The organism is Agrobacterium sp. rho-8.1 (assembly GCF_033957725.1).
Classification (GTDB): domain Bacteria; phylum Pseudomonadota; class Alphaproteobacteria; order Rhizobiales; family Rhizobiaceae; genus Agrobacterium.
The window spans coordinates 170,524-227,474 of the sequence record NZ_CP192790.1; the positions used below are offsets into that span (position 1 = coordinate 170,524).

A 56,951-nucleotide genomic window follows, 5' to 3' on the forward strand; every position below is an offset into this window, starting at 1 on the left:
CATCATGGCCTATGAAGGCAATTGGCTCGGCGGCGAAACCTTCGTCTCGTTCGATAAACAGGCGGTCGAATTGGTGATGCAGCAAGGGCAGGCCGCACAACTGGTTTCCTGATTTGCATCGGTGAATTCGATCTTTTTCCGCGTTGGCTTTTTCGCAGCTTCGTGCTGATGAGGCCAACTTGTGGAAACGCAGATCCTAAGGCCATTGCAAGCCAGCTTAACGATGACAACCTCTCAGAACTATGAGAGGAATTTTCGAGTTTAACGAGGGAATTGAACAGTGACCACAACAAACGAAATTGCAGACAAGATCGCCGCCGATCACAGTCTCACCAAAGCGCAGGCCAAAACGATCGTTGAGGCCGTGATATCCTCGATTAGCGAAGCAGCCGTTGCCGGAAACGAAACAAGCTTGCCCGGCTTCGGCAAGTTTAAAGTTAAAGCAACGCCGGAGCGCGAGGCTCGAAATCCTGCGACTGGCGCGACGATTAAGGTCGCTTCCGCCAGGAAACTGGCCTTCACGCCAGCCAAGGCGTTGAAGGATGCAATGAACAAGTAAGTCCGGGCAAACGTTGTCCATGAAGGTAGCCCGATCTCCTGTGAGGTCGGGCTTTTGCTTTAAGGCTGCACGGCCAACTCTTCGGAGACCCCTCACCCAAGGCTTGGTCCTTCTAGGCAACCAAAGGTCGTCTCAATTCAGGTTTTACGGGTTCTTGAACCGTACGCCGACACCACCACCGTTGATCGGTATGAACTCAATTTCGGCGTCCTCAAAGGCTTTACGAATCTTGTCACGGGTGCCCTCTCTGAGTTCGTCACCCCTCTCCAGTCGCACAATTGTTTGCGTGGAGACCTCCGCCGCCTTTGCGAGATCAATCACGCCCCAACCTAGCGCTGTGCGGGCCATTTTGCACTGAATTGCGTTCATATCACCATACGATGGTGATTTCGGTTGATTGTCATGGCTTGGTCCTGTACACCTGATTTGTCACTTAGCGGTCAAGTAAGGTGTTAGAGCACCCTACTTGACCTGACCAAACCCTAGCTGTCTGGAGCTCGGATCATGGCTGATTCTGAGAATAGCAGAACTTTGCCCGCAATCACGTGTAGAAACCCTCTACAGACCGCGGAATGGTTCCTGTCCAACAATTTTTCTGACCAAGAGCGCTGGGCGCCGACCATACGCGATGATGTCCTGACGAAATGGCATGCCTGGAAACGTGCTTTTCACGAACTTGCCGATCTTGGACGCGTTCATCAGAAGGTCGAAAGCCAATTGATGGCGCTGGCACGAGCGCCGCAGGTGGAAGTTGTCTTGCCGGATAGCGCCGAGCCTTTCATAGCTTACTCAATCAACGAAATTCAGGACCGGTTAAAAGGAGATGCGTTTGCCGCAGCCCGAGCAAAGGCTGAAGAAGATTTGCTCACCAGACGCCGGCATTGGGAGGCAGCAAAGCAATCTGTCGGCTACAGTCGGGCAAAGCGGGCCGAGGACGAAGCTTCGCTCGTTGAGGAGCGTTTGGCGGAAGAACTCCTGCAAACACCTGCCATGACCACAGTTGCAGCGGCTGCAAAACTTCACTGTATTTTGGAGCGTGGTTCCCCTCGCCCGGACAGTGACGAGTTTCCTTGGCATCAGATGAGGTCAGTACTGATCGACGTTCTCGCAATGCATGGCGTGTTCTCAATGGAGTGCCATGCCTAATAAGTCTCAACGCTGAACCACTTTTCTTTGCGGTTGAACCTATAACCCGCCATCTTGGTGCTACCGCACACTTCCATCCATCGCTGATTTTCGAACATTCGTGAAAATTTTTCAGATTTTCCACTTTTCATGATCAACGCGGTGTGCAATGTAGAGTATACAACGACAGAGCATACAATTCAATTACAGCGATATCTGACCTGAGGCGTATGACATGTGCCGCGGGAAGGATGACGTGCGCAGTAAAAACTCACTGCCAAGAATGAAGTTGAAGAAATCAAAAGAAGGGAACGACCTAATGCAATTTATGGAAGGATTCCGCCCGCCTCTCTTGGCTTTGGCAATCGCGACGGTTACCTCCGCCGCACTTGTCGGGACGACCGCCGCTTTGGCGGAGGAACTACGGGTCGGCACGCAGCTTAAACTGATGACTCTCGATCCCCACTATGCGGATCTCAATGAAAACAACGCGTTGCTGGCTCATATGTACGAGCGCCTGGTTCGGCAGGATGAGCACCTCAATCCCCAGCCGGCCCTCGCTGTATCATGGAAGCGCCTGTCCCCAACCCAGTGGGAGTTCAAACTGCGCGACGGCGTTCGTTTCCATGATGGCTTGGCCTTTACCGCTCAGGACGTCATTTATTCGATCGAGCGCGTACGTGATTTCCTGAAGCCTCCAAGTGGTGGGTTCCAAGGCTACACCAAGCCGATCAAGTCCGTAACCGCACCGGATCCAATGACCGTCGTCATTGAAACGAATGGAGAGGCACCCACCCTTCCCTTGCAGATGACCACGTTGTTCGTCCTCCCGCATAAGGCGAACGGTTTTGCCACCACCGAGGAACTGAATGCAGGTGCGCAGCCCAATGGAACAGGCCCCTATAAATTCAGGGGTTGGCAGTCCGGCGAACGTCTGACGCTGTCGAGCAATCCCGATTACTGGGGCGGTGCTCCTGCATGGTCCGATGTCACATTCCGCGTTATCGAGAGCCCCGCTGCGCGCGTGGCTGCGCTCACGACCGGTGATGTTGATCTTGCAGACTTTATTCCGGCACGAGATGTCGAGGGTCTCAAGGCACGCAAGATCGAAATCGACAGTGCAGCCGCGTCCCGGTCGAATTTCCTGCAGTTCGATATCGGAAGCGATCAGCCTCGGGGTGTAACGAGCAAGGACGGAAAGCCTATCGGTAATCCCTTCCGCGACAAGCACGTTCGTCAGGCGCTGACAATGGCGACGGATCGGTCATTTATCACCGATCGGATCCTGTCCGGCTACGGCACTGCCGCTGCACAGCTTTTCCCACCCGGCCTGGCGGGAACGTCGGAAAGGCTCAAAGTCGTGCCGCCTGACTATGTCGGGGCCAAGGCTCTCTTGACAGAGGCCGGATATCCGGACGGCTTCAATGTCGTGCTGGCAGGTCCCGGTGGCCGTTATCCCGGCGATGCGGAGTCGCTCCAGTCGATTGTCCAGAACTGGGCTCGTGTCGGTGTAACGGTCCAGCCTGTCGTCTCACCCTTCTCCGTTTTCATGACGAAGCGGTCTAACGGCGAGTACCCGGTCTGGTATGGCGGTTGCTCCGGTGAGGCGGTCACACTTTGCCTCGACGGCGTTCTTGCATCGTCAGATGCAGCACGCGGCACAGGATCTCTCAATTACGGCCACTATGAAAACAAGGCCTTCGACGAGATGTTGGCCAAAGCAAAGGCGATGGAAGAAGGGCCGGGTCGTCACGAGGCTCTGGCACGCGCGACGGAATTCGTGATGAGCGACTATCCGATCATTCCGCTTTACCACTACCACCTGATCGTCGGGCATGGGCCGAAAGTCGGTGCCTACACCGTGCATCCGCGTGGCTGGACGACGGCCATGCAAGCCGCCTCACGGACAGAGTGAGGGCAGCGCACATGGTATCGACAATCATTGGAAGGCTGTCACAAGCCTTTCTTCTCCTCCTCGTCATGTCGCTCATTGGCTTCATCGGCATCCATAGTGTCGGCAATCCGGTCTTCAATCTCGTCAACATCGAGACTGCGACTCCCGAGGACATCAGAAATGCGACCATCGCGCTGGGACTGGATCGGCCTGTCTGGCATCAGTATCTCCTGTTTATCGGAAACGTTTTGAGCGGCAATTTCGGGACATCCTATATCTATCACCTCCCGGCGTTCGAACTGGTGATGAGCAAGTTGCCCGCAACCCTTGAGCTGGCAATCGTCGCGATGTCGATTGCAGCGCCCGGCGGAGTGCTTCTGGGATTGCTTGCAGGCCGGCGCAAAGGAAAGCCAATCGACCGTGCGATCCTCCACGGAAGCGTCGTTGCTCTGAGCGTTCCATCCTTCTGGCTGAGCATGATGCTCATTCTGGTTGGTGCCATTCTGACGGGCTGGTTCCCGTCCGGTGGCCGCGGCTCCACAGCCGCTTTGTTCGGCGCGGAGTGGAGTTTCTTGACGTTCGATGGTCTTTGGAAGCTGACATTACCAGCACTTGCGCTCGCGCTCCCCAACATCGCTTTGATCGCAAGGCTAACGCGGTCCGGAACGATCGAAGTCGAGACACAGGATTTCACGCGGTTTTGCCAAGCGAAGGGCCTGTCGTCCCGACGGATCATGTTCAGACACACCCTACCAAATATCAGCGTTCCGATCGTGACGATCATTGGCATGCAGTTTGGCGGGATGCTGGCCTTTGCCGTCGTGGTCGAGTCCATATTCAACTGGCCGGGTGTTGGAAAACTATTGATCGACTCGATCCAGCTTCTCGACCGGCCAGTCGTCATGGCCACCCTCACTTTCATCTCGATCGCTTTCGTCGGGCTCAACGCGCTCGTTGACCTCTTTTACGTCGTGCTCGATCCGCGCACACGCCGCAGCGCATGAAAGGGAACCCCATGAAAACTGACACGTTGCGCGCTTTGTGGAAGCGTCCCGTTCTATCCCGTATCAGCTTCCCGCTGGCGTTCCTCGCCGCTTATATTCTACTGGCGCTTGCGGCATCGCTTATCGCACCTCAAAACCCCTATGACCCTTTGCAGATTTTCGCATGGGAGTCGTCTTCACCTCCAGGAACCGCCAGCAGTGTTGGTTACACCTATCTTCTGGGGACAGACGGGCTCGGCCGCGACATTTTCAGCACCGTGCTTTACGGATTGCAGATCAGCCTGTTCGTCGCCGTTGCCAGCACGGCTCTTGCGGCCTTAATTGGAGTAACCGCGGGCGTCACCGCGGCATATTCCAACCGGTGGATCGATGCGCTCATCATGCGGGTTGTCGATCTGCAACTCAGTCTTCCAACAATCCTTGTCGCGCTGATCGCCATCGTGACCCTCGGGCCCGGCATCGATCGCATCATTCTTGCGTTGGTCATCGTTCAATGGGCGACCTATGCACGCGTCACACGCGCTGTGGCGATGACCGAAGCGAGCAAATCTTATCTGGATGCTGCGCGCCTTTTACGCCTGTCTCCGCCCCGGATCGTGCTGCGTCATCTTCTCCCGAACAGCATTGCGCCGGCAATTACACTGATCCCGATCGAGCTCGGCCATGCGGTCGCCCTTGAAGCCACACTGTCATTCCTGGGCCTTGGTGTTCCCATCGACAAACCCTCCCTGGGCTTGGCCGTTGCGAATGGATTTCAATATCTCCTCACCGGCCAATACTGGATCAGCCTTTTCCCGGGGCTGGCGCTGTTCGGTCTTATCGCAAGCATCAATTTCGTCGGCGAAGACATGCGCCGGCGGCTCGATCCAAGGAGCCGATGAATGGAACAGCACCAGAAACAATCTCCCCTGCTCGTGGTCGGCAATCTTACCTTGAAGCATCAACGGGCCGACACCTCGACGACAATCCTGCGGGACGTCTCTTTCGAGCTTCGTGCAGGCGAAATACTCGGGCTCATAGGTGAATCCGGCGCAGGCAAATCGACGCTCGGCAATGCCGTGCTTGGTTTGCTCGCGCCTGGTTTCAGCCAGACCGGAGGTCGAATTCTTTTTCGGGGACGAGCCTTCGATGAAATGAGTGACAAGGACAGAATGATGGTCAGAGGACGCCGGATTTCGGCGATATTTCAGGATCACACGGCCTCACTCGACCCTTTGATGTGCGTCGGTTCGCAGATTGTCGAAACGATCCAGGCTCTGGATCGTGGCCTCACCGCTCGACAGGCCAAAGCCCACGCGCTTGACCTCATGAAGCGTGTGGGGATCCAGGATCCGGCGGGCCGATACAGTCAGTATCCGCACCAGTTCTCTGGCGGACAGCGCCAAAGAATCGTCATCGCGATCGCATTGGCTGGCAAGCCGGACATTATCGTTGCGGACGAACCAACCTCTGCTCTCGATGCGACCGTCCAGAAACAGATCCTCGCCCTGTTGCGAAAACTGACGGATGAGACAAAGGTCTCTATCATTCTTGTCACGCATGACATGGGCGTGATCTCGGAGATCGCAGACAGGGTCGTCGTCATGCGCCACGGCAAGGTTGTTGAACAGGGCATGACATCTTCGATTCTCGACGCGCCAGTCGAACCTTACACCCGCGATCTCCTCGCCGCTGTTCCGCGCTTGCGCCTTTCGGGCGTCCACCAGTCGCATGGCGCGGAGTCCGCTGGAGACGGCCCAACCGGACTGGTTGGTCCTCGCTCCGTCCTGTCAGTCAAAGGCGTGACCAAGTCATTCGCTCGCCGCAGCCTACCATGGCCCCGAAGCGGTCAGCAATCATTTGCGCTCCAGGACGTGACCATCGAGATCAAGCGCGGTGCCATTACCGGGATCGTCGGAGAAAGCGGCAGTGGCAAGAGCACGATCGGACGTATTGTCGCGGGTCTTGAGACAGCCAATCAGGGAACACTCGAAATCGATGGTGCAGGTTTCGATATTTCCCGATCAGGTCGCAAAAGTGGTCTGTTGGGGCAGGTTCAGATGATATTCCAGGACCCCGCAATGTCACTCAATCCTCGCATCTCGATCGGCTCCGCGCTTGAGGAAAGCGTTCGATCCGGCGACCGCGGATCCACCTCACATGCTCACGAAGTCGGCGAGCTCATGGATCGGCTGGGCTTGCCGAGAATCCTATTGAAGAGTTTTCCGCATCAATTGTCCGGTGGCCAGAAGCAGCGGGTCTGCATCGCACGCGCCCTTCTCGCAAGACCCAGCATTATCGTTGCTGACGAGCCGACCTCGGCGCTCGACGTCTCGGTTCAAGCCGAGATCGTCACCCTTCTCAAGGAAACCGTTCGCGAGCGCGGGTTGTCGATGCTGTTCATCTCTCACGACCTGGCCCTCGTTCAGGACCTCTGCCATGCGATCTATATTTTCAAGGATGGCATCGTGGAAGATTCCGGCCTCACGGATTTCATATTCTCCCAGTCGGACAATCCCTACACGCGGCGGCTCATTGACGCCCGCCCCTTGCGGTTCACGCACTGACCCCAGACCGGCCGGACCTCGAATTCGAGTTCTGTGCCAACCAAAACTTCACTCCTTTCCATCATGCAGGAACACATGACATGACGAACGCCTTCACGGTTGCAGTAACCGGCCAGTCGCTGATCAAACACGACATTCGCACCTTCGACACGCCTGGCTTCGAGGCCGTGCGCAAGACACTCAACACATCGGACTTTGCATTCACAAATTTCGAGAGCACGATCTTCGGCAGCCATGGCGGATGGCCGATGAAGGGCTCGTTTTTTGGCAGCAGCCAACCCGTCGTCCTCGATACTCTCCAGTCGCTCGGGTTCCATGGACTATCCCTGTCGAACAACCATGCGTACGATCTCGGCTCGCCCGGCATCCTTTCGACGCTCGAGGAGGTCGAAAGGCGCGGCTTTCTCCATGCCGGTATCGGTCGCAACCGCACGGCTGCGGCACGATCCGGGCTTGGGTCCGTCGCTGGTCGAAAGATCGCGTTGGTCGCCATGGATGGTGGGCCGGGGCCTGATTTTATGTACGCAGCAGATGCAGCTCCGGGCCGACCCGAGCGACCCGGCATCAACCGACTCAAACTGACGCAGATCATCGACGTGGACACGCAGGCATTCGAACAACTCGCGGCGATCAGGGACAAAGTCGGCTACACCAGTATGGATCTCGGCAATGACAGTCAGCCAGACGACAAGCCAATGGTCGACGACCTCTCGGAGATCGCACTTGCTCGTGGGCTTTTCAGACGCTCGGAGACGTTCGGCCGGAATGTGAAAATCGATCCGGACGACCTGGCCAGAAATCTTGCCGCGATCACCGCTGCTGCCACCGGCGATTGCCTTGTCGTGGCTTATCTCCACCATCATCATTGGGCGTCCGACTGGTATCAGGTTCCGGGATGGGTCGGTTCTGTAGCCAGACAGTGCATAGATGCGGGTGCCAACATGTTCGTCAGCCACGGCGCTCCCGTTCTGCAGCCGCTGGAGATTTACCAGGGGAAACCGATCTTCTACAGTCTTGGAAATTTCGTCTTTCACATTCGTCCGGGCAAATCCAAATGGACAGCCCGTGAGGTTTGGGAAAGCGTGATTGGCTTATGCACATTCAACGACACCGGCTCATTGAATGGAATTGCCTTTCATCCGGTAATTATAGGCGGCCCCGAAGGATTAAAGAACGAAGCGCTCGACCAGCGCCTCGCGCCTGAGGTTGCAACTGGCGAGGACGGGCAGCGGATCCTGCAGAGGTTTCAGCAACAGTGCGCGCAATTCGGCACGGCTATCAGGATTTCGGAAGATGTCGGCTATTACGACACCAACTGATGGCGAAGGGTTTACCGAGCGCCCTCGATTCACACCGGACGTAAGAGCGGCTTTCGTCGCTAGATGGCCGATCTCGCTTTCAGCAAATCGGCGGGCTCGACATCGAGGATCCGCGCGAGCGTTTCGACCATATCGATTGTCGCAGAATACTGGCATCTTTCCAGTGAACTGACATAGGTGCGGTGAATGTCCGCGCGGTGCGCGAGTTCTTCCTGCGAAAGACCTCGTCGCAAGCGAATTTCCCGGAGATTGGACGCGAAAGTTTCTCTGATACCCATGAACGGATTCATGCGTTTTGCAGCGCATTCATCTACAGAGTATACTCTTCATTTGTGGCTACGAGGTGTCTCGTACCGAGGAATGGCGTCTTCTGCTTCGCGCCAATAGGAGACATGGCTCCACATATCGGTCATGGTCATGTTTCGGCCCCATCGCGGTAACGATAGGACCGATGCTTGTCTTCGTGAGGCGTCAGTGTCCCCCCACCTTTGCGTTGGAGGTACGTGCCCCTGGTGTAAATCCGCGCACCCGCCCGGACCAAGTGATCAGAAGGGCGATGACGAGCAGAACGGTCAGTGCCCAGGGAAACGCCGTGGGTCCATACGCATCCAAAAGAACACCGCCCATGATACCGCCACCTGCGATGGCACCATTCCAGGCGACGACGTTCATCGACAGTGCAACGTCCGCACCATCACCCGCGGTGTCTGCCAAGGCGGTTTGCAAGAGCGTTGCGGCCCCGCCGAATGTCAGGCCCCAAATGGCAACGCCACCATATATGACCCAAGGTGACATCGAAACGATCCCGAAAAGCAGAGATACCAAGCCGAAGGCGGCTAGACTGGTCAGCACGGTTGCTCGCAGAAGACGGTCGACCAGCTTTCCCGCCATCCAGATGCCGACGAGCGCAGCCAAGCCAAATACCAGGAGAACAAGGTCGACCCGATCCTGCATCCCGGCCGACTGAACGAAGGGTGCGATGTAGGTGTAGAGAATGTTGTGAGCGAGCATCCATGCAACGACAACGGAAAGGACCGGTCGAACGCCGGGGGTTGAAAATACCCGAAGCAGGGGCAATCGATCGCCCTTCTTCTGGCCTGGATAGTCCGGCACTTTCATTACGACCCAGCCGATCAGGATCAACGTCAATATCGACATAATCCAAAAGGCGGTTCGCCAGCCGACCTGCGCACCAAGCCATGTCCCCATCGGCACGCCGAGCGACAGCGCGATCGGCGTTCCAACCATAGCGATCGCCATCGCCTTCCCTTGTTGGTGTGAAGGGACCATGCGTCGTGCATAGCCTGCCAAAAGGCTCCAGGCCAAACCAGCGGCAACGCCAGCAAAAAAACGTGCGACCAAGGTGAGCGTGTAGTTGGACGAAATCGCTGTAACAGAGTTGAAGATCAGAAACCCAATGATGGTGGACAGTAGGACTGTCCTGCGCCGCCAACTGGTTGTGGCAATCGTCAAAGGAATCGCCGCTAGCAGCGAACCGAGGGCGTAGACAGTCACCATCTGGCCAGCGAGGGATGGAGAAACGCCCAAACCCTCAGTGATCTGAGGCAGCAGCCCCGCGGGAAGCGTCTCTGTGAGAATGCAGATAAAGCCAGTCATCGCTAGTGCGAGTAAGCCAGCAACGGGCAATCGTTCGGTATCGTTTACAGGTTCGCAAGTTTTCATTGAGTTCGTGCACCTTGATATATGGATCGAACGATCCACATATCTGCACTAAATACGCTTGGCAAGCTGTTCTGGATCGAATAGTACAGATTTAGTTTAAGGAGGCACGATATGGCTCGAACGGGACGTCCGAGGGCGTTTGACAGGGAGAAGGCACTGAATGCCGCGATGATCCTGTTCTGGGAGCAGGGCTACGAGCCAACCTCTCTCAATCAACTGAAAGCCGCGATGGGAGACATTTCTCCGGCAAGTTTTTATGCGGCCTTCGGGTCTAAGGAAGCCCTCTTCGAAGAGGTCGTCCTGCGCTATCAGTCCTCCTACGGGCGCGTAACCGCAAGCCTGAAGGATGAGGCTCTGCCACCGCGCGAAGCTATCGAGACGGCTCTTAGGCTTTCAGCAAAGATGCAAACCGACAAAACGCACCCGCCAGGATGCTTGATGATCCTCGGGGCCAGCAACTGCGCGCCTGACAATCGTCACGTAGATAATGTGCTCGGAGCGGATCGGATGCGAAATCGTGGGGGCATCGAAACCTGCATCAGGCGTGCGGTCGATTCGGGAGAGCTTGTCAGCACTACGAATGTTCGAGGGCTATCGAACCTGTTTCATACTTTCCTGATGGGAATTGCATATGAAGCGCGGGACGGTGCTGATGGAGGCGATCTTAACGAAGCCGTCACGGCACTGATGCAGATATGGGATTTACACATAGCGGCGTGACGGCTGGCCCTAAGGTTGGCCAAAGTGGCGGTGCTGAATGACCGCGTTGGGCCAATTGCTGACTTGGCAGCTTTGTACCGATACTGTTGAAAACTTCCCTGAGCATCGGTAAGGGCGCGCCTTGCCCGGATAGTGGAGTTTTTCAACAGTGTCCGCCAATTGCGGTCAAGCTGTACCGGACTAGCGATCGCGTCGCGGAGAACCGTCGCAAGAAGGCGCACTTCTTTGGGCAGGCAGCTCTACGCAAGGAAGTTGACCTTTGCGGCCGCCTGCGCACGGATCTCTCTGCAGCCCATTCTATCTTCGATGACTTGAGCCGCGCGATAGATGCTGAGCTCGTCGAAATTCCGCCCGACGATCTGGACCGAAAGGGGCAGGCCGTTAGCACCGAAACCCGCGGGCACACTCATGGCTGGAGACCCCGTCAGGTTGAAAGCGGCATTGACGGACGGAGTCCCATTCACAAGGGAATTTCTTGTCACGTCATGGATGAGAGGTGCGACGCCAAGCGCACCGATTACCAAAAGAAGATCGACTGATGAAAAGGCCTCGGCGAGCTCTGTGGTCAGTTCCCCACGCCGGCGGCATGCCTGGAGATAATCGGGCGCAGTGAGCAAGAAGCCTGGTAAAAAGCGCTCGACCGAATACGGACCATAAAGATGGAGATTGCGCCTGAAATCGTCTTCGTGGACGGCTGCCGCCTCGCTGTACATGATGACGCGCTGAGCTGCGAAATAGTGACGCAAAGGAGACAGTCGAACGTCCACGGTGGTGGCACCAGCGCCCACGAACACTCGGGCAGCCTCTTCGAAAACGGCGACACACTCGTCTGAAAAGGAACCGGGCTCCTCTTCATGGAAGCTGCGCACAAGACCTATCCTCATGCCTCGCACGCCTAGAGCCGTAGCCTCGGTCCATGGTTGCGACGAAATGTCGACTGTAGACGAGTCGCGTGGATCATGACCTGAAAGAGCCTGGAGTGCTATCGCGTTGTCCTCGACGGACCACGTCATTGGGCCGGCGGTCTCCATAGAATAGGCTTGCGGCGTCATCCCCCGGCGGTTCACCCGACCATATGTCGGTTTCATGCCCGCGATGCCGCAATAGGCTGACGGCGCCCTTATCGATCCGCCCGTGTCCGTTCCGATCGCAAGCGGGACCGTTCCCGCAGCGACGGCTGCCGCCGACCCACTTGACGAGCCCCCGGTGAAGCGATCGAGATCCCACGGATTGCGTGCTGGCCCAAATGGCAAGCTGAAATCCGGACCACCCATGGCGAATTCCTGCGTCTCAGTCTTACCCAGCAAGACAGCGCCAGCCGCGCGCAGCCTTGCGACGACTGACGCGTCAGACGTGGCGACGTCACCCAGCGTGAGGCGGGAATTGTTGGTGGTTGGAAGGCCAGACACATCGATGATGTCTTTCACCGCATATGGGATGCCATGCAGAGGTCCTCTGTATTGACCTTCCATGATTTCAGCCTCAGCCTTGCGGGCTGCAACGCGTGCGAGATCCTCCTCGATTGTCGTGAAACAATGGAGTGTGGAATTGAGTGCCGTAGCACGTGCGAGAAAATGATTGACGACATCGACAGGTGAGACTTGTTTACGAGCAATCACTCGTGCGATCCCAGCGATCCCAAGTTCCCACAGCTCCGACATCGGTCAGACCTCGTCCGTCGATGGTCGATCGTCCGTGGTGCAGGGCCTTGGAATTGCTGGTCCATCGACACGGAACACGTGGGGGGATTCGACCCGGCGATCACGCGGTATTCGCACCAAATCCGTTAAGACCCGGAGATTTGCGTATGATGCACGGGCAGCTTCAAATTGGTCGTCGTCAAGGTTCAGGCCTGACCGTTCGATCAACACGGAAAATTCGTCACGGCCAAGCATGTCCTATCCACTCCCGCGTTTCTTCAGGCATTTCTGTGAGGTTCAAAACCCTTTCGTTCATCAGAACCGTCGGTCATCAGTAAAATGGCTTTCTCGAACCGCCGATACCTGGCGAAATTGACAGGATGACAACAGGTCGGGAGGTCAGGCCGGAATGCGAACAATCTCATCATCTCCGCTCACATAGGTCTCGTCCCTTTTCGAATGAGCACCATCAGAACTGTCTTAAGTTTAGCCCACGTCGGTACAAGACAACACGCGGCATCACCTCGTGATCGCCAGCATGAACCACGGCCAGTCCCGCTCTCTGTCGACGGCTTCCTGGCCCAGATCCGGATCTTCCACGATCAACCCGTGAAGGGTCCGCAGCTACGCTGCGGCCTCTTGGCTTTGCTTGCGAGGTGATCGCGCCCGTCTCAGGGCCTTTTCGGAGCCATCGAGCGGGAATTGGCCCGCTCCCCACTGGAGCCGATCACGATGTCGCACGATCTTTCTCTCGCACAGTCCCACGCCTTCCAACTCTCCCGTGACCTGATGGTCCCGGTCACCGTCTTTGCAGTCGACGGCGAATACGGCGTCCTACCTTCCGACGAGATCGACGACGGCGACGACCTCGAAATCGTTCACGAGTTTTTTCCCTGGGCGGCTCATTGAGCCGCCCTGCCGTTCCGGCTGCCGCTTGCGAGCGAGCGGTGGCAAGGGAAGCTACGCCGGGGCTGGTGAATCCTTTGCAGGATTCACCAATTGCCAACCCCGCCCTTGCCGCCTTTGCTCTTCGCGCCGGGCGTGAAGGGGGCCGCGAAGAGTGCGGAAAGGGAACGAACAAGGGACGATCGCCGAGCGATCGGAAAGATGATGAAGCGAAGAGATATAGAGGAAATTCGCGAACGGGTCGGGTGCGGAGCTGTTTTGGAGACGTCGGGCTTCGCGATCGATGTGAAGGAAAGTACTCGCCGGGCCGTGAAATACCGCCGCGGCGGTGAGATCGTTATCGTCACCCATGGCGGCCAGGGTTGGTTCGATCCGCGAGGCGATGACAAGGGCGACGTGTTCTCACTTCTTGCGCGCCTCGACGGAGGCGGCTTCCTGGAGGCGTTGGACCGTGTGGCCGGTCTGATCGGCTTCCAGTCTACAGAACCGGAGTGGATGGCGGCAGCGCCAGCGAAAAAAGCGACTGCGACGATCCTTGATCGATGGGTATCGCGTCGGAATCCTCGACCGTCATCCGAAACCTGGCGCTACCTGCGGTTCACGCGCTTCGTACCGGCACGGATTCTGAAGGGTGCCATCAACCAGGGTGTACTTCGTGAAGGCCCTTACGGAAGCATGTGGGCTGGCCATTTTGACGCGGACGGTAACATCTGTGGCTGGGAAGAACGCGGCCCGGACTGGCGGGGCTTTGCGACGGGCGGCGCGAAGGTACTGTTCCGGCTCGGCCCATCCGGAGCCCACCGACTTTGCGTGACGGAAGCTGCGATCGATGCGATGAGCCTCGCGGCTATCGAGGGGATACGAGAAGACACCCTCTATCTCAGCACCGGCGGTGGGTGGTCGCCGAACACTGCCGCAGCGTTAAGACAACTGGCTCGGTACCCGGATGTGCAACTTGTCGCGGCGACCGACGCCAATCGCCAGGGCGAGGCCTTTGCATATCGCCTTCGTGAAGTGGCCGATCAGGCGGGATGCGATTGGTTGCGTCTGCGACCGCCCGCGGACGACTGGAACGAGGTCCTGAAATGTCGGGAAAGGGTGAAGCAGGAAAAGGAAGGAGAAAAGAACGGCGTGCCGCATTCGCGCCCCCCGCGTCAAGGGAGGCTTCGCCCGACTGCGCCGGCCCTTGACCCGGTCGGACACGATGCCGGCGGCCCGGGAGAGGTCATGGAGGATTGAAGAGATAAGCATGGTCGTGACGACGGTGTTCTCTTCGGTCCGGACATATCCCAAGGAGCCGGAAATGAACCCCTCTGCCGCAATCCGCAAGGTTTTCCAGGGCGTGGCAACACGCCAGCAAATGTACCGCATGTTCGACCGTCATGCCCAGCGACCGGACCGATGGGATGGCGATGCTTCATCCCTTTATGCCGGTGAATGGTTCGAGATCGCCGAAGCGGAGCACGATTACATGTTCGAGATCCTCCCGCCGCTTTGGATACGCGGATCGACGTTCGCCATGCGTGAGTTCCTGACCGACTCCGTGACGTCGGTGTTCTTCAACTTGCGCATCGATGGGATCATCCGTCACTTCCATGGATATTGCGACCTGTCCGAACGTTCCATGGCCGAGCATATGCGCGTGGCCATCGTCGAGCGGGAAAGTCGTCCGGTCAGGTCGATATCCCGGCAAGAGCGACTCGAGCACATCTGGAGCAGCACGGCTGACGACTATCGCGGCTATGCGGGCGATCGATGGCCGCAAAGCGACCGGGGGCATCGCACGCTTGTCCTCTACAGTGGCAAGGAGGGCGCGTTCCTGAAACTGCTCGATGATCTGACGGACGACGAAATCTCCGCCAAGCTTCCTGTGCATTTGAGGCACCTCCCCCTCTCCATCGCCGCCTGAGCGGCACGACAGTCGTCACAACCGGTCGCGGCGAGCGGCCGAACTCTCCCACAATCGGCCCGGCCGGATTCCCATCCTCTGCGCACTTCGAGCTGCCCGCGCCGGCAGATCGCAAAATTGCGCCTTCATCAGGAGTTTCATCGCATGAGCAGCAATTCCTTTTCACTCGACATGTTCGGTAACACCGCGCTTTCCACCTCCCTTGGTCTTGGCATCACAGGTTTCGCGGGCACCGCACCTGATGCGGCAAACGATGACGAGCCGGATCCGACGCCACCTGCGCCCGCCCCTGCCTTGGTAGCCCCGACCAATTCACACCCTCGCCCGCGTGGCGAGCGCTCCAACTTCTACCTCGATGGCGACCGAGGCCTTGCCGCATCCTGGCGGGATCGTGCCCGCGCCAATGTCGCGGCCATCCTGATCGCGGACACGATCGAAAAACAGGATCGGCCGGCCACGCCAAATGAACAGGGGCAATTGATGCGCTTCACCGGCTTCGGTGCCAGTGAACTGGCCAACGGCATGTTCCGCCGTCCGGGCGCGGTCGATCTTCGCAGGGGCTGGGACGAGGTCGGGGGCGCGCTGGAGCGCGCCGTCTCGCCGACCGATTATGCTTCGCTTGCGCGATGCACTCAATATGCCCACTTCACGCCGGAAGCGATCATCCGCGCGATCTGGGCGGGATTGCTGCGTCTCGGCTGGCGCGGAGGGCGCGTGCTCGAGCCAGGGATCGGGACCGGCCTGTTCCTGGCGCTGACTCCACAGGAATTGCGGCGAGACAGCTTTTTCACCGGCATCGAAATCGATCCGGTCACAGCACGGATAGTACGCTTGCTGCAGCCGAAGGCTAGAATCATCGATGCCGACTTCGCGCGGACCGAGTTCTCACCGATCTTCGATCTGGCGATCGGCAATCCACCTTTCTCCGATCGAATTGTTCGGTCAGACCGCGCCTATCGGAACCTTGGACTGCGCTTGCATGACTATTTCATCGCCCGGTCGGTCGATCTCCTAAAGCCCGGCGGCCTCGCTGCCTTCGTCACGACGCACGGCACACTCGACAAGCTCGACGGCACCGCGCGCGAGTACATCGCCAAGTCGGCTGACTTGATCGCAGCCATCCGTTTGCCCGAAGGCAGTTTTCGTCGCGACGCCGGCACGGATGTCGTCGTGGACATCGTCTTTTTTCGTAAACGCATGGGTGGCGAAGAGGCAGGCGATCTCTCGTGGTTGGAACTGGAAGAGGTTCGACCTGCGAGCTCCGACGCGGAGCCGATCCGGATCAATCGCTGGCTTGCGCGCAATCCCGAGTTTGTTCTGGGCAACAACTCGACGGTCTCCGGTCCGTTCGGCGAAACCTACACCTGCATAGCGCCCGCCGATCAGGATCTCGAGGCCGTACTTGGCGCTGCCATCGCCCGACTGCCCACAGGCCGTTACGACGGTGAACCGACACCGATCGACGTCGAGCTTGAGACGGAACTTGGCGATATCGTCGATCTGCCGCCGAAGGATGGTCGTGTTCGCGAGGGAAGCTTCTTCCTCGATCGGTCGAAAGGTCTGATGCAGATGCTTGAGGGAGCGGCCATGCAGGTCACCGTTCGCAAGGGTCGCTTTGGCGATGGCATCCCGGAAAAGCACATCAGGATAATCAGCAAGCTGGTCCGCATCCGTGATGCCGTGCGCGACGTGCTGAAGGCGCAGGAGGAGGACCGGCCTTGGCGAGATCTCCAGGTCCGGCTGCGTATTGCCTGGTCGAGCTTCTTGCGAGATTTCGGACCCATCAATCACACGACTGTCTCGATCCAGGAAGATATCGAGACCGGTGACGTCAAGGAAACCCATCGCCAACCGAACCTTGCGCCCTTCCGTGATGATCCCGATTGCTGGCTGGTCGCCTCCATCGAGGATTACGATCTGGAAACCGATATAGCCAAACCGGGTCCGATTTTTTCGGAACGGGTGATCGCGCCGCCGGCTGCACCAACCATCACCTCATCTGCGGATGCGCTCGCTGTCGTGTTGAATGAACGTGGCTACGTGGATCTCGACCATATCGCCGAACTGCTCCATAGCGATACTGCGACCGTAGTGGATGAACTCGCCGAGGCCATTTTCAAGGATCCTGTCAACGGATCGTGGCAAACTGCCGATGACTATCTTTCCGGGGCTGTCCGGACCAAACTCTCGACCGCGCAGGCTGCAGCCGAGCTCGATGCGGCTTACCAGCGGAATGTACGCGCCCTTCTGGAGGTTCAGCCGACCGACCTTCGGCCCTCCGACATCACCGCTCGTCTCGGCGCACCATGGATCCCGGCCGCTGATGTCGCCTCTTTCGTAAAAGAGAAGATGGAAGCCGATATCCGCATTCACCATATGCCGGAACTCGGCTCATGGACGGTCGACGCTCGACAGCTCGGCTATAGCGCCGCCGGCACATCGGAATGGGGAACCAGCCGTCGGCATGCCGGGGATCTGCTCGCGGATGCGTTGAACAGCCGCGTCCCACAAATCTTCGATACGTTCAAAGATGCCGACGGCGAGCGCCGGGTGCTCAATGTCGTCGACACCGAAGCCGCTCGCGACAAGCTACAGAGGATCAAGCAAGCGTTTCAGGACTGGGTCTGGACCGATCCCGATCGCACCGACCGGCTGACGCGCGACTACAATGATCGTTTCAACACTATCGCGCCGCGCAAATTCGACGGCTCCCATCTGAAACTTCCCGGCGCCTCTGGAGCCTTTACTTTGTACGGGCATCAGAAGCGCGGGATCTGGCGGATCATCGCAGATGGCTCGACCTATCTCGCCCATGCCGTCGGCGCCGGCAAGACGATGACGATGGCCGCCGCCATAATGGAGGAGCGGCGTCTCGGCCTGATCGCCAAGGCGATGCTGGTCGTGCCCGGCCATTGCCTGGCGCAGGGCGCGCGCGAATTCCTGGCGCTTTATCCGAATGCCCGCATTCTCGTTGCTGACGAGACCAACTTCACCAAGGACAAGCGCGCTCGCTTCCTGTCGCGAGCGGCAACCGCCAACTGGGATGCGATCATCATCACGCATTCGGCATTCCGCTTCATCGCCGTTCCCTCGGCCTTCGAGAGCCAAATGATCCAGGACGAACTGCAGCTTTACGAGGATCTGTTGACCAAGGTCGATGGCGAGGACCGCGTTTCGCGCAAGCGCCTTGAGCGGCTGAAGGAAGGGTTGCAGGAACGGCTTGAAGGCCTCGCCACCCGCAAAGATGACCTATTGACGATCTCCGAAATCGGAGTCGACCAGATCGTCGTCGACGAGGCGCAGGAATTCCGCAAGTTGTCGTTCGCCACCAACATGTCGACGCTCAAAGGCATAGATCCGAACGGGTCGCAGCGGGCATGGGATCTCTATGTGAAATCTCGCTACATCGAGACCAAGAACCCCGGCCGTGCGCTGGTGCTCGCCTCGGGAACGCCGATCACCAATACGTTGGGCGAGATGTTCTCGATCCAACGCCTGCTCGGGCATGCCGCTCTTGCCGAGCGAGGCTTGCACGAGTTCGATGCCTGGGCCTCCTGCTTTGGCGAGACAACTACGGAACTCGAAATCCAGCCATCTGGTAAGTACAAGCCAGTCAGCCGCTTTGCGTCCTTCGTCAACGTGCCGGAGCTGATTGCCATGTTCCGGTCCTTCGCCGATGTCGTGATGCCGGAGGATTTGCGTCAATATGTGAAAGTGCCAGATATTGCGACCGGTCGCCGACAGATCCTGACCGCCAAGCCAACGGCGCTGTTCAAAAGCTATCAGAAGATGCTGGATACCCGGATCAAGGCGATCGAGCAGCGTGAGAGACCGGCCAAGCCCGGCGACGACATCCTGCTCTCGGTCATCACCGATGGACGGCATGCCGCGATTGATCTGCGTTTTGTCATGCCGGCGGCCCCCAACGAAGCGGACAACAAGCTCAATCTGCTCGTCCGCAATGCCCACCGGATCTGGGATGAAACGGCCAAGGCCATCTACCGTCGCCCCGATGGCAAGGACTTCGATCTTTCGGGGGCAGCCCAGATGATCTTTTCCGATCTCGGCACGATCAATGTCGAAAAGTCCCGCGGCTTCTCGGCCTATCGCTTCATTCGCGACGAACTGATCCGCCTCGGCGTGCCAGCACCGCAGATCGCCTTCATGCAGGATTACAAGAAGACAGAGGCAAAGCAACGGCTATTTGGCGATGTCCGCGGCGGCAAGGTGCGTTTCCTGATCGGCTCGTCGGAGACGATGGGCACCGGCGTGAATGCCCAACTGCGGCTCAAAGCGCTCCATCATCTCGATGTGCCGTGGTTGCCGTCGCAGATCGAGCAGCGCGAGGGACGGATTGTCCGCCAGGGCAATCAGCATGACGAGGTCGATATCTTCGCTTATGCCACAGAAGGTTCGCTCGACGCCTCAATGTGGCAGAACAATGAGCGCAAGGCCCGGTTCATCGCTGCAGCGCTTTCGGGCGATACATCAATCCGCAAGCTGGAGGATATCGGTGAAGGTGCCGCCAACCAGTTCGCCATGGCCAAGGCGATCGCGTCGGGCGACGAGCGGCTGATGCAGAAGGCAGGACTGGAGGCAGATCTTGCCAGGCTCGAACGGCTGCGCGCGGCTCATGAGGACGACCAATATGCCGTCCGCCGGCAGATGCGTGACGCAGAGCGAGAGATAGAAATCGCCACCCGACGCATCGGGGAGATCGGCCAGGACATCGTGCGACTGGCACCGACCACCGGTGATGCCTTCACCATGATGATACTCGGTGAAGAGCACACCGAGCGCAAGGAGGCGGGCCGAGCGCTGATGAAGGAAATCCTCACGCTTCTTCAGCTCCAGAAAGAAGGTGAAGTTCATCTGGCGACAATCGGCGGCTTTGATCTCGTCTACGAGAGCGAGCGGTTCGGCAAGGGCGATGGCTATCGCTACGAGACCCTGCTCCAGCGCACCGGCGCAGATTACGAGATCGATCTGGCGATCACGGTCACACCGCTCGGTGCCATCTCACGGCTGGAGCACGCACTTGGCGGCTTTGATGAGGAACAGCACCAGTATCGCCAGCGGCTCGAAGATGCCAAGCGGCGATTGGTATCCTATCGTTCGCGAGACGGAGGCGTTTTCGCGTTCGCAGACGAGCTGGAGGACAAGCGGCTGAAGCTGCGGGCAATCGAAGCTCAACTGGCGGCAGATCTGGACGACGAGACCGTCGCGGTGCCTGCATAGCTGCGTTGCATAATAAATGTTTTCCTGATGATCAAAAATCAGGCATAGTGCCTACAGCTGATGCATATGACGGTCACCTCCCAGTTCCGTCGCAGCAGCTGTTCCCCTCTGGAGGTTTTAAATCTCCACACTTCATGGGCCGCGGTTTCCGTAGGCCCATTTTTTTATTCTTTGTTCGCCTCGTCCGACCATTTCGAGAGGTTTATAACTAGGGGGCTTTTGCGCTGGCCCCTCCGCTCGGCAGTTTGAAGAGCGATTACATCAAGGTACCGTTCGCGCATAGCCTTCATGTCGATATCTCCGCGGGTCCATTCCTCCAGCAAAGCAACGAAGGCAGGATCCTTGTCGATCGGCATACCACGCGCCGCCGCGCGATCAATCACACGCTGCGCGATGGCTCTGCGGGTCTCGGGATTTGTGCTCATGCTGCCTCGCCTGACGTCCGGATAGACGCGAAGATCTATCAGGGGGTAGTCCAGATCGCGACTTGAAATTCTCCTTCGTCAACAACATCTGAGCATCACCTCTCAATGAGACGATGTCCTGCTCACTGCAATCGCAGCGGCGTTTGACGTTGTCCTGGCATCTAAAAAAAAGGCGCTCCCCCAACGGGTCGAGCGCCTTTTTTGCGTCGGAGGCGACCGCAAATGTGGTCCCCCACCTTGACCGAGATCGATTTGCAGACGAGACCTCAATCAAAACACTCCGTGGAAAAACATGCCTTTTTTTCTTGTAACGCAGTCATCGCTGGTAGAAGCTCAAGATGAGCGAGAGGCCGCTCAAACGGGGGTCGACCGTCTCCGCTCTGGAGCACAGGTCACCGTTTCGGTAAAATCCGATGAAACAACGATCACGCACATCGTTGTCCCCGCAATGATCGAAGAGCCCCTTCCGGTTCCGCCCTCCGAAACCGCCATGCCCTCGCCTGCTGCTGTTGCTATCCCGGAAGCGGCCTTTGTCGCACCGGAAAACCGGAAACTCATCTTGAAGCGTATGATGGCTGACGCGCTGGCCCTTCTAGGGCGCCGAACCTAGTCGCGCCCTCCAGGCATCGCTGCCCCCAGCATTGATCGTCTTCAAGCGTCGGCTCGAATTGAGACGTGAAAAATGGAAAAAGAAAAGCAGGGAGGATGAACCGATCGCAGACCGGTCCTCCTACCGACGCTGTCGCTCAACCGCGGTCTGCGCGATCCCGGCCGCTTGTCCCGCGCAGGGCTATTAGCCCCGCTCGTCCCGCGCAGCAGGGATGCTCGGCCGCAGTTGCGGCAGTCCGGCCGCTCGGCGGTCCGGGAGGTGTCTTCGAAAAAAAGAAGACAGGAAGGGCCGGCAAGGTGCCGGTCGGTAACCTCTCGAAAGGACTGCTCCCATGCAAATCATGAAGGTTGACCCGCGCGCGCTGAAAGAAAATCCCAACCGTATGCGCCAGTCGAAGTCGTCGCCGCAGGCCGACGCGCTGATGCTGGCCACGATCAAGGCCGTCGGCATCGTCCAGCCTCCCGTCGTCGCACCAGAACCCGATGGCGGAAATGGCTATATCATCGATGCCGGCCATCGCCGCGTGCGCCTTGCCATCGCCGCCGGCCTGGAAGAAATCGAAATCCTTGTTGTGGATGCCGCCAACGACAATGGCGCCATGCGCTCGATGGTCGAAAACTCGGTTCGCGAGGCGCTCAACCCCGTGGATCAGTGGCGCGGCATCGAACGTCTCGTTGCTCTCGGCTGGACCGAGGAAGCGATCGCCGTCGCTCTCGCCCTCCCCGTTCGCCAGATCCGCAAGCTGCGTCTGCTTGCCAATGTCCTGCCGGCAATGCTCGAGCAGATGGCGCTGGGCGACATGCCGTCCGAGCCGCAGCTGCGGATTATCGCGGCAGCAGGCCAGGTGGACCAGAAGGAAGTCTGGAAAGCGCACAAGCCGAAGAAGGGAGACACCGCTCCGTGGTGGCAGATCGCTAATGCGCTCACCAAGAAGCGCATGTACGCCCGCGATGCGAGCTTTGGTGACGATCTGGCCCAGGCCTACGGCATTGAGTGGGTGGAGGACCTTTTCACGCCGGCCGACCAGGACGGGCGCTACACCACCAATGTCGAAGGGTTCCTTGGCGCGCAGCACGAATGGATGACGAGCAACCTTCCCAAGCGCGGCGGAATTGTTGAGGTCAACAGCTGGGGCCAGCCAGAGCTGCCGAAGAAGGCCTCCCAGGTGTATGGCAAGCTCTCCAAGTCCGATCACACGGCGCTCTATCTGGATCGTGACGGCAAGGTGCAGTCCGTGCATTACCGCATGCCGGAGGTGGCGAAGCCGAAGGGGGTTGCTGGTGACACATCGGTCGCTAGTGGCGATGATGCCGATGCAATCACCATGTCGAAGGCCCGGCCCGACGTCACGCAGAAGGGTCATGACATGATCGGTGATTTCCGCACCGACGCCCTACATGACGCACTCGGTCGCGCGCCGATCGATGATGACATGCTCATGGCGCTGACGGTGCTCGCCTTCGCCGGGCAGAATGTTCGCGTCGACTCCGGCGCTGATGGCACCATCTACGGGGGCAAGCGCCTCTCACGCCATGCGGTCGGACTGTTTGACGAGCATGGCAAGCTCGCCTTCGATCAGGAACAGCTCCGGGTCGCGGTCCGCTCCATGCTGATCGATGTTCTCTCTTGCCGCCGCGGCATGTCGAACAGCGGTATGGTTTCGCGCATCGCCGGCGTCGCGATCGGCGCGGACGAATTCATGCCGAACATGGGTTCGGAGGAGTTCCTCTCGTGCCTGTCTCGCCAGGCACTGGAAGCGTCTTGCGCCGAAGCGGCCGTTCAGCCGCGGCAGAAGGTCCGCGAAACCCGCGCAGCGCTCGTGGAGCATTTCGCAAATGACTGTTTTGTCCATCCGTCCGGCCGCTTCGCGCCAACGGCAGACCAACTGCTCGAATGGATCCGTGCAGGCGCTGGCACGGATTTGGTCGGCGCTGGGTCCCAGGATGCTAGGGATAACGATCTCGATGACCCATCGGACGATCAGACCGAGCAAGAAGCCGACGATGTGGTCGACAGGGTGCCGCAGGGTGCGGATCTGCCGGACCACGACGACCGCGACCAGAGGGCAGCAGCATGATCGCCGCTGTCCAGCAGAACATGGCTGCATCCACCCCCGATCTTTCGGGGGTGGAGTTTGCTACCAGCGCGGACGGCCTGCCCGTCGCCCGCATTGGTGATCAGGTCCTTGCTATGGTCTTTTCACCCAGTGGATTTTCTTATCTTGGCCGTGCCGTCGCCGTCCGTCGACCGCTTGCAGAACTGACGCGCGCCGACTTCATCGGGCATGACGGTCGGATCGCTGACGAGGCCGAATTCCGGTCGCGCGTCGCTGAGACCGCCGGGCATAAACGCGATCTCGCTAGCCTCAACCGTGTGGGGACCCGCATGTCAGCGAGTACCCCATGGGGTGTATCGCATATGGCGGTCATTTATGCCGATGGCGTCGTCTCCCATATGACCTCCTGCCACGGTGGTTTCCGTCTCTCAACTGATCGTAACGCCAAGGTCCATCCTTTGTTACGCAAGGACACGCCGTGGTACGAGGAGGACTGTGAGTGGGCGATCGTGGCGGTTACCTTCCCGGACCTGTTCACCACCTACGAGCGGTCCATGGCCGAGAACACCGTTCGCAATAACTGGCCGGATGCCTGGGAGATGATCTACGGCTGCGTGCTGGCCGAAGGCGAGAGCTGGGCCAAGGACCGTCGGGCGTTCGATCAATGCCACAGGAACAACTTCGTTGTCACCTCCGCGATCCTGTCTGGCCAAAACGCTGGCATGACCGAGGTCGTGGCGGTCATTAATGGTGACCGAACGCCAGGCAACCATGGGCGACGCTTCCTTGTCCCAAGCGAGGAGTATGCTGGTCGCGGCCGGTTCGGTTTTGTCATCGATCACGCGCGTCACGTCGAATATGACGGGCCATCCTCCTTCGTTGGCTGGGAAAGCCGGGGCGATTGGCCATGATCGACCTCCGTACTTTGAACGTGGGGAAAGCAATTTGACGCTCGGCGCTAGACCCAGCGGCATCTCGATTGTCTGACGCGGCAGATTGCGGTGCGCACCGGAAGACAGGCGACGACGGTGAAGGTGTGGAGCCGGGCGCGGCGCCGATCGGATCCTCGTGTTTACCATCACGAGCTCGTCGACCGCCTAACCGTCGAGCATTGGCCCGAACTCGACATAATCGCTCGCAGAGTGAAGATGGATGAGCAGGTCATCGGTGATTGCCAACGTCGTGATCATGAGCTGGTGCATCATCCGGCAATACAGGCGGACCCAAAAAGACTGCGCTGGTGCTGGGCTTGCCTTGCCTGGCTGCGATGTCATCGGCACGGCGGTCTTGGCCATGGTACCTTCTCGTTGCTGGGGATCGGCATCGGGCCCGTGCCAAACTGCCCTTCTTGTGCTGCGGTCTGAACCGGCGGTCGGTCGTTTCAAGGCCGCTGTCGCGCCGCGTGGCGGCCGATCCAACCTCACTGCGCGAGGTCAGGCTCGCGGTTTGCTCAGGTCAAGACCCGCTGGCCCGCAACCCTGCCCTGCTGACTCAGTCGGATCGGACCTGTGAAACCGCCCGTCCCTTGCCGGTTCTTGGTCGTCCGCATCGAAGGGCAGACCGGCACGGGCCGGAACCGCTTCAGCAGTCAAGGAAGGAATAGACATGGCCAAGTCCGCCACTCCCAACCGCTCCAACGCCAGGTTTTCGCAACCTCGCCGCGGCACCACCCTCGAAATGGTCCGCCTCTCCTGCCCCGACGCCACCCAGGCACTCAAGATCGCCGAAAGTTTCGGCACTGCGGTCGTCGACAGCGCTGGCATCAGCAGCCTCCACGAGCGGTTGATCGCCGAGACCGCCGACAGCCTCTCCGAAGGTTTGGGCGAGAAGGCCATGCAGATACACCTGCAGCGCATCGTCGGAGCCTTCGTCGGATCGGCGCATGGCGCCGGGCAGTTCTACTCCCGCGCAGTCACGGAAGCGCGCGACGCAACCGCCAAGGCGTCGAACGACGCTCGCGACGAGGACCTTGATGGTCCAGTCGGCTACGACAGCGCCGCCCAGCGCAAGCGAGAATTCGCGGCCGACATAGGAATCCAGGCCCATTCCCTCAGGATGGCGGCAGAGGGGACAGTTACCGCCTACGAACAGGTCATCGGCGAGACTTGGAAGCCCTTCGAACGCCCGGTCGAAAATCCGGGTGCCAGTCTCGACCGCAAGGCGGCGGAAGTTCAGATGGATGCTCTCGGCTGATCCCAACCGGCGGGGCTCCGGCCCCGCTCATTTCCTTTCTTTCAAATCGGGCGGGCCTTGTCGGGGTCGGCCCTTTCCATGTTGAGATTTGAACCCGGAGAGCGCCCGGTTGATCGCGGTCCGTCCCGGCCGGTGGTCCTGCAGGAGACGGTTTTCGCGCGCAACGGCTTTGCCGTCCTCCTCTTCGTTCCAGCCCCTTGGGTGCGCACGAGATCCTTTGCCTCCTGCTTCAGGACCTTCGTGACGGACCGCGATCGGCGCGGTCGGACAAGAAGGAGAAATGAAGATGACCAGGAAATCGGCAGGCGACCGCAGCGACATCTATTCCCGCATTACCTATCGTATCGTGACCGATCTCGAACAGGGCGTTCGACCATGGATGAAGCCGTGGAGTGTTGCCCACACACAAGGGCGCATCACCCGACCGTTGAGGCATAATGGCCTTCCCTATTCAGGAATGAACGTGCTGCTTCTCTGGTCGGAGGGGGTAGCGCGGGGTTTCTCCTCATCGATGTGGATGACATTCAAGCAGGCGCTCGAAGTCGGGGCTTGTGTGCGCAAGGGCGAAACGGGCTCGACTGTCGTCTTCGCCAGCCGCTTCACAAAATCCGAAAGCGACGGTTTAGGCAATGAGATCGACCGTGAGATTCCTTTTCTCAAAACATACTCGGTCTTCAACATCGAACAGATCGATGGACTTCCCGGTCGCTACTACGGGCAGCCTGCTGAGAACCTTGATCCCCTAGAGCGGATCGAGCAGGCCGATCGCTTCTTCCTCAATACAGGTGCCCTGATCCGACATGGCGGCGGTCAGGCCTATTATTCGCCGGTGACGGATCATATTCAGATGCCGCCGTTCGAGGCGTTTCGCGATGCTGCGGCCTATGTGGCGACGCTCAGCCATGAAGCCACGCACTGGACGGCACATCCTTCCCGTGTCGGCCGCGATCTCAGCCGCTACGCGAAGGACAAAAGCGAGCGTGCCCGCGAAGAGTTGATTGCAGAACTCGGGAGTTGCTTCCTGTGTGCTGATCTTGGCATTGTTCCGGAACTGGAGCCTCGACCCGATCACGCCGCCTACCTGCAGTCCTGGCTGCGCGTGCTGTTAGGCGACAAGCGCGCCATCTTTCAGGCAGCGGCACATGCGCAGCGCGCTGTGAGTTATCTTCATGATCTGCAGCGGGAAGCCGAGGCGGGAACCAAGGCGGCTTGAAGCCAACCATTCTGTCAGCAACAAAGGTAATCATCGCCGGCCGTCGTTGCCACGACCCGACACCGTTCAAGTGCGGGACCTGTTGCAGCGAGATCCAGCTTCCCACAGACCGAGGGATTGCCGGTATCGGACGTGAGTCCATAGGATGGCTCTCGTCCAATAGTTATTGGCTTTGTGTCCTGACGAATGGATCCTCAAGGCGACGTCACCGACGAACGAGCGCGCGCGGATACTTCCATGTAACCGGCGCCTTTCATAAGATGGGTTTTCGGTGGGGATGGGTGATGATCGACGGATTGTCCGAGGTGATTATTCCAATATTGCCCTTCTCGAAGGGTCCGAGTCCCGAGATCGCCATAGCGATATCCCTCCCCCTGTTTCCGGGGCTCCATCTGCGGGCTCGATGGGGCATGTCTGACCAGAGACCGGCTGCGCCTCGATCGTTTTCCCGCAACGACCGTCTGTAACTTTCTTCCCCAGCGAACTGCGTTCGCATTCCTCGCGCACAACAAAGTTTCCTCCGGCCGCCCTTCATTGCATTGCGGCCCTGTGCCACCCCATCGCGTAAGGCGCGAAGGGGACCCCGGCGGGTGCGGTCCGATCGTCTCCGGTCTTTGCGACTGCCATCGAGGCCGCAATGGTGCGGCCCGAACAAGCAAAGGAACACTACCATGGCAACCATCGGCACTTTCACTTCCACCGAAGCCGGCTTCACAGGCTCCATCCGCACCCTCGCCCTCAACGTCAAGGCCCGCATCGCCCGCGTCGAAAACCCCTCAGACAAGGGCCCGCAGTTCCGCATCTACGCCGGCGCTGTCGATTATGCAGAGAGCGGGATTATGCGGAGTGTTGGTCGCTGAAGCCTGCTTTTGCCGGTGTTTGCGGTGGATTTTACTCCGCATAATCCCGGAGCCTTCTGTGCCGCTGAGATGGATAGTGCGTCTTAAAATGCAGACGTCTTTGGCCTATGCTGATCCCGACGATCATTTAGGCGAAAGCTGAAAAGTTGGCGGAAAAGAATGATGCTTGGGAGAACATTGCTCGCATTCGACGGCGGTTAGCCGATCTGAATGACGAGCGGATGGCGCTTGAGCGTGAGCTGGAAGTGTTTGAGCAACAGCTGATTTCCGATAGCCAGGTTGCCGCGGAGAAGCCAGCCTTCACCGATGCCCCTGTTACCAACAGCTCGCCGTCGATGGAGAAGGTGGAGTTATTCCGGCAGTTGTTTGCCGGGCGCCCCGATGTCTTTCCTGTACGATGGGAAAATAGAAAGGATGGACGCACCGGCTATTCGCCATCCTGTTCCAACGAGTGGGCGAAAGGAATCTGCGGCAAGCCGAAGGTGAAATGCGGCGACTGCCCGCATCAGGCGTTCATCCCATATTCCGAAGATATCATAGAAAGGCACCTTCGTGGCGGCGATGCCCGCTCAAGCGACTTTGTTGCCGGCGTATATCCATTGCTGCAAGACGAGACATGCTGGTTCCTTGCTGCCGACTTTGACAAGGAAAGCTGGGCGGACGATACCAGAGCGTTGCTGGCAACCTGTCATGCAAAAGGAATTGCAGCAGCCCTCGAACGGTCGAGGTCGGGAAACGGCGGCCATGTCTGGATATTCTTCTCAAAACCCGTTCCCGCGAAGATCGCCCGACAACTTGGTGCCGCGCTCATAACAGAGACGATGGAAAACCGCCCCGAGATCGGCTTCACGTCTTATGACCGTTTCTTTCCCAACCAGGATACCATGCCACTTGGCGGCTTCGGCAATCTGATCGCGCTTCCCCTGCAAAGGAAAGCCCGAGAAAATGGCAATAGCGTTTTTGTCGATGGCGACCTGCAACCCTACGACGACCAGTGGGCATACCTGTCGTCTTTACCCAGGTTGTCGGCGGACGAAGTCTTCAGGATCGCCGACGAAGCCGAATTGTCGGGGCGGGTCTTGGGCGTCCGGATGCCAGTCGATGACGAACACGCCGATGAGCCGTGGAAGATGTTGCCGTCACGTCGTAGCGAGCCGCGGCGAATTGAGGCTACGATTCCGCAAAGCATCAAGGTCGTGATTGCCGACCAGGTTTACATCGATAGGACCGAGCTTCCGTCCGCGCTGATTGCGCAGTTCGTGCGCCTGGCAGCATTCCAGAACCCGGAATTCTATCGTGCACAAGCAATGCGATTGCCGACATTCGGCAAGCCGCGGATCATCTCCTGTGCCGAGCTTCATCCACGCCATGTCGCGCTGCCACGAGGCTGCTTCGACGAAGCAATTGAGCTCATTAAGAGCCATGGCACGACCGCCATTCTGGAGGATCACCGCGAAGACGGAGATGCGCTACCCGCCGGCGTCTCGTTCCAAGGGGAACTGCGACGGCCACAATCGCGGGCCTTTGATGCTCTTGTCGCCAACGATAACGGCGTGCTCGCCGCCACGACCGCCTTCGGCAAGACAGTTGTCGCAGCTGCACTCATTGCACATCGAAGCCGCAACACGCTGGTTCTTGTTCACCGCAGGGAGCTTCTCACCCAGTGGGTAGAGCGTCTGAGTTCCTTCTTGAGCATCGACCCAAAGCAGATCGGCATTATCGGTGGCGGGAAAAGGAAGCCGACAGGGATCATTGATGTGGCGCTGATCCAAAGCCTGGTTAGGAATGGCGAGGTCGATGACATCGTCGGCAATTACGGTCATCTGATTGTCGACGAGTGCCACCATCTGTCCGCTGCAAGTTTTGAACTTGTCGCTCGCAGATCCAAGGCGCGATATGTCGTCGGCCTGTCAGCGACGGTCGCCCGAAAAGACGGACATCATCCGATTATCTTCATGCAATGCGGCCCCGTTCGCCATCGGGTCGATGCAAGAGTTCAAGCTGCCGAGCGTGGTATTCGCCACCGTGCCCGCGACCGTTCGACGAAGTTTGAGTTGCCAACGTCACTCGTCTCGGCCGAGCGTCCGTCAATGCCAGCGATCTATGCGGCCCTTGCGCAGGACCAAGGCCGAAATGACCTGATATTCGATGACGTGCTGAAATCCCTTGAGGCCAGACGTTCGCCCATACTGCTGACGGAGCGTAAGGATCACCTCGATTATCTCCAGCAGAAGTTCTCGCCGTTTGTAAAAAATCTGGTGGTGCTACGCGGTGGCATGTCGGCGAAGGATCGCAAGCAAGCCAACACGGCGTTGAATGTCGCAGACGATGATGAGCGTCTGATACTTGCGATAGGGCGCTATATCGGGGAAGGCTTCGATGACGCCCGGCTCGACACGTTGTTCCTCACCATGCCGATCGCCTGGAAAGGAACTTTGGCGCAATATGTCGGACGTCTGCATCGTCAGCATGATGGCAAGAAAGACGTCTTGGTCGTCGATTACGTCGATAGCACCGTTCCCGTTCTGGCCCGGATGGCGGCAAAGCGACGATTGGGCTATCGCGCGCTGGGCTATGTGATCGAATGAGGGCGCCCCGCTGTGAGCGGAGCGCCGTGGTGGCGGTCAGCGGGACCAGATGAGCTTGTGCTCGCCTTTGTCGCCCTGAACGAGGGAGGCATAGACCGGAGCCGTGAAGGACGGATCGTCGAGCTTGAGCGAGAGGTATTCGGCGCCGGTTTCCCGGGCGGTCCGGCTCCAGCCGGCTCCGAACTCGACACCCGTTGCTGTGACCCGGAAGTCCGGGGCGCGATCGTTGTCGCGGTCGCAGGGTTTGATGGATGCCTTGACGTTGAGGGTGAGGGTCTTGATGGTGCCGTTGTAGGCGCCGGTTTCGTCGCGGGTGAAGGTGCCGATCTGAGCCATTGTCGTTTCTCCTGAGAGTTGTTCGAAGCCGCCCGATGCGGCCTCGATGGCGGTCGAGAGGCGACGGGTTGGCCTGCTGCATCCAAAGGACCACAGCGCCAGCGGAGGACGGCGGTAGCCGAGCTTGTTGCTTCGCGAGGAATGGCCGCGCTTGCGGTCAGGGGAAGAAGGTCGGCGAAGCCGTTGCAGGCCAGGGCCGGACCGGCGCCAGACCAGCCGAGATGAGAGGCCGTATCGGGGCTTTGCGGCATTGTCGGCAGAGAACGACGTGGATGATCAGAGCCACATCAACATGAACACCGCTATCCCAGCGTCATCGCCCCTACCGATGTCATCACCATCATCTTGAGGGTCGGCAAGATACGCCCACCCGGAGAGGCCAACTCGGCGTATTGGAAATGAGGACGGATAAGCTGCCCACCGATTGCTGGAATGGATTTGAAACTTTCGATTTGCTCGACGCACCGGACTTCTCCGGCGCTAACAAGCAAATCGAGGAAAACAGAATGACAAAGCGAAAGTACAGACATCGCCGCAGCGTCGGTGTTCGTATCAACTGGCTACAGCCACATATCGACGGGTTCAACGGATGGCTATCTCAGCGGAATTATTCGCCCGCGACTATCGTCGAGGTGGTGCGCCTGCTGGCACTGTGGAGTGACTGGGTGCGAGCGACCGGCTTCGAGATCGAAACGCTCGCCGTTGGCTTCGCCGCATCGGCGTCGGTGTTCCAGGGTAGCAAGACTGCCCGCGCTCCACAGGGTGCGGCCGGGCTGTTCCTCTCGTATCTGCACGAGAAGAACATTCTGCCTCCAGAACTGCACCCGTCGCTGGAAGAGACCTGGCCGACGCTTGCCGCGTTCCGATGCTGGATGAGGGAGCAGCGTGGCATCAAGGATTCCACACTCGATACCTATCAGCCAATCTTGATCGATCTTCTAGTGTCGCTCGGCACTGATCCGGACGTTTATACGGCCGCCGCGATCCGTGGCTTCGTGCTCGATCGCGCGAAACCGCATGGCCGCGCTCGGGCTCAGGGTATCACTGTCGCAACGCGGGCATACCTCAAATATCTTGTGGCGATCGGGCAATGCCCAATCGGCCGGCAATATGCGGTTCCGAGCTTTGCGAGCTGGCAACTGGCGACGACACCGCGTTTCCTTGGCCAAAGTGATATCGACCGCCTCCTTGCCACTTGTGACGGAGAAAGCAGGTTACGCGACCGCGCTGTCATGCTGCTCCTGGCTCGGCTGGGCCTCAGGGCCAGCGAAGTCGCTAATCTCGCTTTCTGTGACATTGATTGGAAAAATGGCCGAATAACGCTTGTCGGTAAGGCCCGGCGGGAGGAACGGCTCCCGCTACCTCAAGACGTTGGCGATGCCATTTTAGCTTATATCGAGCGGGCAAGGCCGCGCATTGCGACGACTCGAGTGTTCCTGACGGATATTGCACCGATCAGGCCACTCAGCCGAATTGCCGTGAAATGTATCGTGCGCCGCGGGCTCGACAGAGCGGGGATTGAAAGTATCCATCGAGGGGCGCATGTGCTCCGGCACTCGGCGGCGACTGCGATGCTGCGTAACGGCGCAAGCCTTGCCGGCGTTGGAGCCGTGTTGCGTCACCGTTCTCCATCAACGACCGCGCTCTACGCCAAGGTAGACATCGGCCTCTTGTCCGAGATCGCGCAACCATGGGGCGGGAGGCTGCCATGCTGAGTGCCGACGTCAACCGCTATATCAGTCTGCGCCGGGCGCTAGTTTATAAGCTTGTCCAGGCCGAGCGGCATCTTCTCGCGTTCGCGCGCTTTGCAGCGGAACGCGGCGAGAGCCACATTCGCACTGCAACAGCTCTTACGTGGTTGCCCATGGCGGCCAAAAGCCCAAACGCCATGGCGCATCGCCTGACAGCCATTATCCTGTTTGCTCGCTTCCTGCAGGCGGAAGACCCTCGCCACGAGATACCGCCCCCAGATATCAAGCGGATCACCAATAGGCCGGTTCCCTACATCTATACAGCGGACGAGATAGCCCGGATTCTCGATACTACCGGTCATCTAAGGCGCCAAAGGCCCAATCCGCTGCGTCGCGAACTCTACGTCATGCTTTTTGGGTTGATTGCATCCACTGGACTGCGTGTCTCCGAGGCTCTTGCGCTCAGGGTTGATGACATTCTGCATGACGGCGTGTTGCACATTCGCGAAACCAAGTTCCGTAAAAGCCGGTTAGTGCCGCTGCACGCGACCGTCGTCGAGGCGCTCAAAGGCTATCTTGACGCGCGATGCCAGCTTGCAGGCGAGAGCGATTGGCTCTTCCCATCCGTCAAGCACCGACAGCTTTACCCATCGACGGTGAACTATGCATTCCGCTGCATCCTGCGACGAGCGGGCATCGCGCCGGATCGAAGTCGGCAGCCGCGCATCCATGATCTTCGACATACCTTCGCAACCCGTGTCCTGGAACAATGCGGCGCCGAGCGCGGCACGATTGCCAAGCACTTCGTCGCCCTGTCGACCTACCTGGGTCATGTCAGTATCCACAATACATACTGGTATCTTCAGGCGACGCCAGAAATGATGGTCGACATCGCAGCGGCCGCGGAAAAGCTGGTTGAGGAGAGTGACGTATGACGAAGCTCGCTCCATTCATCACCAGCTTTCTGCGTGAATATATGCCCCGCCAAAGAGGTTACAGTCCGCAAACCTGCGAGACCTATGCGTACTGCTTCAAACTATTGTTCGACTATGTGGCGAAACGGCTGGGTACCCGTCCATCTTTGCTTATGATTGAGGACCTCGACGCGCCGATGATCGTCGCTTTCCTTGGTCACATTGAACACGATCGCGGCAATAGCGCGTCCACGCGCAATGTTCGGCTTGCTGCCATCAAGACGTTCATGCGGTATGTGGAGCACAAGGTGCCCTCCGCCCTGGAGCAGATCGGTCGGGTCCATGCGATCCCGGCCAAGCGCCACGACCAGAAGCTCATCCGTCACCTGACAATGGAGGAAATGCGAGCAATCCTCAACACTCCCGATCTTGCGACACGCTTTGGCGTGCGCGACCGGGCCATGATGCACCTTTGCTTCGGGGCAGGCTTGCGGGTCTCCGAACTGGTCGGCGTTCTCACAGAAAACCTGTCACTTCGACACGGCGCGACCGTGATGGTTCAGGGCAAGGGCCGTAAGGAGCGCTGCCTACCGCTGTGGAAGGACACGGCTCGAGACCTTCGCGCGTGGCTGAGCATCAGGGGCTTGGTCCGAGTGCCGGAACTCTTCGTCAACGCACAAGGGGATGCGATGACGCGTGCGGGATTCGAGTATATCCTCGACAAGCATGTCCGCAAGGCGGCGGAAACCTGCACTTCGCTGCGTGATCAGAACGTCTCGCCGCACCAGCTTCGACATAGCTGCGCAGTCATTATGCTACAGGCTACCCATGACATCCGGAAGGTCGCCCTGTGGCTGGGTCACACCGACATTCGTACAACGGAGGTCTACCTGCGCATGGATCCTACCGAAAAGCTGGAAGCGGTCGAGGCGGTCGTCCCGCCAGAACTGCGACGCGGACGGTTCAAGGCACCGGATGCTTTGATCGCATCGCTACTCTCGGACTTGGAAACACCGGCGTGATCGGATCGGTTACAGATCTGAGGCGGCTTCGGCGCACCGCGTGATGCGCTTGGTTCCACCGGCATCCTGCTTGACATGGCCGGCACCATGTCGGGCGGGATTGGTGTCGTCGGCCCGGAACATGCGGGCAATGATATCGGTAGGAGCGATGATGCTGCGACAGCGGTGTTCCTGCTGATGATGAGGCGATCATCCACGTCGTTCTCTGCCGACAATGCCGCAAAGCCCCGATACGGCCTCTCATCTCGGCTGGTCTGGCGCCGGTCCGGCCCTGGCCTGCAACGGCTTCGCCGACCTTCTTCCCCTGACCGCAAGCGCGGCCATTCCTCGCGAAGCAACAAGCTCGGCTACCGCCGTCCTCCGCTGGCGCTGTGGTCCTTTGGATGCAGCAGGCCAACCCGTCGCCTCTCGACCGCCATCGAGGCCGCATCGGGCGGCTTCGAACAACTCTCAGGAGAAACGACAATGGCTCAGATCGGCACCTTCACCCGCGACGAAACCGGCGCCTACAACGGCACCATCAAGACCCTCACCCTCAACGTCAAGGCATCCATCAAACCCTGCGACCGCGACAACGATCGCGCCCCGGACTTCCGGGTCACAGCAACGGGTGTCGAGTTCGGAGCCGGCTGGAGCCGGACCGCCCGGGAAACCGGCGCCGAATACCTCTCGCTCAAGCTCGACGATCCGTCCTTCACGGCTCCGGTCTATGCCTCCCTCGTTCAGGGCGACAAAGGCGAGCACAAGCTCATCTGGTCCCGCTGACCGCCACCACGGCGCTCCGCTCACAGCGGGGCGCCACCCATCAACCCCCGGAATTATGCGGAGTAAAATCCACCGCAAACACCGGCAAAAGCAGTCTTCAGCGACCGACACTCCACATAATCCCGCTCTCTGCATAATCCGTGTTATGCGGTGAACCGCATAATGTCGAGCTGGGTGCGGCTTGGCAGAAGCGGTCCACTGAGAGCGATCGCGACTACCTCTCGGTCAAGCTGGACGACCCAAGTTTCCCGGCTCCGATCTACGCAACCCTGACCGAAGTCGAAGGCGAGGATGGTTACCAGCTGATCTGGTCCCGACAGAACCGCGATTGAGGCATTGAGGCTCCGCCCATCGGGCGGGCCTCTTCCCTCGGACTATGGAGCCGGGAACGGGCGTCTTCCGGCCCCGGCTTTGTTGATGCCACACGGAATCAGGAGATAGCTGCTCAGATCGAGCGAGGTTGCCGGCCGAGGCGACCGCGTCAAGGACGAGCGGTTCCCCCAATTTCTCGCGATCGCTTCATGAGCGCCCGCATTTAATGGTCTGTGTTGCAAGGGAGGTCAGCCGTGTTCCCGATTGATCACTCCAATGACGCGATCACTTTTATACAGGCCTGCCGGATGTCGAGACCGACCTCTGTGGAGTAATCGCGCCTTTGACCATGGGGCAAACAGCTGCCTCGGCAAATTTGCGCCAACTGCTGACTTAAGTAAGCGTGTCTTATGGCCACGCAATCGATGATATTGTCGCCACTTTCCTTTTACGAGCGTCCTTGAGGGCGCATCTTGGCCTCGAATAGCCATTTATGGCTCTGATCAGGGTGCGCCAACTGTTCGAGATCATACCCGCGATGTCGCGTGTCTATCATCTCTGGCGTCTTTACGCCGATCTGGGCACATAGCCGCGCGATTTTTTGTGCCGGGCAAGGTCGAGAAAGAGCACCACAGCATCGTGCTCGTTTTCGAAATGATGCACAATGCTCTGCCCGGACGCTCCAATGCGGCCCCAGCGCCGGATGAGGCATGGCTCTCCGAACAAGCTTCGGGAGATTTCCATGGCATAGAACCGGGCCATGTTCTTCGTCGGGTCCGTTCGTTCTGTATAGATGTGATAGGGCTGGTAGATCATACGGACAGATTCGCCGATCCTACCTTTCTCGTCCAACGAGAGTTATGAATCGGTCGACACCATTCGATTCATTATTGTGATGAAACAGCCCGCCGGATAGTCGTGCGAGACGGCTTCGCCCTGCGGCTCTACTCGCTTTGCTCCCCGAACCCGGCTACGCGGTTTCGGCCAGTCGGTCACGATCCTCTCGCAGTTAGGTGCCGCATAAGGCACGACTTGGTAGAGCCGACCGGGCTGCAGAAAGACCATGCCGCGAGTGGGCACGATAGAACTAGTCAAATCGATTGCACCACGGTCGTCTACGACCGTCCCACCGGCGTGCGAGGTTTCCTCCACGAGCACGGTGCCAATTGAGCGGCCATTCCTGGTGATAATCCTCAGATCGCGACCGAAGCGGTCCTGGTCCCTGCCAGTGGCGGTAATTGAGAACTTTCCGCCGTTGAGAAGCGCAAGCAGCCGCTGCTTTGCCGCTTCCCCTTTCGCACGCTCGACCTCGCATCGGGGCGGGCTGAGTTCAGGCGCGTCGATATCGGCGATCCGGATTTTCTTGGCGTGAAACCAAAATGTATCGCCGTCAACGATGCAGTTTACGCGGCGACTGTTCCCGCAGATAGAAAAATCGGCCGACTGTGTGTCAAGCGACAGCGGAGAGGCCATCGCAGTCGAAGTAGAAATCCCAAGATCGACGCCCAGCGCCGTGTATGCAGCACCGGCTACGATTGCGACTAGCAGCGCCACACCGGCATCTTTCGCACCTACCCGCCACCCCATCCTGTGTGTCACGTCACTTTCCACTTCATTTTGTTTTTGTTGGTGGAACAGATGCGTTGGAATGGAAACGGTTCCCGTCAACGCAAGCCTTCATGTCATCTCGCCGGAACCAGATAGCTCGTCCGCATCGCAACGGTGCATTTCCCGCGGTGAAGACGATCTGTTCGTCGGCACGCATGCGTAGCACTTCATGGGGCTGGATGAGTGGCCTGGCAGCGAGATGTTTCGAGCGTGTTCGCGACGATCCCCTTGCCTGGGAGCTGAGACTTATCTGGTCGATCTCCACGGTGGTCATACCGCAGCGTCGGGAGATGTAGTCGGCGGTTTCGGGATCGTTGATAGCGGCAAACGAAATCCAGCTGACACTCTCGAACCACTTGCTCGCCGCGTCGCGACCGCCATAGGTTTCGCGCATCTGGCCGATGGATTGGTAGATCATCGTCAGGGTGATGCCGTATTTGCGTCCGGCGTCGCGCGCGGTTTCGATGATCCGCATGTAACCGAGGCGGGCCACCTCGTCGAGGAGAAACAGCGCACGCCCCCGCATCTGACCGTCGCGGTTGTAGATGGCATTGAGAAACGAGCCGATAATGACCCGCGCGAGACCCGAATGGGTCTCCAAGGTCTTGAGGTCGATGTTGATGAAGACGTCGGTGTTTCCTGCCGCGATGTCGCTGGTCGAGAACTTCTTTCCCGATACGAGGGCAGCATAGTTCGGATAGGAAAGCCAGTGCGTTTCCTTGACCGCATTGGCATAGACACCGGAGAAGGTTTCCGGCGTCATGTTGACGAAGGCTGCGACATTCTCCTTCACGAAGTCCGAGCCCGAATTGTCGTAGATATCCTGAAGCCGCTTGCGCAGTGTCGGCTCCGGCTCAGAGAGGTTCATGCGCACCTGCCGAAGCGTCCGGTTCTCGTTTTCCGTATGACCGGACAGGCACACATCGGCAATCAACGCTGTTAGCAGTTGCAGCGCCGATGCGCGAAAAAAGTCATCACGCACACCGCGCGCGCCGCTGCTATCGCTCATGATCCATGAGGCAACGGAGGCAATGTCCTCTTCCTTGGTTCCGCCGAAACGTCCGACCCAGTCGAGGGCGTCGAAGCCGACGTCCGGCTTCTTCGGATCGAGGACAAACACGTCCCGCCCCGCTCCGCCGCGATGCGCAGAGACCATCGGCGCGACCTCGTTCGAGGGGTCGAGCACGATCAGCGTGCCGCCCCATTTCAGTGCCGTCGGGATTGTCACCGACGTCGTTTTGAAGCCGCCGGACCCGGCAAAAACGATCCCGTGCGACGAGCCGAACGAGCCATCGAAGCACAGCAAGGGTGATTTGCCACCGGCACCCCATGTCTCAGCGCTGTCGGCACGAAACGCCCGGGCTCCGACACTGTCCTCGTCTACCCGATAGTGTTCCCCGATGACGATACCGCCATTCTCCGCAAACAACTTCGCGGCTTCCGTCAGTTTCATCCAATCCGCTTCGCCATGGAGCGCCCGCTTGCCATGAACCCGTTTCGGCTCGGGCCGTGCGAACGCGGCGTTGCCCATCAGGACAACGCGGATTGCGAAGCAGGCGCACATCAGTGCTACGCCCGCTCCGATCGCTGTTGCCGGATCGAGAAAGGCAAAGACCGTCTTGTCGGTTGGCAGCGTCTTCGTAAAGGCAGCAAGGCGCATCGTCTCGCGGACCGCTGCGACCAGGATCGTCCCACCGCATCCTGCAAGGACGCCCCAACCAGCCTGCTTTATGTTGATCGAGCCGGCGCTCGCGAACAGGAACAGAATTCCGGTCACCGCACTCGCCACATAGGGCAATGCGATCCCCGCCCGCCCCCAAGCCTGTCGCACGGCCTCGGTCTTACCGAAACCCGAAAGCCATTGCTCGATCCCCGTCATTCCAATGACAGTCAGGATCATCAAGGTCCCCGGCACGAGCACGAGCGCAACCCTACTGATGGTCATCGCCGAAGGCCTCCACACCGATTGCCGTGAGCCTGGAGCGCTCCTCCTCGTCGCCTTTCATTCTGCGAGCAGCATCGAGAAGCGCGCCCAGCAACAGCGCGCGCTTCTCATAACGCAACCCGGCTTTTACGATCAGGCCGCCGAGCTCGATTTTTTCACGCGTATCCTTCTTGCGGGCGTCGGATGTCATCGTTCTCGCCATACGCTCAAGCCTCACCACCGCTGCCCGCGCCTGCGCCAGATGCGTCCGCCGCGGTCGACGCTTCTCCGCTGTTGTCGCCGGGGCTCTTCTTTCCTCCACTCGTGACGCCCTTGTCTGCCCCATGGCCTCCGCGAAATCGCTTCGCCAGTTGCTCAAACGCTGCCTGAAGTTCCACCTCGTCGATTTCGATCTCGCCAAGACCCGACTTGAGCGCGACCCTTCCGATCCGCTCGGCTTCTCTCGTCTCGGCAAGTTTGAGCTGTTCCTGCAGCTTTGCGATTTCATCGCGGATTTTCGAGGATGGCTTCTTCATGTCCGATCGTCTCCTGGGTGAGAAAGCTTGTCTTTCGGACCCAGTTTTTCGGAATGGAGCGCGGGATGCACTACTGTGAATCCTACAATCGCCACCGGCGATGCTTTCGGGAATGATCCCGGCCGTTCGTAAGGACGGCTTCCAAGGGCGCAATTATACGTCGCTGGCGCGACGTGTTGCTGACAGAGCCTGGTGGGCCGCCGTTCCCGACGAACGCTTTGATGTCGTTCACAACCGGGAGAGAACTCCGCCGTGGCCGTCCCTCACTTCTCCGTCAGTATCGTCGCCCGTGGCTCCGGCCGCAGCGCCGTCCTGTCAGTGGCCTACCGGCATTGTGCCAGGATGGAGTTTGACCGGGAAGCCCGCACGATCGACTACACCCGCAAGCAGGGGCTCCTGCATGAGGCGTTCGTGATCCCTGATGACGCGCCGGAATGGGTGCGCAGCATGATGGCCGATCGCTCGGTCGCTGGCGCATCCGAGGCGTTCTGGAACAAGGTGGAGGACTTCGAGAAGCGATCCGACGCGCAGCTCGCCAAGGACGTCACCATAGCCCTGCCGCTCGAGCTGACGGCCGAGCAGAACATCGCGCTCATGCGCGACTTTGTGACAAGCCACATCATCGCGAAGGGTATGATCGCCGACTGGGTCTACCACGACGCCCCCGGCAATCCCCACGTCCATCTCATGACCACATTGCGCCCGCTGACCGAAGACGGTTTCGGTTCAAAGAAGGTCGCGGTAACAGCCCCGGATGGCACGCCAATCCGCAATGATGCCGGCAAGATCGTCTATCAGCTATGGGCCGGTGACACGCAGGACTTCAACGCGTTTCGCGACGGCTGGTTTGCCTGCCAGAACAGACATCTGGCGCTCGCCGGTCTCGATATCCGCATCGATGGCCGTTCCTTCGAAAAGCAGGGGATCGAGCTTGAGCCAACCATCCACCTCGGCGTCGGCACCAAAGCCATCGAGCGCAAGGCCGAAGAGATCGATCGGAAGCAGCAAAGGCCGGCTATCAACCTCGAGCGCATCGAGATCCAGGAGCAGCGTCGCAGCGAAAACGCCAGCCGTATCCAGCGCCGTCCGGAGATCGTGCTCGACCTGATCACACGCGAGAAGAGTGTCTTCGACGAGCGCGATGTTGCGAAGGTCCTGCACCGCTATATCGACGATGTCGCGCTGTTCCAAAGTCTGATGATCCGCATTCTGCAAAGCCCGGAAGCGCTCCGGCTGGAACGCGAGCGGATCAACTTTGCGACTGGCATTCGTTCTCCAGCAAAGTACACCACGCGCGAGATGATCCGGCTTGAAGCCGGGATGGCCCATCGTGCAACCTGGCTGTCCGGCAGCACCTCTCATGGCGTCCGAAAGGCTGTGCTGCAGGCGACCTTTGCTCGCCATTCCCGTCTGTCGGATGAGCAGCGAACGGCGATCAGCCATGTCGCTGCGCCCGCGCGGATTGCCGCTGTCATCGGTCGCGCTGGCGCTGGCAAGACGACGATGATGAAGACGGCGCGCGAAGTGTGGGAAGCGGCGGGCTATCGTGTGGTCGGCGGTGCCCTGGCTGGCAAAGCCGCCGAAGGTTTGGAGAAGGAAGCGGGTATCGTTTCCCGCACGCTGTCGTCGTGGGAGCTTCGCTGGAACCAGGGACGCAACCAGCTCGATGACAGATGCGTCTTCGTGCTGGACGAGGCCGGCATGGTCTCGTCGAAACAGATGGCGCTGTTGGTCGAAACCGTCACCAAGGCCGGCGCCAAGCTCGTCCTTGTCGGCGATCCGCAACAGCTCCAACCGATCGAAGCGGGTGCTGCCTTCCGTGCGATCGCCGATCGCATTGGCTATGCCGAACTCGAGACGATCTATCGTCAGCGCCAGCAATGGATGCGCGATGCCTCGCTTGACCTGGCGCGCGGTAACGTCGGCCAAGCGGTCGATGCCTATCGCGCACATGGATACATGAGAGGATTGGACCTCAAGGAACAGGCGGTCGATAGACTGATCGCCGATTGGGATCGCGATTACGATCCTTCCAGGACCAGCCTGATCCTCGCACACCTCCGTCGTGATGTGCGAAAGCTCAACGATATGGCCCGCGCCAGACTTGTCGAGCGTGGCGTCGTCGAAGACGGTTTTGCCTTTAAGACAGAGGACGGAACCCGCATGTTCGCCACCGGCGACCAGATCGTTTTCCTCAAGAACGAGGGTAGCCTTGGCGTCAAGAACGGCATGCTCGCAAAAGTGCGTGAGGCTGCACCCGGCCGGATTGTCGCTGAGATTGGAGACGGCGAGCACCGCCGCCAGGTAACGATCGAGCAGCGCGTCTACAACACTCTCGGTCACGGCTATGCGACGACGATCCACAAAGCCCAAGGTGCCACCGTCGACCGGGTGAAAGTGCTGGCCTCCCTCTCGTTGGACCGACATCTCACCTATGTGGCCATGACCCGCCACCGTGAGGATCTCGCGGTCTACTACGGCAGTCGCTCTTTCTCCAAGGCGGGCGGCCTCATTCCGATGCTGTCGCGCCAAAACGCCAAGGAGACGACCCTCGATTACGAGCAGGCGTCGTTCTACGGCCATGCGTTGCGATTTGCCGAGGCCCGCGGCCTGCATCTCATGAACGTCGCCCGCACGATCGCACAGGATCGTCTTCAATGGGCCGTCCGGCAAAAAGACAAACTCGCCGACCTTGGCACCCGTCTTGCCGCCATCAGCACAGCGCTCGGGCTTGGCCGCGGCAGCAACAAACACACCATCACCGATACAATCAAGGAGGCCAGGCCCATGGTATCAGGCATCACCATCTTCCCCAAATCTCTCGACCAGGCTGTCGAGGACAAGCTTGCCACTGACCCCGGCCTCAAGACGCAATGGGACGACGTCTCGACCCGCTTTCATCTCGTTTATGCCAATCCGCAAGCAGCCTTCAAGGCCATCGATGTCGACACCATGTTGAAGGACCAGTCGGTCGCGCAGTCCACGCTGGCAAAAATCGCGCACGAGCCAGAAAGCTTCGGCGCCCTCAAGGGAAAGACCGGTCTGTTCGCCAGCCGTGGGGACAGGCAGGACCGGGAAAAAGCCATCGCCAATGTGCCAGCACTCGCCCGAAATCTTCAACGTTACCTTCGTGAGCGGGCCGAGGCCGAAGTCAAACATGAGAAGGAAGAGCGCGCGGTCCGGCTCAAGGTTTCTGTCGACATCCCGGCGCTCTCTCCAGCCGCCAGGCAAACGCTTGAACGCGTGCGCGATGCCATCGATCGCAACGATTTGCCCGCAGGTCTCGAATACGCGCTCGCCGACAAAATGGTGAAGGCCGAACTCGAAGGCTTCGCCAAGGCTGTGTCCGAGCGTTTCGGGGAGCGGACCTTCCTGCCCTTGGCCGCGAAAGACACTGATGGCAGGACGTTCGAGACCGTCACATCAGGCATGACGGTCGGCCAGAAGGCCGAAATCCAGTCCGCATGGAATTCCATGCGAACGGTCCAGCAGCTTGGCGCGCATGAACGAACGACCCAAGCGCTCAAACAGGCCGAGACGCTGCGACAGACCAAGAGCCAGGGGCTCTCGCTGAAATGAGGGCGGGAAATGAAACGCTCCGGTCCATGACCGCTCAGCAGCGACGAGCCATAGTGGCTCTGTCGGTAGTGGCCGTAGCCGCCATCCTGCTGGTGGTAACCGCCGTCTCCGGCGGTTACCGCATCAATCTGACCCCGAGCGCGCCACTCGGCCTGTGGCGTATCATCCCGCTTCATCGACCGGCAGCAGTCGACGACCTCTTGTTCATCTGCCCACCGGAAACGGTGGCGATGCGTGCAGCTAGGGCACGAGGTTATTTCCACTCTGGTTCCTGCCCAGGCGGTTTCGCACCGTTGATCAAGACAGTAATCGCCGTTGCAGGACAGCATGTCGAAATCGGCGACAGCGTGAGCGTGGATGGAAGGAGGGCCCCCTCCTCAGATATCGCACTGCGCGATGGAAAAGGTCGGTGGTTGACGCCCTTTCCGAGTGGCACCATTCCGCCAGGACATGTCTTCCTTTACTCCTCGTTTCCAGGCTCTTACGACGCCCGATACTTCGGTCCGGTGCCCGCCTCTGGCGTTCTCGGTCTGGCGCAGGAGGTCCTCACCTATGCGCCGTGAAGATCTTCGGGCGGCTGCACCCGTTTTCGCTTCCATCGCGATCGGCTTGGTGGGCTGGAGCGGCCACGTGTTGCTTTTGCCGGTTGCGCTGGGATTTCCCGTTCTTTGGTCAATCGCGCGAACGAGATTGGTGGCGGCATGTGTATCGGCCGGATATTTCCTGGCCGCATCGCGAGGTTTGCCACAGGGCGTCGCCGCCTTCTATTCGTCCGATATCTGGCCGGGGTTGTTGCTCTGGCTGTGCGCGTCGTTGGGCTTCGTTGCCGTGCATACGGTACTTTGGACAAGGAACAGCGGAGTCCGTCCGTTTCGCTATCTTGTGGCAGCAGCCGTCATGGCCATCCCACCATTCGGCATCACGGGCTGGGCGCATCCCGTCACAGCCGCGGGTGTTGTGTTTCCAGGATGGGGATGGTGGGGACTTGGGTTCATGACAGCTGGCCTTGTGGGCCTAGTAACCCGCACTTGGCCAGCTGTTGCCACTGCCTTGACAGGCTTGTGGCTTTGGTCCGCCGCGATCTGGACCGATCCGACCCTACCTGAGGGATGGCGCGGCGTCGATCTGCAAATGGGCGCTTCGCTTGGTCGGGACGCCGGTCTTCAACGCCAACGTGACTTGAGAGAAACGTTTCAGAATGCGGCCAGCGATGGCGCACGTTACGTGGTGCTTCCCGAAAGTACGCTTGGCTTCTGGACACCGACTGTCGAGCGGCTTTGGGCCGGCGCATTCCGTGCAAGCGGGGAGACGGCTATTGCTGGTGCCGCGCTGCTTGACGCCACCGGGTATGACAATGTCCTGGTCGCGATCGACAGCAGGGGTGGCCGCATCGTCTATCGGGAACGTATGCCGGTTCCTGGCGCGATGTGGCAACCATGGCGATCCTTGTTCGGGCAGAGCGGTGGAGCAAGGGCGGATTTCTTTGCGAACCCCGTAATCCCGATCGGCGCCAATCGGGCAGCGCCGCTGATCTGCTACGAGCAACTGCTCGTGTGGCCGATCCTCCAGTCCATGCTGCACGACCCGGATTTTGTCGTTGCCGTGGGAAATGGCTGGTGGACCAGAGGGACGTCGATCATTGCCATCCAGCGTGCCACAGCGACTTCGTGGGCAAAGCTCTTCGCAAAACCGCTTGTCGTTGCCTTTAACTCTTGAAAGCCGAGGAACACTCCATGCTCGACGCCGCACTGATAAAGGAATGCGCAGACCCTTTCGTCAAACCCGCGATCGTGGAGCAATTTGTGAGGGCAGCGGGCTCGGCCGATCCCCTCACCGTGACCGTCAAATCCGGCGGTCGAATGATTCTTGTTCCGAAACCAGCATCGGTAGAGGACGCTATGGCGATTGTGCGGCAATATGCTGGCCATGCGGTTGTTCGCGTTGGGCTGACCCAGCTCCCTGCTGGTGTGGGAGTGACAAAACCCGCGGATCTGAAACCCGACCTTGTCGATGCGTGCCAAAACCTTCGCATAGGGACGGCGATGTTCGCCAAGGTCCTCAGGATCGTCGCGAAATGGTATGGTAATCCCACTGGAGAAGACGTGTTCCAGCAAATGTTCGAGGATGCAGTCTATGCTTGGAAGACCGGTGAGTTCGAGGGTGTGAGTATTTTTCACGCGGAGGATCCGGGTAGGGCAATAACCAACCAAAAGAAACCGCAGGCTGCTGATACAGCGGAGGCGGCTACGGTCGATGCCGAGGCTCCCATGCAGACTGAGGTGGAATCCTTGGACGAAAAGAAAATAGGCACTGCGGAGATGCGGGTGGACTTATCTCGCATCGGTGCTCAGCCATAGCGTGAGGTCGTCTTCCCGTGAGGAACGTCGGTCGAACTACTTACCAGCGGTGGTCCGAGAGCATCAAATTAGTGTGTTTCCAACGCATGAAATTAGTGTGAGCAAATATACAACGCCGACGGACCGAGATTTGGATCGATCTGTACAAATTGGCGGGTATGGTTCTTCACTCTGGCAGTGCATAGCGCGTCAGTAGAGCCTCTTCCCCGTCGATGGCGATTTCGATCACCTCGTTCACCAGGTCCGGAGAACCGCCAAGTTCCTGCAAAACGAGCGTGAACAATTCCCGCTGCTGCACTGGTAGGACCTGCGGTACGATGATCACAAGGCCAGCATGCAGATCCTCTCGCGCATGGAGTTTCCTGAAATCACGGGCGTTGTTCGTAACGAATGTAAAGTCTTCCGCGACGATTCGGGGCATCAGATCCCAGTCGGTCTCGCCGCTCGGGCCCAGCCAATTGACGTGAAAGCAATCGTGGCCGTGCTCTTGAGCCACAGCCACGAGAGACGTGTGCAGGCATTCATCGACGAGGAACTTCACGAAGCCTTGCCCGAGGGCTTTTCGGCTTCAAGAGGCAAGCGCTTCACCGACTTCACTTTCAGTCCCTGTTCCGACAACTTTCGTGGCCGCCCACGGGCAGGATGAGCCGCTACCCAGATTTCGGCGAGGTCCACCATACGCGTAGTAAGAGCTGGATAGCCCTCGACGATCTCGTCCGTAGCGGCGCCTTGCAATTTCATCGCAGCGATCGTTCGGACTGGAACGCGCGTGCCTTTGAAGACCGGCTCGCCGCCAACCACGCCTTTCACGCTGTGTATGATCTTGTCCGCTTCCCTGAGCGCTTCGCCACGCGCGGTTAAATGCTCCCTCGCTCTCGCAACGTCGACGATCAGATAGTCGTCCGCTCTGACGGTGTCGGCTTCAGGATTTTCGTCGATGGCGGCAAAAAGGCGCTTCCTGCGTTCGGCGGAAAGGATTGAACCGACGCCGAACCAGAGCTTCAGGCGCAACAGATCGTCGTCAGTGATCGCACGGCTGCGCGAATTGGAAGACAGACTTCCAATGATTCGTTTGTCGATTGCGTTATGTACCGATTTAATGCCGATCTCACTCACGGCAGCCGCCTCAGTGGGCGTATATTCACGAAGTGCTACAACCATAATCATTCTCCTTGAGGAGAATATATACGATACTGCGCGTAATCTCAAGGCCGTCGGCTCGCTCTACTCTCTCTCGTTTACTGGACAAATTAACTCGACGTGGCTGACATCCAAGGCCTGAGCGAGTTCATAAAGCGTAATCACGGTCGGGTTGCGCCGCCCTCGTTCTAGACTACTCAGGTATTGTTGACTGAAACCAGAGCGCGCCTCAACCTCTTCCTGGGTCAGGCCTTTCTCCCGACGCAGGCGTGCAAAGTTCGAGCCGACCAGTTTGCGCATGTCCATGCGCAGAAGATCGCTGTTTACACACTTTGAGTTTATCAACTAAAGTATGTAAACGCTCTGCCGATCTGCGCTGATGGTTCGAGTTGGAAACGGTTTCCGTGTTGACCCAAGAACCGAGGCTATTCCTGGACTCAGTGATTGCGGATGTAAGGGTTGGCAATTTATATGGGTGAACCGTCGGTATCAGATGGTGCGAAATGAAGGTAGGAGCGGAGGGATGAATAATGCAGGCTCAGCCGACGGTAACGACGAGGCAGAACACAAAGAATCACAATTCACCTTAATGCAAAAGTCAGAATTGGAAGCTCTGGCGATCGCTGCGATCAAAGTGCACCGCCGCCTAATCGACGCCGACGAAGCTGTTTACGAAGAATGGACCCGCGCCTCATCTGATCCTACGGCGTCGAGCGCTGTAGTCGAAAACTTGCAGCGAGAATACACCGCGCGCCAGCAGAAGTCTGAAGCCCAGCAAGAAGAACTTTCGGAAATCATTGATGCGCTCGGCTACGTGCCTGACGTTGCCCCAGATGTTGACGATTGACTCTATAGCAGACCGTGGTCCTTGGCGATTGCGACGAGGTGGGGAACAGTCGCCGCTTCGAGCTTCTCTCGCGCCTTATCCAGATAATGCTGCACCGTCCTCGATTTGATCCCTGTCAACATTGCGGTTTCCGGCGCGCTTTTGCCTTTTGTCGCCCACATGAGACACATAGCCTCTCGTGATGAAAGCACTCTTTTTGGCGAAATGATCGTCGTCGCAGCAATGATCTTTAAACGGTAATGGATCGCTAGAACTGCCCGGTACGCCATGTGCGGATCCTGCAACTTTGAAACGTCAGTTGTCAGGGCTGAGGATGCAAATGTTAGCATCATCGTCGATCCGAAACTTCCCTCAACGGGTATCGTCACGCCGCTCCTGATGCCGTGATCGACCGCTTGGTCACGAAATCGTCTGAGTTCGGAACTTCCACGATCCGCCCAATTGTCAGCCGTCCACGAGAACAATTCCATGCGACGTTTGCCTTCCGTAACGACGGGATCAATGCGGGAATATCGGCTTTTGAGATAAACGCCCTGCCAATCTTCTGGATAAGAATTGAAGGTGCGCAGGTCCAACCCCTCGGTATGGAGATATGCGAAACGCTCAAAGCCACATGCATGCGCAAATATCTTCAGTGCACCTTTGATCATGCGCTCATCATGCGCGGCTTCAGTCATATCAATGAGTGAGCGAATGTGACCGTCCACTAACTTTCTCCTATGCGGCGAATGCGAGATGGCCCGAACCAGGCGACACCGAAATTTCTTAAATATAAACTGTTCGGCCATAGGCCATTCTGCGAATGCAGTGACGGATCTGAGTTTACGACGAGATCGCCAAAAAATGTTGCGATATTGATAATACTCAGCTTTTCCGAGCGTTTCTAGAGTTAACTGTCAAAAAAGTGACAAACTAACGCAGAATCTTACTAGTATGTACAAGCGTTGCTTGAAAATATCGACGTGAAAATCTACCGTAGGCTATAGGTCGAGGGAAAAATCATGTCTTGGTCAACAAGGACGTTGAACTTGTAGCCCGGTCGGATGTTGATCGTCGGCTGAACGTTCAGGTTTTTCGATATCGTTTCTTCCGCAACGCGACCGAAGCTCTCGGCGAAATTTCGCCGTGCCGCGTCGGAGGCTGTATCCTGTGTCGCCAGCGTCGAACTTTGAGGCATCGACATATCGATCCCGGTTCCGATCAATGCCACCAGCGCTGCCGAACCGAAAGTCCTCCACAGACGGCGATCGACCTTGTCCCGGAAGCCGCCATATCCTTCGGCATCCGTGCCGGCCATGCCGCCGATTTGCAGAGTAGATCCATTTGGGAAAATAAGGTCCGTCCAGACCACAAGAACGCGCTCTTGGCCAAACGACACCTTGGAATCGTAACGACCGAACAGCTTTGCACCCTGCGGGATGAGAAGCCGGTGGCCGGTGGCACTGTCATAGACGTTCTGGCTGACCTGAGCAGTTATACGGCCCGGCAGGTCAGAATTGAGCCCAGTGATCAATGTGGCGGGAATGACCGATCCGCGCTTCAATTCATTGGGTGACATCTGCGGCACGACCTGGTTCGGCAGATAGCCGAGATCCTTGATGTCCTGGTTGAAAAAATCCTCCTTCGATGCTTGCCCGCTCTGATCTGCGTTCTGTCCCATCAAGCCAGATTGCAGTGCCGCAGCATATAGATCGGATGTCCTGTTCGCAGCGCTGGTGGCTGGCTGTCGGCCGATGTCACTTTTGGTATTCCCGGTACTATCGATATCCGAAACGTCGACCTTCAGCGGCGAATCGAGCGCTGTGGCACCAGCCTGAATGCGGGCCATGCGTTGGCGCTGCGCCTCTCGCATGTACTGTTCATCCTGCTCTCGCTTCAGGCGAGCCTTCCAGACCTCTTCCGGTTCGAGACTTTGCCCACTTTCTTCTCGCTCAACTGACTGGCGCTCGACGATCGGTTGCTGCTTCTCCGATTTTTCCATTTCGACAGGTGCCGGTTGGAAAACCTCCTGTTTGTCCGGCTCACCAATAATTCCATCGGATATACCGCGCTTGAGTTGATCCCCGAAACTAGTCGCGGGGCTGTTCGAAACGTCATCGAAGTTCCCACGATTGAAAGAAAGTCCGCGCAGTGACAGGCCAATGACAACAACGCCGATAAAAATCACGACGACAATGATTGCTATGATGATCGGCAAGCGGTTGAGTCGGCGCATGCCATTCTGTTCGTCTGATTGGCTGGACGTGCTGAGCTGGAGCGACTGAACCATTGTAAATCTCCGTCAGTTGCGCTGCATGATTGAAAGCGGACTGATCGGCGCTGCGCCGACCGCACTCGGCGCATATGCACGGCTCAGTGCGATCGACGGAGTTGATACCCGGGCCAGAATTTGTCCGTCGAAGCCCTCGATTGCATAAGCAAGCTCGACGAGCGTGGCACCCTTGGGTACCTTGCCGTCCGGGACGACCCTGTAACCCCAGCCCTTCAGGGCTGCTTCGAGGGCAGTCGCGAATTCCGACTTATCGTTGTGCATGACAATCGTCGTGGTTCTGCCAGCCGGGACGAACTGCTCAGCCAGGCGGCTTGCTATGTCGCCTGCGACCGCTCTCGCGGCCGGTCCGCTTATGGAAACGGGGGCAGAGTTGGTTATCAAGGTGTCGTCTGCCGTCTGGCAACCGGAGAGAAACGCAGCCGCAACACAATATGCGAAAAGCTTGCGCATGGTCAGCCTCCCCGCCGGATGGTAATCTTCTCTTGCCGCCAACCAACGCCTGATACGAGGATCGCCTTGTCGATCGCATAGTCGACCGTCATCATGTCGTTCTTCATCCGGTAGTTGACGATACGATTTTGACCGGCTGAAACGACGAAGAGCACAGGTGCGTCCTGTCCCGAAATAGACTTCGGGAACTGGATGTAGGTCTTCACCCCGTCGGAATATACCCGCTTCGGTTTCCACGATGCGCCGCCGCTCACCGAATAGGAGAAGTTCAGTTTCTCCGGCGCAGTGCCCGGAATACCGGCCGTTTCGAGACGGGAATTGATGTCGGCGAGTTTGGTGGAAACATCTTCCGGATACTCGAACCCGACCCGCGCCATGTACTGGCTTGGATGGGATTTGAGCTGAATATGATAGGTGCGACGGGAGGTGGTGACGACCATCGAGGTCAGAAGGCCTGGTTCCGACGGTTTGACGATGAGATGGATCGCCTGTCCGCTTGTCGCCCCTGAAGTGGCAGGTTCCACCTTCCACCGCACCGTGTCGCCGACGAGTACGTCGCGGACAATCTCCCCACCCTGAAGTTCGATGTCGCAGACCTGCAGTGGAGAGCAGATAACGGACGGCTGGGTCTGGCCGAACAGAAAGATGACCTTCCCGTCCGGACCTGTCGTGACCAGTCCCGGTGTGCCGCGCCATTTCCGTGAAAGATTTGTACCTTTCAGTTCGTTACTCGTCATGCTCTGAGCATATGCGCCCCCCGCAAGGGCGGTCATGCAGACGGCGGCTGCCAATCGTAGTCGTGTTCTGTGCATTGAAAATCCCCTGCCCTTAAAGCTGTGCTGTCCAATCGAAATCCCGGACGTAAAGGCCGATTGGATTGAGGCGGATCGTCGCCTCATCCTGAGGCGCGGTGATCGTTACAGTCGCGATCCCGCGAAACCGCCGCGTGCCAGTTTCTTTTCCTTTGCGGTCCCGTTCATATTCGGTCCAGTCGATCTGATAGGTCTGGTTGGAGAGCGCAACGATGTTGTTGACCTCGATTGCAACCGTTGAAGCTTTTGCCTTCTCGAATGGAGAATTGCCTCGGAACCAGGCGTTGACCTTCTCGGTCGACGGGTCGGAGGTGCGGAGAAGCGCGTAGGTGCGGTCGATATATTGTTTCTGCACCACTGCGTCCGGGGTGATCGAGCGAAAACTCGTGACGAAGTTGCCCAGCGTGGCACGCACTACGCGCACGTCGGCATACTCAATCTGCTGCGGAAAGCCTGCTGTGACGGCGGTCCCAAGCTTGTCCACCTCGACGATGTACGGCACCAGCCGAACTTGCGTGCTCAGATACATCGCATAGCCAAAGCCGATCACCGCCATGGCCAGCCCAAGGACTCCGACGATGCGCCATGCGGCAGCCGCCTTCACATAGGAGCCATAGCGTTCCGTCCATTCCTGGCGAGCGGCAAGATACGGGTTTTCCGGGGCACGGTTTGCGGCCATTTGTTCTTCCCTTGTTTCGATTATGGTTTGTCATTGCGTTCGGGAAGAGGTTTCGGCCCGTTGTGACCGCCACGCTGTTCATCGAGCTTGGCGTTGGCCAACCCGAGGATCGACCCCGCATAGGCGCCGGGAGAACCGATCGCTTTTTCCTTCGCGGCTGATCCCGCAGCCTGTGCGCCGGAAGTGAAGCTCGCGCCCATGCCGCGCAGAGCAGCACCAGCGACCGATGAGCCCCCAGCGCGTGCGGCTTGTGCCGCCGCAAATCCCGCGCCTGCCGCGCCGGCGGCGAGAAAGCCAGCGCCTGCGGCGAAAGACGCCGCCTGGCCTCCGTGACGGATTGCTTCCATTCCTCCAGACACTGATGCGCCTTGGACAACGCCTTGGATGATGTTCGGGACATACATGGCGATGATAAAGACCACTACCGAGATACCGGAAATAGCCAACGTCGTGACAAACTGGTCCGACGATGCCGTGGGCGCTTGGGCGAGACCAAGCAGAACGCTCGATCCGATCTTGGCAATCATCACCAGGGCCATCAGTTTCATTCCGACACCAAAGGAATAGACGAGGTAGCGGACGGCGAAGTCTTTGGTGAAGGACGAACCGCCCAGTCCGAGCATGATCATGCCGGCGAGCAGTCCGACATACATCTCAACCATTACCGATACGAAGATCGCTGCAACAAGTGAGAACGAGATGACAACGATGCCCATGGCGAGAACTGCCGCGATCGCAAGGGCATTGTCTTCGAACACCCCGAATTGTGCCTGCCCTGACATTTGAGACGCAACGCGTATGCCGGCATCGAAGACCTCAGCGGGCGACGCTGAACCGCCGCCGGCACCAATCTGGAAAAGGCTGTCGACTACAGCTCGCGCAAAGGTTGGACCCTGCGCCAAGACAAAGGCAAAGAACCCGATAAACATGATCCGCCGGACCAGTTCGGCGAACCAGCTGTCTAGCGTGGCGGATTGAATCGCCAGCCAAACCGCCGCAATGCCGATCTCGATCGTTGCGAGAATCCAGAACAGCGATCTCGCAGCGTCCATTACGGTAGTCTCCCACCCCTTCGCAGCGGTCGAGACTTGGTTTTCGAGTTCCGTGAGAACCTGTCCTTCCTGCGCGAACACGGGAACAGCAAAGGCTAGGACATAGAGACTTATAATCAGGAACGAGCGTGCGGCGGCTATTTTCACCATCTCGGGCGCATCTCCTGACCTTCCTTGATTGGCGGCAGTTCCCTTTCAGAGCCAAAAAAACCTTCCCAGGCGGCGCGCTGCGCTTGCGTCGGCGGGGGTGTTCCTGTGTTTCGGGAACTGACGATCAGCACCGTTGCAACCGAAGCGGCAACGGCGAGCAGCAAGGCAACGGGGAAGGCACGGCTCACCAGCGAGGCTCCATCTTTTGGCCCTGCGGCACGTTCTTTACCTCAGCGTTGAAGAACTTTTCACGCCGTGCCTGTGCAAGGTCCTTGTCGGTTTGTTCTGTCTGCAGCCACGTGCCCATCATCGTCATCTGTTGGGAGACGAGACCGCGAAGCTTCTGCATTTGTGCGACTTGCTGAGCCGCGATCTCATGCCCGACCTGCAGAGCTTTCACCTGCCCATCTGCCGTCTCCGACATCGACCGTAGTGACGACATCGTATCTTCTTCGCTATCGAATTGGTCGGCCGTAAGACTAGCCGCCCTAAGCGAGCTGGCGATCGTGTCGCGGTTGGTGTCCGACCAGGACTGGTAGGTCGAGGAGAACGTTGCGTTGTCGGGTAAACTCGTCCTGAGATCAGCGTAACTCTCAAAGCGCTGATGAAGAACATCATCGGCATTGCCCAGAGAAAATGAGATGCTCTGACCCTGTTCGACAATGCTGCGTAGCTGGTTGAGATCGCTTTCGACCTTTCCCCAGGCATAACTGGGAAGCTGCGCAGTGTTTTGCAGCATGTTCTCGTAGATTTTCAGCTGGTTCTGGATCTGCTCCGCAAGCTGGCTGATCTGGGTCAACTGATTGTCGACCTGGATGCCGGAGCTTTTCATAAGGTCTACGAGTTGCGCGTTGTTGGCCAGCTGCGTCCATTCTGTTGCGGCGCCGGCGGCTGAACCGGCTTGCACCGAACCTTGATTGACAACCGTGATGGCGAGCGCCGCCGCCAGGCAGGCAATCCTTCTATTCGTACTTGAGTAGCGATGCGGCATCGTGAACTCCTCTCGTTTCAAGCCAGCGGATCGGCCATTCACGGCCGTGCTCGGATTTAAGGATGCGGACCCGTTTGAGATCCTCTTTGCCCGTCGCGCCGACAAAGCTCAGGGCGACCGGCCCAAGCGACATGTTGAAAAGCCGCCGGCCTTCCGGCGTGGCGACGTAGTACTCGCGCTTTGGTATCGCCGTTGCGACGATCTCGATCTGCCGCTCATTAAAACCGATACGCTCGTAGAATTCGCGCGTCCCGGACTCGCGGGCGGCGCCGTTTGGAAGGCAAATCTTGGTCGGGCAGGATTCTTTCAAGACGTCGATGATACCGGACCGTTCGGCGTCCGAGATCGACTGGGTCGCAAGGACGACAGCGCAATTCGCCTTGCGCAACACCTTGAGCCATTCCCGGATTTTGTCGCGGAAGACCGGGTGACCGAGCATGAGCCAAGCTTCGTCGAGTACGATCAGGCTCGGCGAACCATCCAGACGCTTCTCGATCCGCCGGAACAGGTAGGTCAGCACGGGCACGAGATTGCGCTCTCCCATATTCATCAACTGCTCTATCTCGAAGGTTTGGAAGGTTCCGAGCGTGAGACCGTCCTCCTCCGCATCGAGAAGCTGACCCATGGGGCCATCGACGGTATAGTGATGCAACGCGTCCTTGATTTCGCGCAACTGAACGCCGCTGACAAAATCCGAGAGTGAGCGGCCAGATGCTTTCGCCATGAGGCCGACCTGCCGAGAGATGGCGTTGCGATGATCCGGGGTGATCGTAATGCCCTGCAGACCGACCAACATTTCGATCCACTCCGTCGCCCAGGCGCGGTCGGCATCAGTCTGGAGTTCGGACAATGGGCAGAAAGCCAGGCCCCTCCCCTCTACCGCAATGTCACCACCGATCTCGTAGTGATCGCCGCCAGCAGCGAGTGTCAGCGGAAGCAGAGACCTACCTTTATCAAATGCAAAAATCTGCGCATTCTCGTAGCGGCGAAACTGCGCGGCGATCAGAGCCAGAAGCGTCGACTTGCCCGACCCGGTCGGACCGAAGATCAGTGTGTGGCCGACATCATCGACATGCAGATTGAGACGAAACGCCGTCGATCCGCTCGCAACCTGCATCAAGGGCGGGGAATTCGGTGGGTAAAACGGGCATGGGGAGATCGGGCTTCCAGACCAGACCGAGTTCAGCGGGATCAAGTCGGCGAGATTGCTGGTGTTGATCAGCGGCTCACGGATGTTGCAATACCAGTTGCCGGGAAGACTACCGAGATAGGCGTCTGTGGCGTTGAGCGTTTCGATCCGTGCCCCAAAACCGTCGGCCTGGATCAGTCGCCGGATCGCTTCAGCCTTCTCCTGCAGTGCTTCGCGATCGCTGTCGAACAACACGACGACGGGCGTGTAATAGCCATAGGCAACAAGCTTCGATGAGGCCTGTGCGATCGCATCCTCTGTTTCAGCGACCATAGTCATTGCGTCTTGATCGACTGAGCGGCTTTGTGTCTGGAAGATCTGGTCGAAGAACGGCCGGACCTTCTGCTGCCATTTCTTGCGGGTGCGTTCGAGCTTCTGTTTAGCCTCCTCGGCATCGAGAAAGATGAAGCGTGATGACCACCGATAGGTCAGCGGCATCAGATCGAGGCTGTTCAGGATACCCGGCCAGCTTTCGGCCGGCAGACCGTCGATCGCAACGATGCCGAGGAAACGGTTCTCAACTTTTGGTGTCAGCCCGTGCTCAAGCTCGGCGGTTGCGATCCAGTCGAGGTACATGGGGACATCGGGAAGCCGGACCGGATGGCTTTCGCCAGTGATGCAGAACCTTGCGAACTGAAGGAGTTCGTCATAGCGAGCAATCCTCTCCCCTCCCCTCTCGATCGTTTCACGGGTTTCCATTCGCCGGATTGAAAGGGTGTTGGCGAAATACTGCTCAACCTCTCGTATCGCGCTCTTGAAGACAAAGAGCACCTTGTCCGCGTAAGACTTCTTCCGGCTCTCTTCGTCTGAATAGATATATTTGCTCAGAGAGGTTCTCTTGGACGCAAGTGGTCGGTAGGTCAGGACGATTGCGTGCTTGCTCTCAAAGTGTCCCTGCTCACGCTCGAAATGTGCCCGTCGCTCAGCGTCGATCGCGCGGGTCACCGGGTCGGGAAAATGGCATCGGTCTTCGGAGGGATAGTCGACTGTTGGAATACGGATAGCCTCTACCTGGATCATCCACCCGCTTCCAAGTCGCGACAGGACTGCATTTATCTGCCTCGACAGCTCGTTGCGCTCCACGTCGGTTGCGCTTTCGGAATCTGGGCCTGCGAAGTACCATCCTGCCATCAGGCTCCCGTCCTTCAGGAGGAGGACACCATTGTCGACAAGCCCTGCATAGGGAACGAGATCCGCGAAGGAGGGGCCGGTCACCCGGAAGCGTTTGAGAGCTACCATGGCCTCCTCCTCAATACCGCCGCCAGGGCGAAGTGGTCGCTTTGTAGGTAGGCTTGTAGGAAATGTGTCTGATATAGACTTGCCGCATGAGCGGGTCAGACTTGGCCATCATCCTGAGCAGCCCAACGATCACGACCCAGACAGCAACACCAAAAAGCGCCGAATAAACCGTCAGCACCACGAAGATCAGGATCACGGCTGCAAGGCCGGTGATCAGCACTAGTTCCCGGTCAGCGCCCATCAGCAGATTTGGGCGAGACAGCGCCCGATGGATGCGGTTACGCCGCAGGCGGGATAGGAACTCAGCCATGATCCCCCTCCCCTCCTACGTCCGGAACAATCGGCATCATCTCCACGTCGGTCAGCCCGATCGACGCACCGGTCGCGCCGAACAAGCCGACGATGTTGGTAGCGCCGAGAAGAATGCCGGCAACGAGGACGACGTAGACAAGTCGCCGCGCGAAATCGTTTAACTCACCACCAAAGATGAGCATCCCGCCGGCGATCGCCACGGCTGCAAGCGCGATCGCACCCGCGACAGGCCCGGTGATCGACTCCTGAATCTGCTGCAAAGGACCTTCCCAGGGAAGGCCGCCTC

54 protein-coding genes and 2 pseudogenes (2 of these 56 only partly in view) are annotated in these 56,951 nt (G+C 58.7%); 30 read left to right on the top strand and 26 right to left on the bottom strand.

Features of this window, described 5'->3' with window-relative positions; genetic code table 11:
• Window positions 1-112 carry the 3' end of a type II toxin-antitoxin system VapC family toxin gene (locus RMR21_RS23515; RefSeq protein ID WP_498672031.1) on the top strand. The gene continues 287 nt to the left of window position 1, outside the view, so the window shows 112 of its 399 coding nt (coding positions 288-399); the start codon falls outside the window, past its left edge; its stop codon occupies window positions 110-112.
• A gap of 168 nt (window positions 113-280) precedes the next feature.
• Window positions 281-559 carry an HU family DNA-binding protein gene (locus RMR21_RS23520; RefSeq protein ID WP_498672032.1) on the top strand — a complete coding sequence of 93 codons (279 nt, stop codon included), beginning with the start codon at window positions 281-283 and terminating at the stop codon, window positions 557-559.
• 144 nt (window positions 560-703) lie between these two features.
• Here RMR21_RS23520 and RMR21_RS23525 read toward each other — a convergent pair whose 3' ends face one another.
• Window positions 704-928 (bottom strand): helix-turn-helix domain-containing protein, encoded by a 225-nt coding sequence (locus tag RMR21_RS23525; RefSeq protein ID WP_498672034.1) that lies wholly within the window; start codon window positions 926-928, stop codon window positions 704-706.
• 135 nt (window positions 929-1,063) lie between these two features.
• Between RMR21_RS23525 and RMR21_RS23530 the strand changes: the two genes are divergently transcribed.
• The 6 genes from RMR21_RS23530 (at window position 1,064) to RMR21_RS23555 (ending at window position 8,447) form a co-directional block, all read left to right on the top strand.
• Complete coding sequence (locus RMR21_RS23530; protein WP_498672036.1) at window positions 1,064-1,705, top strand: hypothetical protein; 642 nt, start codon at window positions 1,064-1,066, stop codon at window positions 1,703-1,705.
• A gap of 298 nt (window positions 1,706-2,003) precedes the next feature.
• Window positions 2,004-3,599, top strand: a complete 1,596-nt coding sequence (locus tag RMR21_RS23535) for an ABC transporter substrate-binding protein (RefSeq protein ID WP_498672038.1) — start codon at window positions 2,004-2,006, stop codon at window positions 3,597-3,599.
• A gap of 11 nt (window positions 3,600-3,610) precedes the next feature.
• Entirely contained in the window at window positions 3,611-4,582 is a 972-nt protein-coding gene (locus RMR21_RS23540; RefSeq protein WP_498672040.1) for an ABC transporter permease, read from the top strand.
• A gap of 11 nt (window positions 4,583-4,593) precedes the next feature.
• Window positions 4,594-5,463, top strand: coding sequence for an ABC transporter permease (locus RMR21_RS23545; RefSeq protein WP_498672041.1), 870 nt, complete (start codon window positions 4,594-4,596; stop codon window positions 5,461-5,463).
• On the top strand, window positions 5,464-7,128 hold the full coding sequence (locus RMR21_RS23550) for a dipeptide ABC transporter ATP-binding protein (RefSeq protein ID WP_498672044.1): 1,665 nt from the start codon (window positions 5,464-5,466) through the stop codon (window positions 7,126-7,128).
• Between the two features lie 80 nt (window positions 7,129-7,208).
• A complete protein-coding gene (locus RMR21_RS23555) occupies window positions 7,209-8,447 on the top strand; it encodes a CapA family protein (protein ID WP_498672046.1) in 1,239 nt (412 codons plus the stop codon).
• A 59-nt stretch (window positions 8,448-8,506) separates the two neighbouring features.
• On the opposite strand, the gene RMR21_RS23560 is transcribed toward RMR21_RS23555, so the two are convergent.
• Both RMR21_RS23560 and RMR21_RS23565 read right to left on the bottom strand, forming a co-directional pair.
• On the bottom strand, window positions 8,507-8,725 hold the full coding sequence (locus RMR21_RS23560) for a helix-turn-helix domain-containing protein (RefSeq protein WP_498672048.1): 219 nt from the start codon (window positions 8,723-8,725) through the stop codon (window positions 8,507-8,509).
• A 193-nt stretch (window positions 8,726-8,918) separates the two neighbouring features.
• A complete protein-coding gene (locus RMR21_RS23565) occupies window positions 8,919-10,130 on the bottom strand; it encodes an MFS transporter (RefSeq protein ID WP_498672050.1) in 1,212 nt (403 codons plus the stop codon).
• A 111-nt stretch (window positions 10,131-10,241) separates the two neighbouring features.
• Here RMR21_RS23565 and RMR21_RS23570 point away from each other — a divergent pair, with 111 nt between their 5' ends.
• Window positions 10,242-10,850, top strand: coding sequence for a TetR/AcrR family transcriptional regulator (locus tag RMR21_RS23570; RefSeq protein ID WP_498672052.1), 609 nt, complete (start codon window positions 10,242-10,244; stop codon window positions 10,848-10,850).
• A gap of 239 nt (window positions 10,851-11,089) precedes the next feature.
• Here the strand turns inward: RMR21_RS23570 and RMR21_RS23575 are convergent, their stop codons facing one another.
• Window positions 11,090-12,469 (bottom strand): amidase, encoded by a 1,380-nt coding sequence (locus RMR21_RS23575; protein ID WP_498672054.1) that lies wholly within the window; start codon window positions 12,467-12,469, stop codon window positions 11,090-11,092.
• A gap of 753 nt (window positions 12,470-13,222) precedes the next feature.
• Here RMR21_RS23575 and RMR21_RS23580 point away from each other — a divergent pair.
• From RMR21_RS23580 to RMR21_RS23595, 4 genes are all read left to right on the top strand, one after another.
• Complete coding sequence (locus RMR21_RS23580) at window positions 13,223-13,399, top strand: hypothetical protein (RefSeq protein WP_206591147.1); 177 nt, start codon at window positions 13,223-13,225, stop codon at window positions 13,397-13,399.
• A 201-nt stretch (window positions 13,400-13,600) separates the two neighbouring features.
• A complete protein-coding gene (locus RMR21_RS23585) occupies window positions 13,601-14,635 on the top strand; it encodes a DUF3991 and toprim domain-containing protein (RefSeq protein WP_498672272.1) in 1,035 nt (344 codons plus the stop codon).
• Between the two features lie 64 nt (window positions 14,636-14,699).
• Entirely contained in the window at window positions 14,700-15,305 is a 606-nt protein-coding gene (locus RMR21_RS23590; RefSeq protein WP_498672274.1) for a DUF1419 domain-containing protein, read from the top strand.
• Window positions 15,306-15,449: 144 nt separating this feature from the next.
• Window positions 15,450-20,543: a helicase-like domain-containing protein gene (locus RMR21_RS23595; protein WP_498672056.1), complete on the top strand. Its 5,094-nt coding sequence runs from the start codon at window positions 15,450-15,452 to the stop codon at window positions 20,541-20,543.
• A 164-nt stretch (window positions 20,544-20,707) separates the two neighbouring features.
• Here the strand turns inward: RMR21_RS23595 and RMR21_RS23600 are convergent, their stop codons facing one another.
• Entirely contained in the window at window positions 20,708-20,968 is a 261-nt protein-coding gene (locus RMR21_RS23600; RefSeq protein ID WP_077105408.1) for a hypothetical protein, read from the bottom strand.
• A gap of 292 nt (window positions 20,969-21,260) precedes the next feature.
• On the opposite strand from RMR21_RS23600, the gene RMR21_RS23605 reads away from it, so the two are divergent.
• The 3 genes from RMR21_RS23605 (at window position 21,261) to RMR21_RS23615 (ending at window position 24,545) form a co-directional block, all read left to right on the top strand.
• Window positions 21,261-21,578 (top strand): hypothetical protein, encoded by a 318-nt coding sequence (locus RMR21_RS23605; RefSeq protein ID WP_077105409.1) that lies wholly within the window; start codon window positions 21,261-21,263, stop codon window positions 21,576-21,578.
• A 331-nt stretch (window positions 21,579-21,909) separates the two neighbouring features.
• Window positions 21,910-23,655 (top strand): ParB/RepB/Spo0J family partition protein, encoded by a 1,746-nt coding sequence (locus RMR21_RS23610; RefSeq protein ID WP_498672057.1) that lies wholly within the window; start codon window positions 21,910-21,912, stop codon window positions 23,653-23,655.
• Window positions 23,652-24,545, top strand: coding sequence for a DUF7007 domain-containing protein (locus RMR21_RS23615; RefSeq protein WP_498672059.1), 894 nt, complete (start codon window positions 23,652-23,654; stop codon window positions 24,543-24,545). Before RMR21_RS23610 ends, RMR21_RS23615 begins: the two co-directional genes overlap by 4 nt.
• A 186-nt stretch (window positions 24,546-24,731) precedes the next feature.
• Here RMR21_RS23615 and RMR21_RS23620 read toward each other — a convergent pair whose 3' ends face one another.
• Window positions 24,732-24,929 carry a hypothetical protein gene (locus tag RMR21_RS23620; RefSeq protein WP_498672060.1) on the bottom strand — a complete coding sequence of 66 codons (198 nt, stop codon included), beginning with the start codon at window positions 24,927-24,929 and terminating at the stop codon, window positions 24,732-24,734.
• A gap of 310 nt (window positions 24,930-25,239) precedes the next feature.
• On the opposite strand from RMR21_RS23620, the gene RMR21_RS23625 reads away from it, so the two are divergent.
• The 4 genes and pseudogenes from RMR21_RS23625 (at window position 25,240) to RMR21_RS23640 (ending at window position 30,488) form a co-directional block, all read left to right on the top strand.
• Window positions 25,240-25,827 carry a hypothetical protein gene (locus tag RMR21_RS23625; RefSeq protein WP_498672062.1) on the top strand — a complete coding sequence of 196 codons (588 nt, stop codon included), beginning with the start codon at window positions 25,240-25,242 and terminating at the stop codon, window positions 25,825-25,827.
• Window positions 25,828-26,113: 286 nt separating this feature from the next.
• Complete coding sequence (locus RMR21_RS23630) at window positions 26,114-27,040, top strand: ArdC family protein (RefSeq protein ID WP_498672063.1); 927 nt, start codon at window positions 26,114-26,116, stop codon at window positions 27,038-27,040.
• Between the two features lie 671 nt (window positions 27,041-27,711).
• A pseudogene (locus tag RMR21_RS23635) lies at window positions 27,712-27,861 on the top strand (DUF736 family protein); the annotation flags it as partial.
• Window positions 27,862-28,121: 260 nt separating this feature from the next.
• Window positions 28,122-30,488, top strand: a complete 2,367-nt coding sequence (locus RMR21_RS23640; protein ID WP_498672275.1) for a TOTE conflict system archaeo-eukaryotic primase domain-containing protein — start codon at window positions 28,122-28,124, stop codon at window positions 30,486-30,488.
• Window positions 30,489-30,524: 36 nt separating this feature from the next.
• Here the strand turns inward: RMR21_RS23640 and RMR21_RS23645 are convergent, their stop codons facing one another.
• A complete protein-coding gene (locus tag RMR21_RS23645) occupies window positions 30,525-30,824 on the bottom strand; it encodes a DUF736 domain-containing protein (RefSeq protein ID WP_024318408.1) in 300 nt (99 codons plus the stop codon).
• Window positions 30,825-31,330: 506 nt separating this feature from the next.
• On the opposite strand from RMR21_RS23645, the gene RMR21_RS23650 reads away from it, so the two are divergent.
• The 5 genes and pseudogenes from RMR21_RS23650 to RMR21_RS23670 all read left to right on the top strand — a co-directional run.
• Entirely contained in the window at window positions 31,331-32,539 is a 1,209-nt protein-coding gene (locus RMR21_RS23650; RefSeq protein ID WP_498672066.1) for a tyrosine-type recombinase/integrase, read from the top strand.
• Entirely contained in the window at window positions 32,533-33,450 is a 918-nt protein-coding gene (locus RMR21_RS23655) for a tyrosine-type recombinase/integrase (protein ID WP_498672068.1), read from the top strand. The genes RMR21_RS23650 and RMR21_RS23655 overlap by 7 nt, the downstream gene beginning before the upstream one ends.
• Window positions 33,447-34,451, top strand: coding sequence for a tyrosine-type recombinase/integrase (locus RMR21_RS23660; protein WP_498672070.1), 1,005 nt, complete (start codon window positions 33,447-33,449; stop codon window positions 34,449-34,451). Before RMR21_RS23655 ends, RMR21_RS23660 begins: the two co-directional genes overlap by 4 nt.
• A 465-nt stretch (window positions 34,452-34,916) precedes the next feature.
• Window positions 34,917-35,216, top strand: coding sequence for a DUF736 domain-containing protein (locus RMR21_RS23665; RefSeq protein WP_024318408.1), 300 nt, complete (start codon window positions 34,917-34,919; stop codon window positions 35,214-35,216).
• 161 nt (window positions 35,217-35,377) lie between these two features.
• Window positions 35,378-35,548, top strand: a pseudogene (locus RMR21_RS23670) (DUF736 domain-containing protein); the annotation flags it as partial.
• A 547-nt stretch (window positions 35,549-36,095) separates the two neighbouring features.
• On the opposite strand, the gene RMR21_RS23675 reads toward RMR21_RS23670, so the two are convergent.
• From RMR21_RS23675 to traC, 5 genes are read right to left on the bottom strand one after another with little or no spacing between them, the layout of a single operon-like run.
• Window positions 36,096-36,344: a WGR domain-containing protein gene (locus RMR21_RS23675; RefSeq protein ID WP_065661775.1), complete on the bottom strand. Its 249-nt coding sequence runs from the start codon at window positions 36,342-36,344 to the stop codon at window positions 36,096-36,098.
• 42 nt (window positions 36,345-36,386) lie between these two features.
• Complete coding sequence (locus RMR21_RS23680; protein ID WP_498672072.1) at window positions 36,387-37,196, bottom strand: thermonuclease family protein; 810 nt, start codon at window positions 37,194-37,196, stop codon at window positions 36,387-36,389.
• Window positions 37,141-39,081, bottom strand: coding sequence for a Ti-type conjugative transfer system protein TraG (gene traG, locus RMR21_RS23685; RefSeq protein WP_498672074.1), 1,941 nt, complete (start codon window positions 39,079-39,081; stop codon window positions 37,141-37,143). Before traG ends, RMR21_RS23680 begins: the two co-directional genes overlap by 56 nt.
• On the bottom strand, window positions 39,068-39,283 hold the full coding sequence (gene traD / locus RMR21_RS23690; RefSeq protein WP_065661776.1) for a type IV conjugative transfer system coupling protein TraD: 216 nt from the start codon (window positions 39,281-39,283) through the stop codon (window positions 39,068-39,070). Before traD ends, traG begins: the two co-directional genes overlap by 14 nt.
• A gap of 4 nt (window positions 39,284-39,287) precedes the next feature.
• Complete coding sequence (traC, locus tag RMR21_RS23695; RefSeq protein WP_498672076.1) at window positions 39,288-39,596, bottom strand: conjugal transfer protein TraC; 309 nt, start codon at window positions 39,594-39,596, stop codon at window positions 39,288-39,290.
• A 252-nt stretch (window positions 39,597-39,848) separates the two neighbouring features.
• Between traC and traA the strand changes: the two genes are divergently transcribed.
• The 4 genes from traA to RMR21_RS23715 are packed head-to-tail and all read left to right on the top strand — an operon-like array spanning window position 39,849 to window position 45,532.
• A complete protein-coding gene (traA, locus tag RMR21_RS23700; protein ID WP_498672078.1) occupies window positions 39,849-43,175 on the top strand; it encodes a Ti-type conjugative transfer relaxase TraA in 3,327 nt (1,108 codons plus the stop codon).
• A 26-nt stretch (window positions 43,176-43,201) separates the two neighbouring features.
• On the top strand, window positions 43,202-43,738 hold the full coding sequence (gene traF / locus RMR21_RS23705) for a conjugative transfer signal peptidase TraF (RefSeq protein ID WP_498672081.1): 537 nt from the start codon (window positions 43,202-43,204) through the stop codon (window positions 43,736-43,738).
• Window positions 43,728-44,891 (top strand): conjugal transfer protein TraB, encoded by a 1,164-nt coding sequence (locus RMR21_RS23710; RefSeq protein WP_065661780.1) that lies wholly within the window; start codon window positions 43,728-43,730, stop codon window positions 44,889-44,891. Before traF ends, RMR21_RS23710 begins: the two co-directional genes overlap by 11 nt.
• A gap of 17 nt (window positions 44,892-44,908) precedes the next feature.
• Complete coding sequence (locus tag RMR21_RS23715) at window positions 44,909-45,532, top strand: TraH family protein (protein ID WP_065661781.1); 624 nt, start codon at window positions 44,909-44,911, stop codon at window positions 45,530-45,532.
• Window positions 45,533-45,698: 166 nt separating this feature from the next.
• Here the strand turns inward: RMR21_RS23715 and RMR21_RS23720 are convergent, their stop codons facing one another.
• The 3 genes from RMR21_RS23720 to RMR21_RS23730 form a co-directional block, all read right to left on the bottom strand.
• A complete protein-coding gene (locus RMR21_RS23720; protein ID WP_498672084.1) occupies window positions 45,699-46,073 on the bottom strand; it encodes a DUF5615 family PIN-like protein in 375 nt (124 codons plus the stop codon).
• Complete coding sequence (locus RMR21_RS23725) at window positions 46,070-46,693, bottom strand: DUF433 domain-containing protein (protein WP_065661783.1); 624 nt, start codon at window positions 46,691-46,693, stop codon at window positions 46,070-46,072. The genes RMR21_RS23720 and RMR21_RS23725 overlap by 4 nt, the downstream gene beginning before the upstream one ends.
• 63 nt (window positions 46,694-46,756) lie before the next feature.
• Window positions 46,757-46,978 carry a helix-turn-helix domain-containing protein gene (locus tag RMR21_RS23730; RefSeq protein ID WP_065661784.1) on the bottom strand — a complete coding sequence of 74 codons (222 nt, stop codon included), beginning with the start codon at window positions 46,976-46,978 and terminating at the stop codon, window positions 46,757-46,759.
• Window positions 46,979-47,195: 217 nt separating this feature from the next.
• Between RMR21_RS23730 and RMR21_RS23735 the strand changes: the two genes are divergently transcribed.
• A complete protein-coding gene (locus tag RMR21_RS23735; RefSeq protein ID WP_065661785.1) occupies window positions 47,196-47,519 on the top strand; it encodes a transcriptional repressor TraM in 324 nt (107 codons plus the stop codon).
• 2 nt (window positions 47,520-47,521) lie between these two features.
• On the opposite strand, the gene RMR21_RS23740 is transcribed toward RMR21_RS23735, so the two are convergent.
• From RMR21_RS23740 to RMR21_RS23790, 11 genes are all read right to left on the bottom strand, one after another.
• Window positions 47,522-48,226 (bottom strand): autoinducer binding domain-containing protein, encoded by a 705-nt coding sequence (locus RMR21_RS23740; RefSeq protein ID WP_065661821.1) that lies wholly within the window; start codon window positions 48,224-48,226, stop codon window positions 47,522-47,524.
• Between the two features lie 263 nt (window positions 48,227-48,489).
• Complete coding sequence (trbI, locus tag RMR21_RS23745) at window positions 48,490-49,788, bottom strand: IncP-type conjugal transfer protein TrbI (RefSeq protein WP_498672086.1); 1,299 nt, start codon at window positions 49,786-49,788, stop codon at window positions 48,490-48,492.
• A 12-nt stretch (window positions 49,789-49,800) separates the two neighbouring features.
• Window positions 49,801-50,241, bottom strand: coding sequence for a conjugal transfer protein TrbH (trbH, locus tag RMR21_RS23750; RefSeq protein WP_498672088.1), 441 nt, complete (start codon window positions 50,239-50,241; stop codon window positions 49,801-49,803).
• Between the two features lie 2 nt (window positions 50,242-50,243).
• Entirely contained in the window at window positions 50,244-51,053 is an 810-nt protein-coding gene (trbG, locus tag RMR21_RS23755; protein WP_498672090.1) for a P-type conjugative transfer protein TrbG, read from the bottom strand.
• A gap of 16 nt (window positions 51,054-51,069) precedes the next feature.
• Window positions 51,070-51,732, bottom strand: a complete 663-nt coding sequence (locus tag RMR21_RS23760; RefSeq protein WP_065661789.1) for a conjugal transfer protein TrbF — start codon at window positions 51,730-51,732, stop codon at window positions 51,070-51,072.
• A 20-nt stretch (window positions 51,733-51,752) separates the two neighbouring features.
• Complete coding sequence (trbL, locus tag RMR21_RS23765) at window positions 51,753-52,934, bottom strand: P-type conjugative transfer protein TrbL (protein ID WP_498672091.1); 1,182 nt, start codon at window positions 52,932-52,934, stop codon at window positions 51,753-51,755.
• Complete coding sequence (trbK, locus tag RMR21_RS23770; protein WP_498672093.1) at window positions 52,928-53,122, bottom strand: entry exclusion protein TrbK; 195 nt, start codon at window positions 53,120-53,122, stop codon at window positions 52,928-52,930. Before trbK ends, trbL begins: the two co-directional genes overlap by 7 nt.
• Window positions 53,119-53,925, bottom strand: a complete 807-nt coding sequence (gene trbJ / locus RMR21_RS23775) for a P-type conjugative transfer protein TrbJ (RefSeq protein WP_498672096.1) — start codon at window positions 53,923-53,925, stop codon at window positions 53,119-53,121. Before trbJ ends, trbK begins: the two co-directional genes overlap by 4 nt.
• Window positions 53,897-56,353: a conjugal transfer protein TrbE gene (locus tag RMR21_RS23780; RefSeq protein WP_498672097.1), complete on the bottom strand. Its 2,457-nt coding sequence runs from the start codon at window positions 56,351-56,353 to the stop codon at window positions 53,897-53,899. Before RMR21_RS23780 ends, trbJ begins: the two co-directional genes overlap by 29 nt.
• A gap of 10 nt (window positions 56,354-56,363) precedes the next feature.
• A complete protein-coding gene (locus RMR21_RS23785; protein ID WP_498672099.1) occupies window positions 56,364-56,663 on the bottom strand; it encodes a conjugal transfer protein TrbD in 300 nt (99 codons plus the stop codon).
• Window positions 56,656-56,951, bottom strand: the 3' portion of a protein-coding gene (locus RMR21_RS23790) for a TrbC/VirB2 family protein (RefSeq protein ID WP_077105429.1). 88 nt of this gene lie beyond the right edge of the window; 296 of the gene's 384 nt are visible here — the last part of the coding sequence; its start codon lies beyond the right edge, outside the window — the gene reads right to left on this strand; it ends in the stop codon at window positions 56,656-56,658. The genes RMR21_RS23785 and RMR21_RS23790 overlap by 8 nt, the downstream gene beginning before the upstream one ends.

Bases quoted from the DNA above. Each gene is read 5' to 3' on its own strand.
- RMR21_RS23525 (WP_498672034.1), bottom strand. From the start codon at position 928: ATGAACGCAATTCAGTGCAAAATGGCCCGCACAGCGCTAGGTTGGGGC.
- RMR21_RS23530 (WP_498672036.1), top strand. From the start codon at position 1,064: ATGGCTGATTCTGAGAATAGCAGAACTTTGCCCGCAATCACGTGTAGA.
- RMR21_RS23535 (WP_498672038.1), top strand. From the start codon at position 2,004: ATGCAATTTATGGAAGGATTCCGCCCGCCTCTCTTGGCTTTGGCAATC.
- RMR21_RS23540 (WP_498672040.1), top strand. From the start codon at position 3,611: ATGGTATCGACAATCATTGGAAGGCTGTCACAAGCCTTTCTTCTCCTC.
- RMR21_RS23545 (WP_498672041.1), top strand. From the start codon at position 4,594: ATGAAAACTGACACGTTGCGCGCTTTGTGGAAGCGTCCCGTTCTATCC.
- RMR21_RS23550 (WP_498672044.1), top strand. From the start codon at position 5,464: ATGGAACAGCACCAGAAACAATCTCCCCTGCTCGTGGTCGGCAATCTT.
- RMR21_RS23555 (WP_498672046.1), top strand. From the start codon at position 7,209: ATGACGAACGCCTTCACGGTTGCAGTAACCGGCCAGTCGCTGATCAAA.
- RMR21_RS23560 (WP_498672048.1), bottom strand. From the start codon at position 8,725: ATGGGTATCAGAGAAACTTTCGCGTCCAATCTCCGGGAAATTCGCTTG.
- RMR21_RS23565 (WP_498672050.1), bottom strand. From the start codon at position 10,130: ATGAAAACTTGCGAACCTGTAAACGATACCGAACGATTGCCCGTTGCT.
- RMR21_RS23570 (WP_498672052.1), top strand. From the start codon at position 10,242: ATGGCTCGAACGGGACGTCCGAGGGCGTTTGACAGGGAGAAGGCACTG.
- RMR21_RS23580 (WP_206591147.1), top strand. From the start codon at position 13,223: ATGTCGCACGATCTTTCTCTCGCACAGTCCCACGCCTTCCAACTCTCC.
- RMR21_RS23585 (WP_498672272.1), top strand. From the start codon at position 13,601: ATGAAGCGAAGAGATATAGAGGAAATTCGCGAACGGGTCGGGTGCGGA.
- RMR21_RS23590 (WP_498672274.1), top strand. From the start codon at position 14,700: ATGAACCCCTCTGCCGCAATCCGCAAGGTTTTCCAGGGCGTGGCAACA.
- RMR21_RS23595 (WP_498672056.1), top strand. From the start codon at position 15,450: ATGAGCAGCAATTCCTTTTCACTCGACATGTTCGGTAACACCGCGCTT.
- RMR21_RS23600 (WP_077105408.1), bottom strand. From the start codon at position 20,968: ATGAGCACAAATCCCGAGACCCGCAGAGCCATCGCGCAGCGTGTGATT.
- RMR21_RS23605 (WP_077105409.1), top strand. From the start codon at position 21,261: ATGCCTTTTTTTCTTGTAACGCAGTCATCGCTGGTAGAAGCTCAAGAT.
- RMR21_RS23610 (WP_498672057.1), top strand. From the start codon at position 21,910: ATGCAAATCATGAAGGTTGACCCGCGCGCGCTGAAAGAAAATCCCAAC.
- RMR21_RS23615 (WP_498672059.1), top strand. From the start codon at position 23,652: ATGATCGCCGCTGTCCAGCAGAACATGGCTGCATCCACCCCCGATCTT.
- RMR21_RS23620 (WP_498672060.1), bottom strand. From the start codon at position 24,929: ATGGCCAAGACCGCCGTGCCGATGACATCGCAGCCAGGCAAGGCAAGC.
- RMR21_RS23625 (WP_498672062.1), top strand. From the start codon at position 25,240: ATGGCCAAGTCCGCCACTCCCAACCGCTCCAACGCCAGGTTTTCGCAA.
- RMR21_RS23630 (WP_498672063.1), top strand. From the start codon at position 26,114: ATGACCAGGAAATCGGCAGGCGACCGCAGCGACATCTATTCCCGCATT.
- RMR21_RS23640 (WP_498672275.1), top strand. From the start codon at position 28,122: ATGGCGCTTGAGCGTGAGCTGGAAGTGTTTGAGCAACAGCTGATTTCC.
- RMR21_RS23645 (WP_024318408.1), bottom strand. From the start codon at position 30,824: ATGGCTCAGATCGGCACCTTCACCCGCGACGAAACCGGCGCCTACAAC.
- RMR21_RS23650 (WP_498672066.1), top strand. From the start codon at position 31,331: ATGACAAAGCGAAAGTACAGACATCGCCGCAGCGTCGGTGTTCGTATC.
- RMR21_RS23655 (WP_498672068.1), top strand. From the start codon at position 32,533: ATGCTGAGTGCCGACGTCAACCGCTATATCAGTCTGCGCCGGGCGCTA.
- RMR21_RS23660 (WP_498672070.1), top strand. From the start codon at position 33,447: ATGACGAAGCTCGCTCCATTCATCACCAGCTTTCTGCGTGAATATATG.
- RMR21_RS23665 (WP_024318408.1), top strand. From the start codon at position 34,917: ATGGCTCAGATCGGCACCTTCACCCGCGACGAAACCGGCGCCTACAAC.
- RMR21_RS23675 (WP_065661775.1), bottom strand. From the start codon at position 36,344: ATGATCTACCAGCCCTATCACATCTATACAGAACGAACGGACCCGACG.
- traG (WP_498672074.1), bottom strand. From the start codon at position 39,081: ATGACCATCAGTAGGGTTGCGCTCGTGCTCGTGCCGGGGACCTTGATG.
- traD (WP_065661776.1), bottom strand. From the start codon at position 39,283: ATGGCGAGAACGATGACATCCGACGCCCGCAAGAAGGATACGCGTGAA.
- traC (WP_498672076.1), bottom strand. From the start codon at position 39,596: ATGAAGAAGCCATCCTCGAAAATCCGCGATGAAATCGCAAAGCTGCAG.
- traF (WP_498672081.1), top strand. From the start codon at position 43,202: ATGACCGCTCAGCAGCGACGAGCCATAGTGGCTCTGTCGGTAGTGGCC.
- RMR21_RS23710 (WP_065661780.1), top strand. From the start codon at position 43,728: ATGCGCCGTGAAGATCTTCGGGCGGCTGCACCCGTTTTCGCTTCCATC.
- RMR21_RS23715 (WP_065661781.1), top strand. From the start codon at position 44,909: ATGCTCGACGCCGCACTGATAAAGGAATGCGCAGACCCTTTCGTCAAA.
- RMR21_RS23725 (WP_065661783.1), bottom strand. From the start codon at position 46,693: ATGGTTGTAGCACTTCGTGAATATACGCCCACTGAGGCGGCTGCCGTG.
- RMR21_RS23730 (WP_065661784.1), bottom strand. From the start codon at position 46,978: ATGGACATGCGCAAACTGGTCGGCTCGAACTTTGCACGCCTGCGTCGG.
- RMR21_RS23735 (WP_065661785.1), top strand. From the start codon at position 47,196: ATGAATAATGCAGGCTCAGCCGACGGTAACGACGAGGCAGAACACAAA.
- trbI (WP_498672086.1), bottom strand. From the start codon at position 49,788: ATGGTTCAGTCGCTCCAGCTCAGCACGTCCAGCCAATCAGACGAACAG.
- trbH (WP_498672088.1), bottom strand. From the start codon at position 50,241: ATGCGCAAGCTTTTCGCATATTGTGTTGCGGCTGCGTTTCTCTCCGGT.
- trbG (WP_498672090.1), bottom strand. From the start codon at position 51,053: ATGCACAGAACACGACTACGATTGGCAGCCGCCGTCTGCATGACCGCC.
- RMR21_RS23760 (WP_065661789.1), bottom strand. From the start codon at position 51,732: ATGGCCGCAAACCGTGCCCCGGAAAACCCGTATCTTGCCGCTCGCCAG.
- trbL (WP_498672091.1), bottom strand. From the start codon at position 52,934: ATGGTGAAAATAGCCGCCGCACGCTCGTTCCTGATTATAAGTCTCTAT.
- trbJ (WP_498672096.1), bottom strand. From the start codon at position 53,925: ATGCCGCATCGCTACTCAAGTACGAATAGAAGGATTGCCTGCCTGGCG.
- RMR21_RS23780 (WP_498672097.1), bottom strand. From the start codon at position 56,353: ATGGTAGCTCTCAAACGCTTCCGGGTGACCGGCCCCTCCTTCGCGGAT.
- RMR21_RS23785 (WP_498672099.1), bottom strand. From the start codon at position 56,663: ATGGCTGAGTTCCTATCCCGCCTGCGGCGTAACCGCATCCATCGGGCG.